Origin of the sequence: Pseudomonas sp. P129 (assembly GCF_020312195.1) — a bacterium.
Classification (GTDB): domain Bacteria; phylum Pseudomonadota; class Gammaproteobacteria; order Pseudomonadales; family Pseudomonadaceae; genus Aquipseudomonas; species Aquipseudomonas fragariae.
In genome coordinates this window covers 1-56,222 of record NZ_JAGPYS010000017.1, presented here as the reverse complement: position 1 = coordinate 56,222, position 56,222 = coordinate 1, and the positions used below count along the sequence as shown (strand labels likewise).

The window sequence follows — 56,222 nt, the reverse complement described above, 5'->3', positions numbered from 1 at the left end:
CCTTGATTCTCGATGTACCCAGCATGCTCAAGCGTTACGCCGCACGGCGTATCTGAACCCGGGGTTGCGGGCAGCCTGGCTGCCTGCGACACCTATTGGAGTGTTTATGGCAGTCAAGGTCCTGGTGGTGGATGATTCCGGTTTTTTCCGCCGCCGCGTTACGGAAATTCTTTCTTCGGACCCCAACATTGTAGTGGTCGGCACCGCCACCAACGGCAAGGAAGCGATTGAGCAGGCGCTGGCGCTCAAGCCGGATGTCATCACCATGGACTACGAAATGCCGATGATGGATGGCATTACGGCAGTTCGCCATATCATGCAGCGTATCCCCACCCCGGTATTGATGTTCTCGTCGCTGACGCACGAAGGTGCGCGCGTGACGCTGGATGCTCTTGATGCCGGTGCGGTGGATTTTCTGCCCAAGAATTTCGAAGATATCTCGCGCAATCCGCAGAAGGTCAAGCAACTGCTGTGCGAGAAAATCAACAGTATTTCACGCAGCAACCGTCGTTCCAGCGGGTTCGGTTCAGCCAGTGCAGCTCCGGCCGCGCCGGCGCCGTCGACGTTGTCCAGCCGCGCCTCTGCGCCAGCCCCGGCACCTGCCAGGGCGGTGCCGTCACGCACTGCGACACCTGCTGCGGCTCCAGCCGCCCCGGCCAGTCATGCGCCGGCGCACCCGACGACTTCCGGCACGGCCAAGCGCAAGGCCTACAAGCTGGTGGCCATCGGCACCTCAACGGGCGGCCCGGTTGCGCTGCAACGGGTGCTGACCCAACTGCCAGCCAATTTCCCGGCACCACTGGTGCTGATTCAGCACATGCCAGCGGCGTTTACCAAGGCATTTGCCGAGCGTCTCGACAAGCTGTGCAAGATCAGCGTCAAGGAAGCCGAAGACGGCGACGTATTGCGTCCTGGTCTGGCGCTGCTGGCGCCGGGTGGCAAGCAGATGATGGTTGACGGACGCGGTACGGTGAAGATTCTGCCGGGCGACGAGCGCCTCAATTACAAGCCCTGTGTCGACATCACCTTTGGCTCTGCCGCCAAGTCCTACGGCGACAAGGTGCTTTCGGTGGTCTTGACCGGCATGGGCGCTGACGGCCGTGAGGGCGCGCGTCTGCTCAAGCAGGCCGGCAGTACCGTGTGGGCTCAGGATGAAGCGAGCTGCGTGATTTATGGCATGCCGATGGCCATCGTCAAGGCTGAGCTTGCGGACGCGATCTACAGTCTCGACGACATCGGTCGGCACCTGGTAGAGGCCTGTCTCTGATGGATGTACTGAGCCTTATCGGTCTGATTCTGGCGTTTGTCGCAATCATTGGTGGCAATTTTCTCGAAGGCGGGCACCTCGGTGCCTTGCTCAATGGCCCGGCGGCGCTGATCGTGCTGGGCGGTACGCTCGGTGCTTCGCTGTTACAGTCACCGATGAGCGCGTTCATGCGTGCCATGAAGATCATCCACTGGATCATTTTCCCGCCACGTATCGACCTGCCCGGTGGTGTCGACCGGGTCATCGGCTGGAGCATGACTGCCCGCAAAGAGGGCTTGCTGGGTCTGGAGACCGTAGCCGATTCCGAGCCCGACGGTTATGCCCGCAAAGGTTTGCAACTGTTGGTCGATGGTGCCGAGCCGGCAGCGATTCGCAGCATTCTCGAAGTGGATTTCATCACTCAGGAAACCCGCGATATTCAGGCTGCGAAAGTATTCGAAAGCATGGGCGGCTACGCGCCGACCGTGGGTATCATCGGCGCAGTCATGGGCCTGATTCATGTCATGGGCAACCTGGCTGACCCCAGTCAACTGGGCAGCGGTATTGCGGTGGCCTTTGTCGCCACGATCTATGGCGTGGCCATGGCCAACCTGATCCTTCTGCCAGTGGCGAACAAGCTCAAGGCCATTGCCCACCGTCAGGCGCGCTATCGCGAAATGTTGCTTGAAGGTCTTTTGTCCATCGCCGAGGGTGAAAACCCGCGCTCCATCGAACTCAAGCTGCAAGGCTTCATGGAGTAACAGCGCATGGCTCGCCGTCGTCAGGTCGAAGAACACGAAAATCACGAACGCTGGCTGGTGTCGTATGCCGACTTCATTACCTTACTGTTCGCGTTTTTCGTGGTGATGTACTCGATTTCCTCGGTCAACGAAGGCAAGTACAAGATTCTGTCCCAGGCATTGGTCGGCGTATTCAACGACACCGAGCGCACCATGAAGCCGATCCCCATCGGTGAGCAGCGCCCGGTCTCGATCAAGCCCGCCGAGCCGTTGGTCAAGGACAGCGAGCAGACTGACGCCGGCATAGGTCAGGCGTCCGATGACCCTTTGCAGACCATCGCCCAGGACGTGCGCGATGCCTTTGGTGACCTGATCAAGTCCGACCAGATGACTGTGCGCGGCAACGAACTGTGGATCGAGATCGAGCTTAACTCCAGCATGCTTTTCGGCAGCGGCGATGCGATGCCCAGCGACAAGGCCTTCACCATCATTGAAAAGGTCGCCGGGATCGTCAAACGCTTTGACAACCCGATCCATGTCGAGGGTTTTACCGACGACCAGCCGATCAGTACTGCACAGTTTCCGACCAACTGGGAACTGTCTTCGGCGCGTTCTGCCAGCATTGTGCGCATGCTGGCCATGGACGGCGTCAATCCGGCGCGACTCGCCTCGGTGGGCTACGGTGAGTTTCAGCCGATCGTTCCCAACACCAGCACCGCCGGACGCGCCAAGAACCGCCGTGTAGTGCTGGTTATCTCCCGGAATCTGGATATTCGCCGCAGCCTGACCAGCGCCGGATCGGCCAATGTGCAGCCGGATGCTGCATTGCGGCGTGCTGGCACACAAACTGCACCGGTGCCAGCAAAGCCGCCGGTACGCGCGAACGCCGTCAATTCTCCGTCACCCGCCCCCTAAACATCGTATCGGTATGGTCGTCGCTGTACGGAAGGAAAACAATTAATGAGAGTCTGGGCAGTAGCCAACCAGAAAGGTGGAGTCGGAAAGACCACTACGACCATTGCCCTGGCCGGTTTGCTGGCCGATTCAGGCAAGCGCGTGGTGGTGGTCGATCTGGACCCTCACGGCTCCATGACCAGTTATTTCGGGCATAACCCGGACGAGCTGGAACACAGTGCTTTCGATCTGTTCCTGCATAAAGGCGCGGTGCCGGACGGTCTTCCCGGCCAGTTGCTGCTGCCTACCAGCGACAAACGTATCTCGCTGATACCGTCCAGCACTGCACTCGCCACGCTGGAACGCCAGTCACCCGGCCAGAGCGGCCTGGGCCTGGTTGTCGCGAAAAGCCTGGCTCAGTTGTGGCAGGATTTTGACTATGCGTTGATCGACAGTCCGCCGCTGCTGGGCGTTCTCATGGTCAATGCACTGGCGGCCAGCCAGCAACTGGCGATTCCGGTGCAAACCGAGTTTCTGGCCGTGAAAGGTCTGGAGCGCATGGTCAATACGCTGACCATGATCAACCGTTCGCGCAAGGTGCCGCTGCCTTACACCATCGTGCCGACCTTGTTCGACCGCCGTACCCAGGCCTCGATGGGCACCTTGAAACTGTTGCGTGACAGCTTCCCCGAGCATGTCTGGCAAGCCTATGTGCCGGTCGATACCCGACTGCGCGATGCCAGCCGTCTGGGTCTTACGCCGTCGCAGAACGACAGCAAGAGTCGTGGTGTGATCGCTTACCGGGCATTGCTCAAGCATATGCTCGCCGAGCAGCTCAATGCGCAGGTGGCCTGACGTGAACGCCTACTCTTTCTACATTGTTTGCTCAAGTGATGCCTCAATGCGGCCGATAACTCTATCAGGCTGCACATGCTCCATTTTTTGTTGGGCCCCGGTATGAACCGCCCTGTAGAAGTAGCAACACGACCCAAACTGGCATTGCAGTCCTATCTGGACGCATTGCTGTACGACGCGACTGAGGTGCTCGAAGAGCCCGTCAGCAGCATCGATGAATTTCAGGCGGCTGTGCTCGAAGAGCAGGCCTTTGATGCGCGGATGCAGGCGCAGATCAAACCGCTGGCGGTCGCGGTTGCCGCACCGGCTGCGGTGGCTGTCGAGGTACAGGTCGCAGCGCCTGCGGCAGTGGTTGAAGTCGCTCCGGTGATCGTTGCCGAAGCGGTGCAGGTTGACGTGGCTCAGGTTGAAGAGGCAGTGCCCACCGTTGCGCTGGTGGAACCGGTCGCCGAGTTGAGCACGCTGGCAGCCCAGCGCACTCCGACGCCACCGCCGACCAGCGATGGTCGTCCGGCATGGGCTGCCGAGCCGTTCGAATGCCTGTTGTTCGATGTGGCCGGTCTGACACTGGCGGTGCCGCTGGTGTGCCTGGGGTCGATTTATCCGCTGGCGGGGCAGGAGCTGACGCCGCTGTTCGGTCAGCCGGACTGGTTTCTCGGGATCCTGCCGTGCCAGGCAGGCAACCTGAAAGTGTTGGATACCGCGCGCTGGATCATGCCTGATCGCTACCGCGACGATTTTCGCCAGGGATTGCAGTACGTGATTTCGGTGCAGGGGTACGAGTGGGGGCTGGCGGTGCATCAGGTCAGCCGTTCGTTGCGTCTTGATCCGAACGAGATCAAATGGCGCGCGCAGCGAGGTCATCGTCCATGGCTGGCGGGTACGGTCATCGAGCACATGTGCGCGTTGCTGGATGTTGCAGAGTTGGCCGAGCTGATAGCCAGTGGCGCGGTCAAGCAGTTGAACAAGTCGAAATAATCATGGGTCGATGCCAGTGGCATCACCTGCAAAGAACACACGTGAGGGGTTGGGGTTATGAATAAGTCGTCTGCACAAGGTTCCGAAGATCCTATTCTGCAATGGGTCACGTTCCGCCTGGATAACGAGTCCTACGGCATCAACGTAATGCAGGTGCAGGAAGTGCTGCGCTACACTGAAATCGCCCCGGTGCCGGGTGCGCCAAGCTACGTATTGGGCATCATCAACCTGCGCGGCAATGTCGTGACCGTGATCGATACCCGTCAGCGTTTTGGCCTGGCCCCGGTTGAAGTCAGCGACAATACGCGTATCGTGATCATCGAAGCCGACAAGCAAGTGGTCGGTATCCTGGTCGATAGCGTGGCTGAAGTGGTTTACTTGCGTCAGTCAGAAGTTGAAACTGCGCCTAACGTCGGTAACGACGAATCGGCCAAGTTCATTCAGGGCGTTTGCAACAAGAACGGCGAGCTGTTGATTCTGGTTGAACTGGACAAAATGATGTCCGAAGAAGAGTGGTCCGAGCTGGAGAACATCTGATTGATCTTTGAGGTAGCTGTCGTCTTTCTGGGCATTCTCTGGGTTGTCACCCTGTTTATGTTCCTGGCCCATACCAGGCGTCAGCGCAAGCTCGACGCCGAGCGTGATGAGGCGGCTGCCTTGCGGGATCAGCGGATCAAGGAGTTGGCCAGACGCCTGGACAACTACCAGAACGGTACGGTGCGCATGGGCGAAGCGTTGCATGAGCTGCGTGCCGTCGTTGCGCCGTTACCGGACAAGCTCACTGCGCTGGAGCAGCGCGATCCCTCCACGCTGTCCTTCGCCCAGGCCGCCCGTCTGGTCGGCATGGGTGCCAGCATCGATGAGCTGACCCAGTCCTGCGGCCTGACCCAGGCCGAAGCGCAACTGATGACCAAACTGCACGGCAATACAGCGAGCTAGTTTCTCGTTCGGATGGCTATCGTTCCCATGCTCCGCGTGGGAATGCAGTTCGTGACGCTCCGCGTCACACAGTGGTTCTGTGATGTCAGGTAGATTGGGGTTCGACTCAAGTCACCTTTTCGCCCCTCGGCGACTCACTTTGAGGGACCAAAGTGAGCAAAGTCCTTCGCTCCTGTTTCCGGCCCGACTTCGTCGGGTTCCTTCGCCCTGTCACTGATCCGGGGGTCGCCGCAACGCGCCATCCATGGCGCGGTGCGGCTAGCCTGGCGTCCTGCCAGGCTACCCCCGGATCAGCGCCAGGACTCAGCCGTCACTTACGTCGCACTCTGCGTCGTCAGTGCCATCGCGATAAAAAAGCGCATTTACGATAGCCGTGAGCGCTGGACCGTTTGGAACCTGTAACTCTCGTGCCTGTGCCGTTACTGCTCGTCCAGCGCAAACTCGGTCAGGCAGAACGTCGGGATCTTCAGGTCGTTAAGACGCTTGGAGCCGCCCAGTTCCGGCAGGTCGATAATCGCAGCGGCCTCGTACACTTCGGCACCCATACGGCGGATCAGGTTGGCGGCGGCGACCAGCGTGCCTCCGGTCGCGATGAGGTCATCGAACATGACGACCGAGTCGCCTTCGCACAGACTGTCGGCATGCACTTCCAGATACGCTTCGCCGTATTCGGTCTGATACGCCTCGGACAGTACATCGGCGGGCAGCTTGCCTTGTTTGCGAAACAGCACCAGCGGCTTGTTCAGCTGATACGCGACCACCGAACCGATCAGAAAACCCCGCGCGTCCATCACGCCGATATGGCTGAATTCGGCATCGATGTAGCGCTGCACGAAGCTGTCAATCACCTGGCGGGTGGCCTTGGGTGATTGGAAGAGGGGCGTGATATCACGGAAGACCACGCCCGGCTTGGGGAAGTCCACGACCGGGCGGATGAGGGATTTGAAGTTCGATTGATCGAAAGTCATCAGGGGGTTCCATGGCGGTTTTGGCCGACAGTTTAAGCCGACCCGCCAAAGATCGCACGTTTCAGCTTTGCATCGACCCGCCAGCCAGCGCACACAGCTCGATGGGGTCGAGGATGTGTATCTCTTTGCCCTCGGCAGAAATCAGCTGATTTTGCTGGAATCGGGTAAATACACGGGACACCGTCTCGACTGCCAGACCCAGGTGATTACCGATTTCATTGCGCGACATGCTCAGGCGGAACTGATTGGCCGAAAAGCCTCTGGCGCGAAAGCGTGCAGACAGATTGATCAGAAACGTGGCGATACGCTCATCGGCGGTCTTTTTCGACAGCAGCAGCATCATTTGCTGATCGTCACGGATCTCACGGCTCATGACGCGCATCAACTGCCGACGCAGTTGCGGCAGTCTTACGGACAGCTCGTCCAGGCGCTCGAAAGGGATTTCGCAGACCGATGTGGTTTCCAGTGCCTGCGCCGAGACCGGGTAAGCCTCGGCGTCCATACCGGACATGCCTACCAGTTCGCTGGGCAGGTGAAAGCCGGTGAGTTGTTCTTCACCGCTGTCACTGATATTGAAGGTTTTCAACGCCCCGGAACGCACCGCGTAGACCGACTCGAAGGTGTCACCCTGGCGAAACAGAAACTCGCCTTTCTTCAGTGGCCGGCCGCGTTTGACGATCTGGTCAAGGCAGTCCATGTCTTCGGTATTTAACGAAAGGGGCAGGCACAACGGCGCGAGACTGCAATCCTTGCAGTGAGCCTGGGTTTGAGCGCGCAACTTGACTGGCTCGGACATCACTTAATTCCTTGTGGGAAATCACACATAAGCCGTAAGGGTAACTCACCCAGGCTTGTCGGGGCCAGCCTGCAAACCTGTCGGCGTCGTCAAGGTTGCGGATTGTCTGCCGATAAACCTGTATTCCTTCAGCCAAGCCAGGATGCCCCGTCATGTCAACGACACTCCCGTTGATCAACAGCATTACGATCCGCACTGCGACCTCTCAGACCACCTACAGTAGCGCCGGGCAAAGCACTGCCGAGGCGTCGGCAAGCGAGACAAAGGGCGTGCAGGTCAATTTGTCGGCAGAAGGCAAGGCGGCTGCGTCATCGTCTTCCAGAAACGCTGATATCGAGCAGAGCGGCCTGCCGGCTTCCGTGCAGAAGATCCTCAAGGCGATTCGCGAACTTCAGCGCAGGATCGAGGAGACCATGGAGCAGATCCAGAAGGCCCTGAATGACCCCAGCCTGAGCCCCGAGGAGCGCAGGACCAAGGCGGCGGCGCTACAGACCGTGCTCAGCACGTTGCAGGCGCAGGTGAGCAATTCCACGGCCGATCTGTCGTCGCTCATGAACAGCCTGGGCTCCAGTGACGGCGACAAGACCAAGGCGGGCATGCTGGTTCTGGCCAAAATGTAGCACTTGGCAACGGGTCATATCACCCGAGAGAACTGCTGTCTGTTCTGCCGGGTCAGGTAGGCATCGAAGACCATGCACACAGCGCGCACCAGCAGTCGGCCCGCCGGTCTGACTTCAATGCCCGTCTCGCTCAGCGTAATCAGCCCGTCGCTGGCCATGCCAAGCAGTTGCGGCCACGCATCGCGGAAATAGTCCCTGAAATCGATGCGGAAAGTCTTTTCGATCTCGCCGAACTCCAGTGTGAAGTGGCAGATCAACTGCTGAATGATCGCGCGCCTGATGCGGTCGTCATCGTTGCAGAGCAGGCCGCGTTTGGTTGCGGGCTGATCGCTGTCCAGCAGCCTTGAATATTCGCTCAGGTCGCTGCTGTTCTGGCTGTACAGCTCGCCGACCTGGCTGATGGCCGAAACCCCCAGCCCGATCAGATCGCAGTGGCCATGCGTGGTATAGCCCTGAAAGTTGCGCTGCAGGGTCAGGTCTTCCTGGGCGGTGGCCAGCTCGTCGTCGGGCAGGGCGAAATGGTCCATGCCGATGTAGCGATAGCCGGCGTTGCCCAATTGTTCGACGGTGCGCTGCAGCATCAGCAGTTTGCTCGCTGCATCCGGCAGATCCGCCGCGTCGATGCGCCGCTGCGGCATGAAGCGCTCGGGCAGATGCGCATAGTTGAACACCGACAGCCGATCAGGCTGCAGATCGATGACCTTGTCCACGGTGTGGCTGAAGGTCTGCGGGTTTTGCGCGGGCAGACCGTAGATCAGATCAATATTCACCGAACGAAATTGCAGCGTGCGCGCTGCTTCAACAATCGCGCGGGTCTCTTCCAGGCTCTGCATGCGGTTGATCGCCCGCTGCACCGTCGGGTCGAGGTCCTGAACGCCCAGGCTGACCCGGTTGAAACCCAGCTCGCGCAGCAGCCCCATCGTCGACCAGTCCGCTTCGCGAGGATCGATCTCGATGCCATAGTCGCCGGAGTCGTCTTCCAGCAGATTGAAATGCAAGCGCAACTGCGCCATCAAGCGGCGCAGTTCAGCATGGCTGAGAAAGGTCGGCGTACCGCCGCCCAGGTGCAGTTGCTCCACCACCTGACCGGGCGCCAGGTGACAGGCGAGCATTTGTATCTCGTGCTCGAGCCGTTGCAGGTAGGCCTGAGCGCGTCCGCGATCCTTGGTGATGACTTTGTTGCAGGCGCAGTAGTAGCAAATGTTCGCGCAGAAGGGCAGATGCACGTAGAGCGACAACGGACGTGACGCCTTGCGGCTTTCGCGTAGCGCGTGCAGCAGCTCGAAGGCACCCACTTGGGTATGGAACTGCACCGCTGTCGGATAGGACGTATAGCGCGGTCCTGCCACATCGTAGCGATGGATCAGGTCTGAATCCCAACGAATGGCGTCAAGCATGCGCGCGTTTCCCGGTCCGGCTGGCGATGTTGCGAGCATACGCAGGAGGCCGAGGGGCGGCGTTGATGTGGATCAAATGGCAAGAGTTACCGGCCTCAATGCCCCATCAGCCAATGCTGATGCGGGCCTGGCAAGGTCCAGATACCGAAGACTATCACCAGCAGCCCTCCCGCCATGCGCACACCACGTTTGCGCAGCAAGGCCGTGGTGCGTTCGGCAGCCAGGCCGGTGGCCAGCAGCACGGGCCAGGTGCCCAGCCCGAAGGCCAGCATCAGCAGCGCGCTGTCGAGAGGATTGCCCTGGCTGGCGGCCCACAGCAGGGCGCTGTAGACCAGCCCGCAGGGCAGCCAGCCCCACAGGGCGCCGAGCAACAAGGCGCGCGGCACACTGGACACCGGCAACAGGCGACTGGCCAGGGGTTGCAAATAACGCCACAGGCCTCGGCCAAGGCGCTCTATATAGGTCAGTCCGCTCCACCAGCCGGCCAGGTACAACCCCATCATGATCAGTAACACGGCGGCGACGATGCGCAGGCCTGCCGCCAGCGGACTTTGCGCGACCGCCCAGCCGACCAGTCCGGAACACACGCCGGCAACGCCGTAGCTGAGAATGCGCCCCAGGTTGTAGGCCAGCAGCAGACGAAACCGGCGGCTGCGCTGTTCTTTGGGGATGGCCAGCGTCAGGGCACCCATCAGGCCGCCACACATACCCAGGCAGTGACCACCGCCCAGCAGCCCGAGAATGAATGCCGAGAACAGCATCGAAGCAAGTTCAAACATCGCGTTTCTCGTCCGCGCCCGACTGGGGAGGCTCAGGCGGGACATGTTCCACAGGCGGCGTGTCATCGAACAATATGCTGTGTGCCGGACCTTCCATGTCGTCGTACTGGCCGCTGTCCACTGCCCAGAAGAACACGTAGATCGCCACGCCCACCAGCAGCAGAGCGGCAGGGATCATGATGTAAAGCGCGGGCATGAAACCTCCGGGGCAGATGGGGAGACAGGCGCACGACGCGACAGGCGGGTCAGGCGCAAGGCGTTGAGCACCACAGTCAGCGAACTGAGCGACATGCCGATCGCCGCCCACACCGGAGTGATCCAGCCCAGCGCCGCGAAGGGCAGCATGAGGCCATTGTACAGACCGGCCCAGAGCAGGTTTTCGATAATGACGCTACGCGTGCGGCGGGCCAGATTCAGGGCGTCGATCAGCACCGGCAAGCGGTTGCACAGCAGCACGGCGTCAGCGCTGGTTTTGGCGAGGTCGGTGGCCGAGCCCATCGCCACGCTGATGTCGGCTGCTGCCATGACCGGTACGTCGTTCACCCCGTCACCGATCATCAGCACTTTGCGCCCCTGAGCCTGAAGCTGGCGCAGCACCTCCAGCTTATCGTCCGGGCGCATGCCGCCACGCGCATCGTCGATGCCCAGCGCCTGCCCGATACTGCCAACCATCGGCGAGCTGTCACCGGACAACAGCAGCGTTTTCCAGCCTCGCGCCCGGCATGCGTGTAACAGGATGGCTGCATCCTCGCGCAGCCGGTCGTCCAGCACCAGCCATGCGAGTGGGCCCTGCGCATCGCCCAGCAACAGCCATTGGCCGGATCTTTCAGCTGGCAAGGGCGTTTCAGCGCCGCTCAGCGCACAGACGAAAGCCGCCTCGCCGATGCGCAGCAGATGCCCGTCAACACGACCTTGCAGACCCAGCCCCGGTGTGCTGAGCACCTCCTCGGCAGCTCTCGGCGCTCGACCGAAAGCGCGGGCGATGGGGTGCTCGGAGCGGTTTTCCAGGGCGGCCGCCAGCTCCAGGCAGCGATTGGCGTCCAGCTCGCGCAATGGGTGAATGCTGCGCAGCGTCAGGCGTCCTTCGGTCAGGGTGCCGGTCTTGTCGAAGATGACCGTGTCGATCTGGTTGAGGCCTTCGAGCACGTGACCTCGGGTCAGCAGCAGGCCGAGTCTGTGCAGAGTGCCGGTCGCCGCAGTCAAGGCGGTCGGCGTCGCCAGCGACAGTGCGCAAGGGCAGGTGGCGACGAGCATGGCCAGTACGATCCAGACCGCGCGCGATGCGTCCAACTGCCACCAGATCACCCCGATCAGCGCAGCTGCGATCAGCGATAACAGCAGAAAGGTCTGTGCCGCCCGGTCGGCGATCTGCGCGAGTCGGGGTTTTTCTGCCTGAGCACGTTCGAGCAGTCGGACAATGGCCGAAAGGCGGGTTTCGTGACCCAGCGCCGTCACGCCGATGGTCAGCGGGCTTTCGACATTCAACGTTCCTGCGGTGACCGCATCGCCTACACTGCGCATTTGTGGCAGGTATTCGCCGGTCAACAGCGACTCGTCGACACTGGAGCGGCCTTCGAGGATTTTGCCATCAGCCGGTATCACTGCACCGGGCTGCACCAGCACCCGGTCAGCCAGGTGCAGCTCGCTGAGCATGATGCGCTGGCTCTGGCCGTCATCGCTGAGGCGCAGGCATGAGGCGGGCAGCACGTTGACCAGTTGGGCGGTGGCCGCCGCCGTGCGCTCGCGGGCCCGGCGCTCCAGGTAGCGGCCGGCCAGCAGGAACAGTGCAAACATGCCGACGGCATCGACATACAGTTCGCCAGCGCCGGTGACAGCGGTCCAGATCCCTGCGGCGTAGGCCGCGCCTATTGCCAGCGACACCGACACATCCATTGTCAGGTGGCGGCTGCGCAGGTCGCGCAAGGCACCGCGAAAGAACGGTGCGCAACTGTAGAAGACGATCGGCGTGGTCAGAAACAGCGCCACCCAGCGCAGGATGGTGTGCATCTGCGGGCTGAGGTCGATATTGAACTCCGGCCAGGTGGCCATGGTTGCCATCATGGCCTGAAACCACAGCAGGCCGGCGACCCCCAGTTGTCGCAACGCCAGGCGATTATCACTCGCCAGGCGTTCGGCAGCGCGATCGGCCTGCCATGGATGGGCGACATAGCCAATCGCGTGCAGTTCGTTGAGCAATTGGCTGAGGGCAAGCTGGTCGGCGTTCCAGCGCACCAGCAGGCGATGAGTGGACAGGTTCATACGCGCTTCGGCCACCGCAGGCAGCCGCCCCAGGCGTTGCTCGATCAGCCAGCCGCAGGCCGCGCAACTGATGCCTTCGACAAGCAGCGTGGCCTCTGAGAGGTCGCCGTCGTGGCGCACGAATGGCGCCTGTACGTCGGGGCGGTCGTAGAGCGCCAGTTCATCAAGCAATTGGCTGGGCAGGCTTTCCGGGTTGGCCGAGGTTTCACTGCGATGGCGGTAATAGTTGTCCAGACCGCTCGCAACGATGGCTTCGGTCACTGCCTGACAACCGGGGCAGCACAGCCGTCGGGATGCACCGAGCACTACAGCGTTGAAATGGCTGCCCGCCGGGACCGGCAAACCGCAGTGGTAGCAGTGCAGCGGCGCGGGAGAGGAGGGCCTGGCCACGTTCAGTCTTTCCGGCGTTGCGCGGCTTGCAGTGGTTCGTCACCGAGGGTCACGTCGTCAGTGCCAATCTGTTCTTCCTCGAACAGGCGCCAGGTCTGCTCGCCTTCGACACCCAGCAGTTCCACAAAACGCCGACCATTGACCTTGTCCTGCAACTGACCGATGTAACGGCCCGGTTCGGAGGGGCTGCGGCTCAGGAACACCCGGCTATCACTGTCAGGGCGGGTGGGCGAAATGAGGTTGAGTTCCAGACGCTCCGGGTTGCTGTTGCCGCTCAGGCGCAGCCCGACTTCACCGGTCAGCTCATCCATGTGCAGACGCGCATGCAGTTTGAGGGTCTGGGCGAGCACTTCGCGATTCAACGAGCGATTGATGCCTTTGCCGGCCTCGTAATAGTTGTCGGTAACCAGCGGGTCCGGGTGGGTCACGGCGATGAACACCATCGACAGGCTCAAGGTCACCGAGCCGGTGAGGATGGCGATGATGATCCATGGCCAGAGGTGCCGGTACCAGGGGCTTGCAGCAGTCGCAGCGGGCATGACGGGGCTCTTAACGAATAGGTGGGCCAAGGAAGCGGCTTTGGGTCTCGACCTGTGCATCGCTGTCGATATCCTTGAGGGTAAAGGTGACCTCGTTGCTGTGCGACGGCAGTTTTTCCGGCGCACTGGACAGCTCCACCGGCAGGCTGACGATTTCACCCGCCGGTACGCTGATTTTCCGACGGCCCTGCAGTTTCAGGTCGGGCAGGCCGCTGGCCTGCAACACATAGGCGTGGTCAACCTGATCCTTGTTCATCACTTTCAGGCTGTAGACGTTCTCGATCCGGCCTTCGGCGTTTTCCCGGAACAGCATGCGGTCCTTGCTGACCTCCAGACCCACCAGCGTGCGCATGCAGAACGCCGCGGTCAACAGCGCAATCATCAGCAGCAGGACCAGCGCATAACCGATCAGACGCGGGCGCAGGGTGCGGGTGCGTTGCCCGGACAGGTTGTGTTCGGTGGTGTAGCGAATCAGGCCGCGAGGGTAATCCATCTTGTCCATGACCGTATCGCAGGCATCGACGCACGCCGCGCAGCTGATGCACTCCACCTGCAGGCCGTCACGAATGTCGATGCCGGTCGGGCAGACCTGCACGCACATCGTGCAGTCGATGCAGTCACCCAGCCCCAGTGCCTGAGGATCGGCCTCCTTCTTGCGCGGACCTCGGGCTTCGCCACGATTCTGGTCGTAGGAGATGATCAGCGTGTCCTTGTCGAACATCACGCTCTGGAACCGCGCATAGGGGCACATGTAGATGCATACCTGCTCGCGCAGCCAGCCCGCATTCAGGTAAGTGGCCAAGGTAAAGAAACCGACCCAGAAATAGGCCCAGCCATCCGCCTGGCCCGTGAACAGATCCACGCACAGCGCGCGGATGGGCGAAAAATAACCCACGAAGGTCATGCCGGTGGCAAACCCGATCAGCAGCCACAGGCTGTGCTTGGCACACTTGCGCAGCAGTTTGTCGGTACTCATCGGGGCATGGTCGAGCCTGATGCGCTGGTTGCGGTCGCCCTCGGTGACTTTCTCGCACCACATGAAGATCCAGGTCCAGACACTCTGCGGGCAGGTATAGCCACACCAGACCCGTCCGGCGTAGACGGTGATGAAGAACAGCCCGAACGCTGCAACGATCAGAATGCCGGACAAGAGGATGAAATCCTGCGGCCAGAACGTTGCACCGAAGATGTAGAACTTGCGTTCCGGCAGGTTCCACCAGACCGCCTGATGCCCGCTGCGATTCAGCCAGACCGTGCCGAAAAAGATGAGCAGCAACAGGGCGCCGCCGAGCATCCGCACGTTTCGAAACAGGCCTTTGAACGCGCGGGTCTGGATCTTCTCGCGCGAAGCATAGAGGTCGGTGAATTCGCCGCCTGTTTCGGATGCCGGGGTGATGTCGTGTACTGGAATCTGCTTGGTCATCGATGAGTCCAGTGGCGGTAGCCTGACCCCGGCCGATACAGGTCAGGCAGGTTCACATCCGCGTTCAACGTGCTGCACGTGAATAAACGGCCGCTTCTTCATTCAACTGGCTGACCCAGGGATTGAGCAGCGCGACCCCGCACGACTGAAAGTCCATTGTGTTGCGTGTGACCACGGTCATGCCATGTACCAGCGCAGTGGCGGCGATCAGCGCATCGCATTCGCTGCGCGGGTCGGGAACGTGCAATTGCGCGCAGCGCCTTGCGACCTGGGTGTCGACTGTCAGGATACGCCCGGCGAATGCCTTCAATACATGCTGGTCGAGCCACATTCGCAATACTGCGCCTTGTGTCGGGTCGCGGCGTTCGATGCGCAGGATACCTGTTTCGAGTTCAAGAATCGTGATGGACGAGATGAACAGGCTGGAGGCCATTTGTGTTCGCGACCAGCGCAGCACATTGGCGTCTGCAGTGCGCTTTCTGAGCTCTGAAACCACGTTGGTGTCGAGCAGGAACATCAGGACAGATCAACCTGTCGGGGCGTGATCACGGCGCGCTGAGGCTCGAACTCGATATCGATGTCAGTGGGCATTATCAGCATGTCGGCGATGCTTGCCGCACTGCCGGTCAGCTTCAGGTAATCCTCGATGCAAAGCAGCACATGGGCCGGACGTCCTCGGTCGGTAATGAACACCGGGCCTTCATTAGCCGCCTTCTTGGCCCCGCTGGTGTCCTGATTGAATTCACGGCTGGAGAGGGTAGTGGGCATGTGCGCGACTTCCGGAATGAGTAGACAGCGTATTGTGGTCGTGAACGAGTCTAGTCATGTAGAGATGTAACTACAACGAATTTGTTGTTTCAGACTGCAACAACCATGGACTGAGCGGAGCCCTGTCATCTGGATTCAGCAGGCTGCTCCTGGCGGGACAGGCTGTAAACATAGGCAGCCAGAATGTGAACCCGGTCATTGCCTTGCAGTGCTTGCTGAGCAGGCATCTGGCCCTGGCGGCCATCACGTATGGTCTGCTGCAACTGAGCGTAGCTGGAACCGTAGATAAACGCGTTGGGGTGGGTCAGATCCGGTGCGCCGAGAATCGGCATTCCCTTGCCCTCTGGACCATGACAGGCCACGCACAGGCTGGTGAAGGTCTTCTGTCCGGCCACCGGGTCAGCCTTGGCATCCTCCGGTAGTGCGCGCGCGTCCAGCTGCGTCAGCACGTAGGCCGCCACATCGCGAACACCCTGTTCGCCGAGCACGCCGCCCAGGGCTGGCATCACGCCCATACGGCCTGCAAGAATGGAGGTCTTGATCGACTGGGCATCGCCGCCCCAGCGCCAGTCGGCATCGGTCAGGTTGGGAAAGCCATAGGCGCCTTTCGCGTCAGAGCCGTGGCAGACCGAGCAGTTGGACGCGAACAGACGTGCACCGATTTTCAACGCCTGCGGGTCTTTGGCCACTTCCTCGACGGGCATGGCCGCGTACCTGGCAAACAGCGGCCCATAACGGGCCTCGGCGTTTGCGACTTCCCGCTCCCATTCATGGACACTGGTCCAGCCTTGCTGGCCGTCGGAGAATTGCGTCTTGCTGTCCTGGTCCCGGTATTCATAACCGGGCAGCAACCCCTGCCAGTTGCCCAGCCCCGGGTACAGGAGCAGATAGCCCAGTGCAAAGACGATGGTCGCCAGGAACAGATAGAACCACCATCTGGGCAGCGGGTTGTCGTATTCCTCGATACCGTCGAACGTATGGCCGACGGTTTCATCCGTCGGTTCGTCGGGCTGACCTTTGCGTGTGGACAGCAGCAGCCAGAGCATGGCGATGATGGTGCCCAGGGTCAGGACCGCGATGTACAGGCTCCAGAACGTACTCATGACCGGCCTTCCCGTTCAGCCCTGGCAGTTTCGACCTTGCCGATGGCCTCGGGGTCATCCGCGAAAGGCAGCAGGGTCGCGTCGTCGAAGTCTGCCTTGCGGGCAGGGCTGAACACCCACAGCATCAGGCCGATGAACGCCACCATCACGACCAGTGTGCCAAGGCCTCGAATCATTCCGATGTCCATCATGATCACCGTTTGCTCTTGATGAGCGTGCCAAGGCCTTGCAGATAGGCCACCAGCGCGTCCATTTCGGTCTTGCCCTGCACCGCAGCCGCTGCACCGGCGATATCCGCGTCGGTGTACGGGGTGCCGAGGGTGCGCAGCACCTGCAGCTTTTTCGCAGTCTGCGTGCTGTCGATGGTCTTCTCGGCCAGAAACGGGTAGGCCGGCATGATCGAGGTCGGGACCAGGTCGCGCGGGTTGTTCAGGTGTACCCGGTGCCACTCGTCCGAGTAGCGACCGCCGATCCTCGCCAGGTCCGGCCCGGTGCGTTTGGAGCCCCACAGGAAGGGGTGGTCCCAGACGCTTTCGCCCGCCACCGAGTAATGCCCGTAGCGCTCGGTTTCGGCGCGCAACGGGCGGATCATCTGCGAGTGGCAACCGACGCAGCCGTTGGCGATGAACACATCACGGCCTTCCACCTCAAGCGCGCTGCGCGGCTTCATGCCCTCGACAGGCTGGTTGGTGACGTCCTGAAAGAACAGCGGGACGATCTGCGTCAGCCCGCCGATGCTCACGGCAATCACCATGAAGAAGGCCAGCAGGCCGATGTTTTTTTCCAGCGCATCATGCTTCATCAATGCGCTCCCGCGACGGCGATACGGGTGGCTGATTCGGCTGCCTGCGGGTCCGAGGCACGTATCGTACGCACCACGTTGTAGGCCATCAGCAACATGCCGCTGGTGAAAATCGCGCCGCCGATGGCCCGCACGATATAGCCCAGGTGGCTGGCCTGCATGGTTTCTATGAAGGAGTAGGTCAGCGTGCCGTCGTCGTTCACTGCGCGCCACATCAGGCCCTGGGTGATGCCATTGACCCACATCGAGGTGATGTACAGCACGGTGCCGACGGTCGCGAGCCAGAAGTGCGTGTTGATCAGGCTGACGCTATACATATGCGGGCGGGCATAGAGTTTCGGAATCATGTGGTAGACCGACCCGATGGTGATCATCGCGACCCAGCCCAGTGCCCCGGCGTGGACATGGCCGATGGTCCAGTCCGTGTAGTGCGAAAGCGAGTTGACGGTCTTGATTGCCATCATCGGACCTTCGAAGGTCGACATGCCATAGAACGCCAGCGAGACCACCAGAAAGCGCAGTACCGAATCGGTCCGCAACTTATGCCACGCGCCTGACAGCGTCATCATGCCGTTGATCATCCCGCCCCAGCTGGGGACCAGCAGAATGATCGACATCACCATGCCCAGCGACTGCGCCCAGTCTGGCAGGGCGGTGTAGTGCAGATGGTGAGGACCGGCCCAGATATACAGGGTGATCAATGCCCAGAAGTGCACGATGGACAAACGATAGGAGTAGACCGGGCGCTCGGCCTGCTTGGGCACGAAGTAATACATCATGCCGAGAAAACCGGTAGTCAGGAAAAAACCGACGGCATTGTGTCCGTACCACCACTGGATCATGGCGTCGGTGGCGCCGGCATACGCCGAATAGGATTTGAACAGGCTGACCGGCAACGAGATATGGTTGACGATGTGCAGCATGCCGGTCACCACGATGAACGCGCCGTAGAACCAGTTGGCGACATAGATATGCCGGGTCCGGCGTTTGACGATGGTGCCGAAAAACACCGCAGCGTAGGCGGCCCAGACAATGGCCAGCAGAATCGCCACCGGCCATTCGAGCTCGGCATATTCCTTGGTGGTGGTGTAGCCCATCGGCAGCGTGACGATGGCGCCGACGATCACGGCCTGCCAGCCCCAGAAGGTGAAGGCCGCCAGACCATCGGAAATCAGCCGCGTCTGGCAAGTGCGTTGCACTACGTAATAGGAGGTGGCGAACAGCGCGCAGCCGCCGAAAGCGAAGATCACCAGATTGGTGTGCAGCGGGCGCAGGCGCCCGAAGGTGGTCCATTCAAGTTCCAGGTTCAGCCCTGGCCAGACCAGCTGCGAAGCAATGAACACGCCCAGGCTCATGCCGACCACACCCCAGACCACGGTCATGATGGCAAACTGGCGCACCACGATGTAGTTGTAGGTTGTCGGACTGATTGTTGTGCTCATTGCAGACTTCCACGATTCAGAGGGTTACCGCAGACGTAATCGGGCCAGGGCGATGCAGCGCTGGAAATGGCATCGAAGCACACCGAAAAGGCAGGGGCAGGAACAGACAGGCACATCAAAGAGTGTCAAAGGGTTGCGGCAGACGCGTTTCGCGAGTTTAGCTTTGAAACAGGGGTGTGGGAAGTCGTAGCAAGGCGCAGAGGGCAGCGCTATGTGTGAGTGGGTATTCCGCACCCCGTTGCAGGGTGCGGAGTTCACGCATCGCCGCTGGACTGGAACACAGCGGTGGCGACCTTCGCGTACAGAAGAGTTGATCAGGACTCGCGCAAAGACCGTCACGTCTATTCAGTCGGCAGTGACACCTGTCATTGCCCCGCAAATTGGCCTGAGCAGGCATATGACTCTGGTGACCGACTCAGCGGTGTTGTTGCAGTTGTGCGAGGCCAGTGCCGTCAATGAAACCGCCCGGGGTGTCAGGTTTGGGGCGCTCATCGCCTCGGTACTTTACCTTTTGCACCTTGACAGAGTACTCGGGCAGACCTGAATGGTGGCTGTCCGACGGGACGAGGCATGCCGATGCGCCTCGCGCTCGCGATTCGTGCAGGATTCGCAACCCTGTTCGCCGCTATAGTAGCGGGCCACTCGGCGACTCACCTGAATGAGGCAACCATGAGCAACGGCTTGAAGCCTGTTATCGCTACGAATCAATGGCTGCACCTGATCAGTGACAGAGGCTGGCTATGGACGCCCGCTCGGCCTGCGGATGCGCTGGAAGCGCCGACCTTGCTGCTGGCGCACGGTGCAGGCGCACCGATGGACAGCGACTTCATGAACCGCATGGCGGCTGATCTGGCGGCGCAAGGTATCAGCGTCCTGCGCTTCGAGTTTCCCTATATGGCGCAGCGGCGTCAGGGCGGCAGCAAGCGTCCACCCAATCCACAGGCGCAACTGCTGGAATGCTGGAGAGAAGTGTTCGCCTGCGCGCGTGCTCACATCTCTGGACGTCTGGCGGTCGGCGGCAAATCGATGGGCGGGCGGATGGCCAGCCTGATCGCCGATGAGCTTGAGGTCGATGCGCTGGTGTGTCTGGGGTATCCGTTCTACGCCGTGGGCAAGCCTGAAAAACCACGCGTGGCTCATCTGGCCGAACTGAAGACACCCACGCTGATCGTGCAGGGCGAACGCGACGCGCTGGGTAATCGCGAAGCGGTGGAGGGCTATGCATTGTCGAGTGCCATCCGGCTGCACTGGTTGCCGACTGCCAATCATGACCTCAAACCATTGAAGGTCGCGGGCATCAGCCATGAGCAATGCCTGGCTGAATCCGCGAGAGAGATTGCCGGGTTCCTGCGCACCTGAGTCACCGGCAATACAGGTCGAAAGCGCCGTCGGTCACATCCAGGTTGATTGATGACATATTGAAACTGAATAAGCCTCTTATCCGCAGTGTGCAGGGACTGCCTTCAAGCAGAACCAGCCGGCCGCCCTGGAAATGCGCCGAGTGGTAGACGGTGTTCTTCCGGTGCAGCGTTTCGTTGTAGATCACCTTGATCTGCTCATGATCGATCAGGTCGTGGTCGCCGGGCTCAAGATCGCGATCCAGAAACAAGCCGAGGGTGGCTCGCCTGTTGCCCACCTTGCCGTCGGCGATAACCTGCCATATCCATTGAGCAGGGGCCCGTTCCAGTTCCGATCGCAGGGTCAGTCTGCCTGTCAGAGAGGAGGTCTTGAAGGGCTGCGTGTTGATGCTGGCGGCAAAACGGCCTTCATGGACAGCAGTGTGAACGCAACGCTGGGGTGAGGGAGGCGGACGATGCATGGACTGAACCTGAGAAGATCCTGAAAACGGCGACAGGGCGTTACACCTTTAGCGCAACGCCCTGCCGGATGATCAACGGGTTTCAGCAATCGATCATCTGATGCCTACGCCAAGGCTGGAGTTGTGGCTCTTCAGTTTGAAGTTGCCGCCAGTGACCATGTTTTTCACGTAATACCAGTTCCATCCGCCGATGCCGGCGCTTGAGACAGTCGACGACCAATAGTTGCCGTTGCCCATCGGCCAGCGATTGCCATACAGGGCGTGGATATCCACCAGCTCGTGAATGGTTGGAATCCTCGCGCCGTTGTTGCCCGCGTTTTTGCTGATCTGAGAAAAGCTGCCGCTGCCCAGGCCGATGCAATGGATGACGCCGGTGACGGTGACCGTGTACTGCTTGCTCGCGCCCAGCGCATCGGTCGCAGTAATGATGGCCGTGCCTTTGCCTCGAACCGAGGTCAGGCCGTTGCTGTCCACTTTCGCGACCAGCGGGTCGCTCGAGGTGTACTGATAGGGGGCCTGTCCGCCACTGGCCTGACGCTGAACGGTGGTGTCGGCCGGGAAGTTCGGCAGCAGGTCCGGCGAGCCCGGAAGCAGATACACCTTGCCAGCCAGCGTGACCGGCGAAGTGTCCAGCACCAGCGCGGGCTGCGCCGCCAGAATCTGCAGGGCCAGCGTGCCGGATACCTGCACCAGACCGTTGACGCGATTGACGACATAGGAAATCGCCACCGTCTGCCCGGCGTTTGCCGTCACCAGCGCCGCAGCAAACACTACCTCCAGCGTCTTGCCCGCGTCTGCGCCGGTCAGGGTCTTTTCCCGGGTGTCATTGCCGTTGGGCCCTTGCCACTGTGTGATCACCTGGTCGCCGGCTTGCAGGTTGGCGGTGGCGTCGATCACCACGGTTGCGCCGGATGAAGCGTTGGCCGGGTCGAGCGTGGTGCCGGTGGCTTCTTTTAGGGTGGGGGTGGGGAGGGGCAGTGCCGCGCTCTCACGGATAGTAATTGCCAATCTCTGCGATTCAGCAATTCTGTCTTCGTGTTGTACCGTATACCAGACCTGCACCAGCCTGTTTAAATTGGCATCTACGTACCGTTTGGGAATGCGGAATACGGTTTCCCTGTTGACGGTTCCGGAATTAACAACGGTGTAGGTGCCATAGGTACCCTCTGCGTCAACGCCTTCCCAGTGAATGGTGACTTTATCTCCCTCAGCCATTGCGCGATAAGGCGACACGCGAACAATGGCTTCGAGTGGTACATCGGCCGGGTCGAGAATGCCGTCCGCACTCAGCTTATCTACAACAGGAGCTTCCAGCGGAGTGCTGTTATCTACGTCCACGAGCAACCGTAGTATGGGCGATTTGAAGAACGCTCTCGCGTAGGTGGTTACGGTGTAGTAAACCTCAAGTGAACCGCCTGCCAATGCACTCACCTTTTCATCCGGGATCAAATACTCGATGCCCTTGCCGATATCATCAGCATTCAGGTTTTTAACCTCCTGATGCATGACCGTCTCACCGTTGGCAGCCTTGCCAATCCATACCAGGTTGATGTCGTGGCCGTCCGCCATAAAGTAATAAGGCGGCACCTGAGTGATCACATTGTGGCTATCAGGGTTCAAAATTCCATTGGTGACGCCTTGGACATGTGGCAATGACAGTTGCTGCGGTTGACCGAGTACTGCGAGAGTCAGACTCTTTGAACGCAATGCCTCGCCAGTGCCTTTGATCACTGTGTATTTCAAACGTGCCCGGCCCTGTGCGATGGGATGGAACTGTTCATTGGGGATGAGAAACTCCACGAAGCTGCCAGGTATCTGAACCACTTTTGATGCGGTGAAGGACTCCAGCTGAATGCCTTCTGCAGTGTTACGCTCCATCACGAAGTTTATGATGTCACCGGTGGCGATACTGGCATGTGACAGCACGAGCGCTTGAACATCTGCGCCGGCCAGCTTATCGAGATCAAGCTCCATGTTGGGCGCCTGTGGGGCGATAGGGGCCTGCAGGCTGGAGTTGCCAGCCTCGACTGCAACATAGGCTGGGAAAGAGAAGCGTGACCAGTTATTGACGATATCCCTGACATCGTACCGGACAACAATATTTTCCGAGTCCCCTGCTTCGATAATAATCTGCTTGTCGATACTCACAGTGACCGGTTTACCAAGCTGGTCTGCTGTCAGAGGAGGGTGTTCGACTCTGATGCCGTGCCAATAGATGAAAATCGAATCCCCTGCAGCCATATTTTCGTAAGCGTCGAGGGTAACGCTTACCCCCTCAGGTGAGGTGATCACGCCAGACGGGTTGACGGTCGGGATGTCGAGCTTTTCATTTTCGTAGGGTGTGGCTGGGTCGGGATCCCGACCACCGGGGATTTCCAGTTTGACGACTATTTTGTTAACAGGCGAATGTTCCTGGATATTGGAGGGGAACGGTGTATAGAGATAGTTGACATCAGTAAGGCCTGACTGGACCCAGCGGGTATCCACATACAATGAAAAAAAGCCATTGGTGTTCGGTGAGTCTGAAGAGTGTGTGTAGGTATCAATAACCTCATTGTGTGTGCCCCAGAACAGGTCGATCCGATCTTTTGGCTTGAGGTTGATAGGGCCGATCAGTATTTCTATCGGCTTGGCCGGATCTGCTACGTCAACATCGCCAATGCCTTGAGGGTTATAGCTCAAGGGCAGTGGGACAGGCAGTGCAGGTAAGGTCTGTATTGTATTCATCGATGTTCTCTTTTTCTTGTTTAAAGATAAATGGCGAAGTTTAGGCGAGGTCAAATTCTGCAGAGTCCACCGACACGCATATCGACGTAGGCGCTGGCGCGTTTCGAGTTACCTTGGCCCATACTGCTTCTTACCTGGAAGCTGATCTCGGCATGCCCGTAACAGTGCTGGTTCAATACAGTGCGGGGCACCAGAATATTAACGCCGTTCTGGACTTCTTCCTGAGTGAGGGCCGGTGACGTGACTGACCATTCGAATTTTTTATCATCGCCCACCAGCTCGTTGTAGGCTTCATAGGTGAAGACAATGACGTGTCCTGGGGCCATATTTAAATAGGGTTGGATAAAAATGGGGGCGCCTTGCGCACTGTTTTCAAAAGTGAGCGTGCCGTTGGCAGACAGCGACATAAATTGCGGCGCTTCTGGTCCGTCCGGGCCACCCGGTAATTCATTTTTTGAACGCACGATCAAGCCCTGCTCTGATGACGTGGAGAGATTGGGATTACCCTCGGTTTTGACGGTGTAATAAACTCTGATGTCGTTACCTGTGCCCACGGCGGTGAACTTACTGTTCAGTGCAGTGAGCAACAGCGTACGGCCGGCGACGACGTCGCTGTTGGTGAGCGTGTAGGGTTGTTCCAATACTTCTTGGCCGCCCCAAAAGACCGTCAAGATCTGATTGGCCTTAAAGAGAGGGTTCCAGTTAATCAAGACGGTGGCGTCAAGTTCAAAGTCGTTCTCATCAATAAAGTTGTCTTCGTTGCTGGGCGTGCTGCTGCTACCTTTGATCGTCGGTTTGTCGAGAACGCCGGGTACGGGCAGCTCGATGTTGACAAGCACCTCAAGAGGGTCTGAAGTACCGGTAATCTGTCCATTTCTAATGACGTAATACTTGATATCGCGCAGACCACTCTGAGCCTGTTCAATGATCAGATACGGGACATCAAAAAACAGAATGAAAGGTTCGTCGAGGTCCTCCACGGCAATAGAAGCAGGCCCTAACTCTTCAGAACCCCAGTGCAGGAGAATCTGATCGCCTTCCATCAAAAAAGACGAGAAAGGAATTTTCACCTCGACGCTGGCCATGGCCTCTGCGTAATCAATCACGCCGTCGTTATTATCGATAACCGGAGCAGGCAGTCCTGGTGTCACGTCGGTCAGAAACAGAGGGATGGTAATCTTCTGAGACTCGGCAGACGTGTTTCCGGCCCGGTCTGTCACCGTGTAATAGGTTGCGCCTGCAGGGCTGCCGAGAGCAGTAAGAAACTCTTGGGTAAACAGGATTTCGATCGCTTGACTTTCATCTTCCAGGCCGTTCAGTTCAAGCTCTGGACCGGGCACGTTTCCCCAATAGGTTTTGATAACGTCGCCGCGATTCAGTCCCGAATACCCGAAAATGCTACCGGTCAATACACCGCCCATGGACTGAAGCTCTTCAAGTGTCAGACCATCTTTGGCCCCGGCTGGAAAATCCATATAACCCAGTTGATGGGCGCCCGGAGCGGTGCGGTCGACAATAATCGTTTTGATTTGGGACGATTGCTCGGTACCACTGGGATAACCGATCGTCAAGTAGTCAAGTTTGTACGCGCCATCGTCTTTCAGTTCGGTGTCGACGGGGATGGTCAAGCGTAGTAACGTTCCGACCGGTGGAAGAGGTACCAGTTGACCTGCTAAACCAACTTTATCGCCATTCAATTGCAACTGGTAAGAGTCTTGAAGCCTGGCACCTTCCCAGACCGGAAATTCGACGATGATGTCATTGACAAGGTCGGCAGTTTTTATAAGTCCGTCCGCTTCATCGGCGACAGGAACAAACGGTGGTATGAGCGTCAGTTCTTGATTGGGGCTGCGTGTGTAAAAATTGTTTTTTTGACGCATGTCGAAATTCCTCTATTTGATTTTTATTGACGAGCAGGAGTGTCCTGACGCCGTCAGTCGATAACGATAATTCCAAGGGCGCTTGGCCGTCAGAGAGAAGTTCTTGGCTTCATCTGGATTTTTAAGTAATAGACTTTTTGAGCAGCTGTCAATGCTCTTTAGGTAAATATTTTTATTGGGATAGGCTAGCTGTCCAATCCGGTGAGCTTAATGTTTTGTGGGAAAGGTACTACTAAAATTTCGGAATTGGATTACTTGTTTGTTAGTGGAAATTAATTGTATCCGCTAGCGTTGCAGCCACAATAAAACTCCTATGAATGTTGAGGGTTTCTTATTGTGGCTGAGTGTTTTATTGGGAAGTGTGGGCTTTACAGGGCAGGGCTGGGCGCTATTGCGTGCCTCGCATCGACTCACGTGATGGCTGACTCTCCGCTTAGGGAGATTGTCAGCGACCGGACAGAGTATGTGGATGCGGCCAGCGCATTTCATAATTACTCTGTATACGGTACTGGATACCTTCATTCCGATGGGGCTGCGATCAAACGTATCTCTTCTTATGGCGGAAGGACCGAATTAACGGGCAATACCCTGGTCAAGGATGGAATGTTGTCTGACGGCGACGCTCGAGTTTCAGTTAAAGACTCCACCATCCTCAGCGATAGCACGATAGCGCTCGTGGTGCAGGGCAACTCGAACATGACACTTGAACACAGTGTCGTTGAGGGAAAAGGGGGCGGCATCACCGTTGCCGAGGACGCCTTCGCCCTGATCAGCAATACACAGGTCAGCTCGCTGCAGGGTGAAGTTGGTAGACACACTGGCTGGGGCGTTGGCATTTTTGGCGCTCGCGCTGACATCACTTCCCGAAGCTACATAAAAGGCTTGTCTCACGGGGTATGGTTCACTCATCCACGCCTCACAGTGGGTGATGGAACGCAGTTCAATTACGGTCAACTGAGCATCGACAACTCTACCGTCGAAGGGCTGACAGGAGCCGCCATAAGGGTGGAAGGGCGTGAGGGTATAAGCCACCTTGCGGATATTGAGATCAAGAACAACACCCTCCTGCTGTCCGGCAATGGCATGCTTCTTGAGGTTCTGAACCAGAGCACCGCCAACTTCAACGTCGACAACAGCACCCTCAATGGCAACCTTGTCGCCGATGACACCAGCACCCTGAACATCACGCTGCAAAACGGCGCGCAATTGAACGGCGACATCGTCAATGGCAACCGTCTGGCGATTACCTCGGGCAGTCACTGGCAGATGCAGGGCGACAATGCCGTCAGGTCGCTTTCCCTGCAGGGTGGCAGGGTTTCGTTTGCTGGCGAAGGGTTTCATACCCTTTCGCTGAATGAGTTGTCAGGCGCTGGCACGTTCGGCTTGCGCGTGGATCTGGACAACGGCGTCGGAGACCTCATCGACGTCAACGGCCAGGCCAGTGGGCAGTTCGGCTTGCGCGTGCGCAATACGGGGGTGGAGGTTGTGTCTGCCGACATGGCACCGCTCAAGGTGGTGCATACCGAAGGTGGCGACGCGCAATTCAGCCTGCTGGGCGGGCGGGTTGACCTGGGGGCCTATTCGTATTTGCTGGAGCAGCAGGGCAATGACTGGTTCATCGTCGGTAAAGACAAGGTCATAAGCCCTTCGACCCAGAGCGCGCTTGCCCTTTACAGCGCGGCACCTGCGATCTGGATGAGTGAGCTCTCTACCTTGCGTTCGCGCATGGGTGAGGTTCGTGCAAGCGGCAGGGCGGGCGGCTGGATGCGTGCCTATGGCAACAGGCTGAATGCCACGACCAGTGACGGTGTCGACTACCGGCAGAAACAAAGTGGCCTGTCGCTGGGTGCCGATGCGCCCGTCGAGGTCAGCAATGGCCAACTGGTGGTCGGTGTGCTGGGAGGGTACAGCACCTCCGGTATCGATTTGAGCCGTGGCACTACGGGTAAAGTCGACAGCTACTATGCAGGCGCCTATGCCACCTGGCTGTCGGACGATGGCTACTACGTTGACGGCGTGCTCAAACTCAACCGCTTTCGCAACAAGGCAGATGTTGCCATGAGCGATGCAAGCAAGGCCAAGGGTGACTACACCAACAACGGGATAGGGGGCTGGGTAGAGTTCGGCCGCCACATCAAACTGGCGGACGATTACTTTCTCGAACCGTTCGCTCAGTTGTCCAGTGTCGTCGTTCAGGGGCAGGAGCTGCGCCTGGACAACGGCATGAAAGCGAAGAACGACCAGACCCAATCGGTATTGGGCAAGGTGGGCACCTCGCTGGGCCGCAGTGTTGCGCTCAAGGATGGCGGAGTATTGCAGCCTTATGTACGTGTCGCCATTGCACAGGAGTTTTCGCGCCGCAACGAGGTGAAAGCCAACGATGTGAAATTCGATAACAGCCTGTTCGGTTCGCGCGGCGAACTGGGAGCCGGGGTATCGGTGTCGCTGTCCGAGCGTCTGAAACTGCACGCGGACTTCGATTACATGAAAGGTCGGCATATCGAGCAACCCTGGGGAGCGAATGTGGGGCTGCGCCTGGCATTCTGATTCTTGAGGCCAGTGCCTGAGCAACACCAGAGCCCCCGGTAGTGATCACCGGGGGCTTTTCAGTTATTGATCGGTAAACCTGCGTTTGCGTTGTCTCTGTCGGGAGGTGACAGGCACCGCGTAGTTGACGTTTACCCGCAGCACTGGCGATGTGCCGATCCGTCGATGATCACGATAAAGTTCGTAATACAGGTCAACCAGACCGTACTGAACATAGGGCGTGAAAGTGTAGGAAATACACAGCACACGTATCACGCTGTTTTCGCCCACCCGATGGAAAAGCGTGGTCGATGACAGGTTTTTTCCCCAATAAAAACGGATTTCGTCACCCCAGCACATTTTGACTGACCCTGGGATATGAATGGTAATGCCCGCATGTGCCTGTTCGTGACTGATGGAATCAGGATCGATGTCAGGCAGCACAGGTGCTTTCAGCGTGTCGGAAATATCGGATGGAAGATGGAGGGGGCTCGCGTGTCGGTAGAGGCTCTGGTGGGGTGGGGCTTCTTGAACAGTGCTCGCGCTGTCGGGATTGTTTTGTTCTTTTTGGGTGCGCGCCGCTACATCCGTGGATTGTTCTTTATCCATCGTAAACTCTTTTATTGACATTAAGTTGAGTTGTTATGTGCGTGCCGGCAGTTGTCGGCAACGGAAATATTACAAGGCACATAAGTGTTCAGGTCAAGCGTCTGCGGATGTCAAAGCCAAGCCAGGGTTGTGTGAGGTTGTGCAGTTACATTTGGTATCATGTTCGTAGTGAATTATCGCTCGTTAGTGTCGGAGATGCTGTAAATAAAGGGTGTGGCTTGATGTGGGTGTTTTTCCAGGGGTTTTTATGCGTGAAATACCTGTAGGACATTAACTACAGATAAGTCTTACAAAAGGTAAAAAAGTAAGTTTTGACTAAATTCCCACTCCTGCGTAGGAATATTCACTCAACTTTATCATTAGGGTCTCGCACGCGTTAGCGTACGAGGCCGTCAAGGTTATGGGCAGAAATGTAGGCTGCTGTGCTTAAAACTGCATTGACAGGGTCACAGAGTGCGAGAGCAGTGAAACGTTGCCCGCACGGTCGATGACCTGATAGTTGATGGTAGCGTGTTGGCTGTCCAGACCAAGCAGGAATGCTTTGCTGAAAACGATCTGCATGGGAACGGTGGCAAGGTTTTCAGGCTCCACCACATGAACTGGGCCTTCTCTGTTATTGCAGAAGGTCTGGATGCAATCGCCGGCCTGCATGTCGGCGTAGCCGGGGAGCATGCCTTTCAGCGCTTCGCCGAAATTGACCTGATGGAAGATGATAGGCGCAAGCAGTGCTGCGCCTGGGGCGGTGCGGTCGATAATCAAGGAGGTAGACGGTGAATCCATTACAGTTTGGTTGATATTGTTCGTGGCCATACAGCGCAAGGTGTATGAACGCTCTTCTCTCAAGTACTTTTTGTCCAGCTCCAAGTGAACTACTTCGCCAGGCTTGTTATCGTGAGTCAGGATTTTTCGTTCCCCTACCAAATGACCGTCCAGGTTCAGTTGGATGTCATAGCCCGGACGCATCTCGCTCCAAAGAACAACCTCAACGCCTACCGGCCGGTTCAGGCTGTCAACTGGCATCATTCCATCAATAGGGCTGGCTGCTGGAACACGTGGTGCGGAAAATTTATAGTACTGGGTGGAATCTTTCATTTTTTCTCTCCAATTAAAAAGCCAAACGCCACATGGCGTAGCTCTAAAGTTCTTACTCGGGTGATAGTCGGTGGTTGCAGGGGTAATAGATAACTACCGCATCACCTGAATTTCAACTAATCGGAGTATGCGTTCGCTGTCAATGGTCAGAACTACTGCATTGCTGTCATTGAAGATGCTAAGGAAATATCCTACACATTCTTCAGATGGCTTCTTAAGTTTTGTCAGATTTGAAGAGAGCGCTAACAGGGCACACTGTTAACACTCATAAAAAAGCCCCGACCAACCGAAGTTCGTCGAGGCTTGGTAAACAGCTTCAGGCCTTAGCGATTAAACCGCTCTACCAGCGAATACTGTGAGTTGGCCGTGTCGGTCAGTTCGCCACTCAATACGGCAGAGCGACGCGCTTCGTCAGAGGTCTGGTCTGCCAGGCTGGCGATGGTGGCGATGTTGCGATTGATTTCCTCGGCCACGGCGCTTTGCTCTTCCGTGGCGGTGGCGATTTGCGTGGTCATGTCGGTGATATTGGCGACAGCCTCGCTGATGCCCACCAGCGCCTGATCTGCCTCCAGTACCCGGGCAACGCCTTCTTCGGCCTGACGGCGACCGGTGTCCATGGTGTGTACCGCGTCGGTTGCGGTCTGCTGCAGTTTGGCGATCAGGCCATGAATCTGCCCGGTGGACTCGGCGGTGCGTTGTGCCAGCTGGCGTACTTCATCTGCCACGACGGCAAAGCCGCGACCCATCTCACCGGCGCGCGCCGCTTCGATCGCGGCGTTGAGGGCCAGCAGGTTGGTCTGGTCGGCGATGCCTTTGATCACATCGACCACGCCGCCGATTTCATCGCTGTCCTTGGCCAGGCGGGTCACGGTCAGGCCGGTTTCACCCACCGAGGTGGACAGGCGCTGAATGGCTTCGCGGGTTTCACCGGCGATATCGCGCCCGCGACGCGTCAGTTCGTTGGCCTGCTGGGTGGCATCAGCGGCACGGTTAACGTGGCTGGCGACTTCCTGCGTGGTGGCGGCCATCTGGTTGATGGCGGCGGCAACCTGCTCGGTTTCCACACGCTGACGTTCCAGCCCGATCGAACTGGCATTGGCCAGCGAGTTGGACTGGCGGGCCTGACTGTTCAGGTGTTCGGCCGTGTCCTGCAAACGCGTCAGGCAGGTTTTCATGCGCGCTTCCTGGCTGAGGATCGACATTTCCAGGCGCGCTTGCGGGCCACGGCTGTCGGTGTACATCTGCGCGATCAACGGGTCGGAAGTGGTTTGTTCGGCCAGGCGCAACAAGCGTTTGGTGCCACGCTGCTGCCAGGAGAGCCCCAGCAGGCCCAGCGGTACCGACAATGCCGCAGCCAGTGCAAACCCCCAGTGTGAATTGAGCCACACGCCGATCAGAAAGCTCAGCTGGCTGACCAGAATGAACGGCAACCAGTCCTGAAGTACCGGCAGCCACTTGTCGCGGCCTGGTACCGCGCTCTTGCCCTTGTTGAGCCGGGTATAAAGCGCCTCGGCACGGCGGACCTGTTCGGCGGTCGGCTTGATGCGCACCGACTCGAAACCCACTACCTGGCGGTTTTCCAGCACCGGCGTCACGTAGGCATTGACCCAATAATGATCGCCGTTCTTGCAGCGGTTCTTGACGATGCCCATCCACGGCTGCCCGGACTTGAGCGTGGTCCACATGTGCTCGAATACCGCAGGCGGTACATCCGGATGACGCACGGTGTTGTGCGCCGCACCCAGCAATTCAGCCTCGCTGTAACCACTGATGTCGACGAAGGCATCATTGCAATAGGTGATGGTGCCTCGGGTGTCGGTGGTGGAAATCAGTCGTTGTTCGGCAGGAAATGTCCGCTCATGTTGAGTGATGGGTTGGTTGTTGCGCATGGGATTTCGATCCTTCGATCCGGAAGACTATGGCGTGGTTATCGGCGGGCACGTCGATAAATTGAGCGGCGTGCGACAAGTGACTGGAGAGTCAGCCCTGTCGGGCCAGCATGGGGTAGGTGAACAGCCCGAAATGCACGAGGTTCAGGCCCAGGTGACTGATGACGGCGGCCTGCAGCCCGCCGAAACGAAATGCGAGGCCGTACCCCACGCCAGCCATGCCCGCCAATGCCACCCACTGCGGGCCGGCACCTGCGTGCGCAAGTCCGAACAGGCCGGCAGCGAGGGTGATTGATAATGCCGTCGCATACCTTGAGCCCTTGAACAGGCGCAGCAGGCCGCCTTGCAGATAAGCGCGGAAAAACAGCTCTTCGGTCAGGGTCACCAGCAACAGGTTGTTGAGCAGCCATATCAGGCCCTGGGCAGGCCATTTAGGTGTCCAGCCGACGACGTTTAACATGACCGCGGCAGTCATGCAGAACGCCGACGTCACAATCAGCGCCAGAACCCCGGTTTGCAGTGAATGGGCAACGTCGACTTTCGGCAGAATCCAGGGGCAGGCCACTATCAGCCAGAAGCCGATCAGCGGCTTGTCCAGACTCAGGTCCATGGAGAACAGCGCGGCATCGGCACTGAATCGCGTTGCTTCGATGACGTTGGCGTTATTGAAGCCGGGCGCCAGGTGAAAGGCCAGCGCCAGACCGGTCACGATGAACAATCCGTGGCCACACAGGCGGATGGAGGAATAAGAGGATCGCGCCACGCACAACCAGGCAATGAACAATGCGCCAAAGCTTAGCGCCGCCGAAGGGTCAAGGTTGCCGTGAAACAACGCCAGCGCGTAGCCGCTGCTCAGCAGGCAGAAAGTCAGCCAGTGCCTTGTGGTCATGAGTAAGTCCTGCCTTGAGAACGGGGAATTCTATCCGGCGTTCAGCAGGGCAGGGGCGAGATTATAGAAATTTTCATGCTGGGGCCTGACCCTGAAGCAGGGTGCAGGCCCCATTCAGAGGTGATCAGGACGCGATCAGCTGGCGCAGCACGTAATGCAGAATGCCGCCCGACTTGAAGTACTCCACTTCGTTAAGCGTATCGATGCGGCACAGCACGTCGACGGTTTCCCTGCTGCCGTCTTCGCGTTCGATATGCAGGGTCAGGCTCATGCCCGGCTGCACGTCTGCGTTGGTCAGCCCGGTGATCTTCAGCGTCTCCTTGCCGGTCAGGCCGAGGGTCTTGCGCGTCTGGCCGTTCTTGAACTGCAAGGGCAGCACACCCATGCCCACCAGGTTCGAGCGGTGAATGCGCTCGAAGCTTTCGGCGATGACCGCCTTGACGCCCAGCAGGTTGGTACCTTTTGCAGCCCAGTCACGGCTGGAACCCGTGCCGTATTCCAGACCGGCAATGATCACCAGTGGCGTGCGTTCTGTCTGATAACGCATGGCCGCGTCGTAGATCGCCAGCTTCTCGCCGGAGGGCACATGCACCGTGTTGCCACCTTCTTCGCCGCCGAGCATTTCGTTACGGATGCGGATATTGGCAAAGGTCCCGCGCATCATCACTTCATGGTTGCCACGGCGCGAGCCGTACGAGTTGAAGTCCTGATACTTGACGCCTTTCTCCTGAAGGTAGCGCCCGGCAGGGCTGTCGGCCTTGATATTACCGGCAGGGGAGATGTGGTCGGTAGTCACCGAGTCGCCCAGCAGGGCCAGGATGCGCGCGTTTTCCACGTCTTCGATAACCGGCAGCGGACCGTCGATGCCGTCGAAGAATGGCGGGTGCTGAATGTAGGTGGAATCGTCCTGCCAGACGTAGGTGGCAGCTTGCGGCACCTCGATGGCTTGCCATTGTTCGTCGCCGGCAAACACTTCGGCGTATTCCTTGTGGAACATGCCGGTGTTGACGCTGGCCACGGCGTCGGCGATTTCCTGCTGACTCGGCCAGATATCACGCAGGTAAACCGGCTTGCCGTCAGCACCTTCGCCCAGCGGTTCGCTGCTGATGTCGATGCGCACCGAGCCTGCGAGTGCATAGGCAACTACCAGGGGGGGCGATGCCAGCCAGTTGGTCTTGACCAGCGGATGGACGCGGCCCTCGAAGTTACGGTTGCCCGACAGCACGGACGCAACGGTCAGGTCGGACTGCTGAATGGCTTTCTCGATAGGCTCCAGCAGCGGACCGGAGTTACCGATGCAGGTGGTGCAGCCGTAACCGACCAGATCGAAGCCCAGGGCGTCGAGGTATTGGGTCAGACCTGCTGCGTTGTAATAATCGGTCACCACCTTGGAACCGGGAGCCAGCGAGCTTTTCACCCACGGCTTGCGCTTCAGGCCTTTCTCGACGGCTTTTTTCGCGACCAGCCCGGCTGCCATCATGACGCTGGGGTTGGAGGTGTTGGTGCAGGACGTGATCGCCGCGATCACCACGGCGCCGTCTTTCAGATGATAGGTCTGGCCGTTGTATTCATATTGGCTTTCGCCACTGACCTGGGCCTCGTTGCCAACCGCGACACCGCCGCCGCCTTCACTCTCCAGGCGACCTTCATCGACCTTGGCAGGCTTGACCTGCAGACCGAGAAAATCGCTGAAGGCCTTGGACACATTTGGCAGTGCTACACGATCCTGAGGGCGCTTGGGGCCAGCAAGGCTGGCTTCGACCGTACTCATGTCCAGTTCCAGGCTGTCGGTGAACACCGGTTCCTGGCCTGCCAGGCGCCACAGCCCCTGAGCCTTGCAATACGCTTCGACCAGCTTGACGGTTTCGTCGGGGCGACCTGACAGACGCAGGTAGTCCAGCGTTACATCATCGACCGGGAAGAAACCACAGGTCGCGCCATACTCGGGCGCCATGTTGGCAATGGTCGCGCGGTCGGCCAACGGCAAGTCAGCCAGGCCGTCGCCGTAGAACTCGACAAACTTGCCGACCACCCCTTTCTTGCGCAGCATCTGGGTGACGGTGAGCACCAGGTCGGTGGCGGTGATGCCTTCCTTCAGTTTGCCGGTCAGCCGGAAACCGATGACTTCCGGGATCAGCATCGACACCGGCTGGCCGAGCATCGCCGCTTCGGCTTCGATACCGCCCACGCCCCAGCCCAGCACGCCCAGGCCATTGATCATCGTGGTATGCGAGTCGGTACCGACCAGCGTGTCGGGGAACGCGTAGGTGCGGCCATCCTCTTCCTTGGTCCATACCGTGCGCCCCAGGTATTCGAGGTTCACCTGATGGCAAATGCCGGTGCCGGGCGGCACCACGCTGAAATTATCGAAAGCACTCTGGCCCCAGCGCAGGAACGCGTAGCGCTCACCGTTACGCTGCATCTCGATATCGACGTTCTCGCCGAAGGCTTCGGCGTTGCCAAACTTGTCGACCATCACCGAGTGGTCAATCACCAGGTCCACCGGGGAAAGGGGATTGATCCGCTGCGGATCGCCGCCGGCCTTGGCTACGGCTGCGCGCATTGCGGCCAGATCGACCACCGCCGGTACACCGGTGAAGTCCTGCATCAGGACGCGCGCAGGGCGGTATTGAATTTCCCGGTCTGAACGACGCTCGGTCAGCCAGTCGGCGAGGGCCTTGAGGTCGTTGCCGGTTACCGTCTTGTTGTCTTCCCAGCGCAGCAGGTTTTCCAGCAGCACCTTGAGTGACATGGGCAGCTTGTCCAGATCGCCCAGCGATCGGGCGGCTTCCGGCAGGCTGAAGTAGTGGTAGGTCTTGTTATCGATTTCGAGGGTTTTCAGGCTTTTCAGGCTATCGAGGGAGGGCATGAATGTCTCCTTTGAGGAATGTTCTCCGAACATCGGTTCACGGGCTCCATGTGCATCAGGTCGGGAGCGCCGCATCAGGCTTCAAGTTGTGTGGACTGTTCGGCCGCACCAGTGGTTCCTGGATTGGGCTATCATGCGCGGCTTTCAAGTCTGCGGGGTTACGCCCGAGTGCCCACTGCCCAGGAGTAACCCATGAATACACTGTTTATGCACTGCCGACCCGGTTTTGAGGGCGAAGTCTGCTCGGAAATAGCCGATCACGCCGCGCGCCTGGACGTGGCCGGGTATGCCAAGGCCCGTCCCGACACGGCTTGCGCCGAATTCATCTGCACCGAGGCGGATGGCGCCGAACGGTTGATGAACGGTCAGCGCTTCGACAAGCTGATATTTCCCCGGCAGTGGGCGCGGGGGCTGTTTCTCGAGTTGCCGGAAACCGATCGCATCAGCGTGATTCTCGCGCAGCTGGCGGCGTTCCCGATTTGCGGCAGTCTGTGGCTGGAGGTCGTGGATACCAACGACGGCAAGGAGCTGTCGAATTTCTGCAAGAAGTTCGAGGCGCCGCTGCGCAAGGCCCTGACTCAGGCAGGCAAACTGGTGGATGATCCGCGCAAGCCGCGTCTGCTGCTGACCTTCAAGAGTGGTCGCGAGGTGTTTCTCGGTCTGGCCGATGCGGACAACTCCGCCATGTGGCCGATGGGCATCCCGCGCCTCAAGTTTCCCCGCGAAGCGCCAAGCCGCTCGACCCTGAAGCTTGAAGAGGCCTGGCACCACTTCATTCCCAGAGACCAGTGGGACGAGCGCCTTTCCGGCGACATGACCAGCGTGGACCTGGGTGCCGCGCCGGGCGGCTGGACGTATCAACTGGTGCGCCGCGGCATGCTGGTGACCGCCATCGATAACGGGCCGATGGCGGAAAGCCTGATGGACACCGGGCTGGTGCAGCATCTGATGGCGGACGGTTTTACCTACAAGCCTCGACAGCCTGTGGACTGGATGGTCTGCGACATCGTCGAAAAGCCTGCGCGCAACGCGGCGCTGCTGGAAACCTGGCTGGGCGAAGGCCTGTGCCGCGAAGCGGTGGTCAACCTCAAGTTGCCTATGAAACAGCGCTACGCTGAAGTGCGCCGACTGCTCGACCGTATCGAAGAGGGCTTTCAGGCGCGAGGGGTGCGGGTGTCCATCGGCTGCAAACAGCTCTACCACGACCGCGAAGAAGTCACCTGCCACCTGCGCAGGCTGGACGTGGCCAAAGCGGCGAGAAAGTGATTCCTTACTCTCGTTTCGCACGCTCCAGTGACTATCGTGCCAATGCTCCGTGCAGGCATGGAGTTCTTGGTGCTCCGCGTCACAAATCGTCGATGCGAAACAATGTTATGCCTTACACGCAGTCGCGGCTACCGCAGTGCTTTTCAACCGCGATGGCACTGACGACGCAGAGTGCGACGTTAGTGACGGCTGAGTCCTGGCGCTGATCCGGGGGTAGCCTGGCAGGACGCCAGGCTAGCCGCACCGCGCCATGGATGGCGCGTTGCGGCGACCCCCGGATCAGTGACAGGGCGAAGGAACCCGACGAAGTCGGGCCGGAAACAGAAGCGAAGGACTTTGCTCACTTTGGTCCCTCAAAGTGAGTCGCCGAGGGGCGAAAAGGTGACCTGAGTCGAACCTCAATCCACCTGATATCGCAGAACCGCTGTGTGACGCGGAGCGTCACGAAAGGCATTACCACGCGGAGCGTGGGAACGATAGTCACAATCGGCAAGAATCAGTGCGTAGCACAAACGCCACTCAGGCAAACCCTACAATAGCCTTGGTCTCCAGATACTCTTCGAACCCCTGCACACCGTACTCGCGACCGTTGCCCGAGCGCTTGTAGCCGCCAAACGGGGCCATCGGATTCCAGGCTGGGTAGTTCAGGTGCACCTGCCCGGCACGAATGCGCGAAGCCACTGCGCGCGCCTGCTCGAGGTCCTGCCCCTGTACATGCGCGCCCAGGCCATAGACCGTATCGTTGGCAATTGCGATGGCCTCCTCGACCGTGTCGTAGGCAATCAGACACAGCACCGGGCCGAAAATTTCTTCCCGGGCAATACGCATCGACGAGTCCACTTCGGAAAACACCGTAGGCCGGGTATAGAAGCCTCGCTCATGGCCCTGTACTCGTCCCGGCCCGCCGCAGATCAGCTTCGCGCCTTCACTCAGCCCGGCATCGATCATCGCCTGGACACGCTGAAACTGCGCCTCGTTGGCGATCGGACCGAGTACCGTTTCCTCCGACTGCGGATCACCCACAACAATTGCTGCGGCTGTTTCGGCGGCCAGCGCCTCGACTTCCGCCAGTCGGTTCCGGGGCACGATCATTCGCGTCGGCGCGCTGCACGACTGACCCACATTGCGGAACGCGGCCATCACGCCGGGCGGCACGGCTTTGGCGAAGTCGGCGTCGGGCAGCAGGATATTCGGTGATTTGCCGCCCAGTTCCTGAGTCACTCGTTTGACCGTCGGTGCGGCGGCCTGCGCCACCAATGCGCCTGCCCGGTTGGAACCGGTGATCGAGATCATGTCGATATCAGGGTGGGCCGCCATCGCGCCGCCGACCTCGGGGCCGCTGCCATTGACCAGGTTGAACACGCCGGGCGGCAGACCCGCGTCATGCACCAGTTGCGCGAACAGCAGGGCGCTCAGGGGTGACAGTTCGCTGGGCTTGAGCACCACGGTGCAGCCGGCCGCGATGGCCGGGGCGACCTTGGCGGTGATTTGATACAGCGGCCAGTTCCACGGCGTGATCAGCCCGCACACACCGATGGGCTCGCGTTCGATCGCCGTGCTGCCTTCGACGGTGTGGAAGCGGTAAGTCGCCAGCAGGTCACGTGCGACACGCACGTGTTCTGCGGCCAGCGGCACCTGCATGGCCCGCGCCGAACTGATGGATGCGCCCATCTCCAGCGAGATCGCCTGCGCCAGTTGTTCCTTGCGCTCGAGAATCAGCTCGTGGATCCGGCCGATGACCTGGGCGCGGGCGTGTGGCGAGGTGCCGGACCAGCCGGCAAAGGCTGCCCGCGCTGCTGCGACCGCACGGTCGACATCGGCGGCCGAGCCACTGGCGACATGCGCCACCACTTCTTCGGTCGCTGGGTTGATCACCGCGATACTGACCGGGTCGAGCGGGGCGGACCAACGACCATCGATATACAGTTTCAGCGCGGTGTCCGGATCAACGTGATGGCTGTTCAAGGACTGTGAGGTCATCCAGCGGGCTCCCTGGAGCGATAATGGTCAAGGCCGGGCCGTTTGCTGTCGGGCCGTTCGATACCCATAAGCTAACAAAGCAGTCTGGATAAAAAGCGCCGATCTGCCGGGTTGCAAAGAATAATCTGCTGTATGCAACCCGCTAACATGGCGGACCTGTTTCGGCCGTTTATCCGCGCTGTTTTCAGCCGATCGCCTGAGTCACCAGCGCGAATTGCTGCACATCCGGGTTCGCGGCAGGCGGCGTCCCGAGCACCATGCGCGGTGCCCTGTCGACACACGGCAGACTCAGGCTTTCAAGCCACGCCGCCAGCCCGCAGTCGGCCAGAATGTCGAAGCGCACGAACAGGCCGGGTATCTGTTGCAGCAGGTGTTCAATCAATCGCTGTGCCTGATTTACATCACCGGCAACCACCGGGCCGATGATATGACCGCGGCCGAAGCGACGCAGCAGGGCGATGCCTTGCAACTGGCCTGCGTGTTCAATGCCGACCGCCTGTTCTGCATCGTGCAACAGATCAGTCAACACGGCAGTGCGATCCAGGCCGCTGCCCGCGTTGGCCAGGCGGATCAGTTCTGCGTGGTCGGTCGCGCCCAGCGTACGTATCGGCACGTCGTCTTTCGCTGGCGCCAGCCCTGACAGGTCGGCAACGCCCTGATGCTGCTGGATGCGTGCGAAGTCAACGAAACCCAGGCTCTGGTAAAGCGGCGCGCCCAGTTCTGTGGCGTTGAGGATCGGCGTGCGCGGTGCTGTTGCGTCGAGACACAGCCTCATCAAGTGGCGACCGATGCCTTTGCCCTGATGATCATCGCGGACGATCACCAGCCCGATCGAGGACCAGTCGCCCTGATGGCAGGTAAATGCCACACCAACCAGCTGGCCATCATGCTCGGCGACAAAACCCTCGGAAGTACGTTGCACCATTGCCCAGTCCTGTTCGCGGTGTGGCCACTTGAGGCTCACTGAAAGGGCATGGGCTGCCGGGATATCCGCCGCAGTCACCGGGCGATACTGGTAGTGAGCGTCTGGGGTTGCAGGCATGGCGCCTCCGTTGCGATGAGGTGGGTGAGTGGTTGGGCTCATACCAGCTTTCCGGTGCTCATCAGGCTGGACATGAGCGGCATTTCGATGGCGGTCGGATCGGTGAAGCGGCGAATATCGAACGGGCTGATCAACGTGCGCGTGCTGCCGGTGCTGATCAGCTCGGCCATGACGTCACCGACGCCGGGACCAAGCTGAAAACCATGGCCGCAGAAGCCAAACGCATAGAACAGGCCGTCGACTTTGCCGCTGCGGCCCATGATCGGCAGCGAGTCCGGCGTGTAACTCTCGATGCCGCTCCAGACGCGGATGATGTTCAGCTTTTCTGCGCCCGGTAGCAGGCGTTTCATCTGTTTCATCTGGTTGATCAGGCTCTCCGGCTTGAAGTAGGCGCGGCGGTTGAGCATGTCCGGTTTATTGCGATTGCCGCCTCCGATGATGATGTTGCCGCGCGGGATCTGCCGGAAATAGATCACTTCCTCCTTGATCTTGGTAAACACCCCGATCACCGTCGGCAGCGCGTAAGGTATCGGTTCTGTCACCGACATCTGCGGTCCGTTGGGCTCAAGAGGGACAGACTCGCCGAACTGCTCGGCGAGCCTGGCGCCCCAGGCACCGGCAGTGATGAGCAACTGTTCGGCGACGAATAGCTGTCCATCGGCGGTGGTGACCTGAAACTCGCCACCGACCTTCTGCACCTCGATCACGTCAGTGCGCTCTTCGATTCTTGCACCTGCACGAATCGCCGCACGGGCGAACGCGGGGGCTGCCAGCCTTGGGTTGGCGTGCCCGTCATGCGGCGCATAGGAACCGCCTTTGACTTGTGCACCGAGAAACGGAAAACGGTCGTGCAGCGCCTTGCCGGAAAGGATCTGCAAGTCCAGCTCGCGGGCTTCCGGGGCGGCGGCATAGGCCTCCAGTTCGGCGATTTCGTCTTCGCGATAGCAAACACGCATATGCCCGCTGGGAATGAATTCCAGGTCTTCGCCGATCAGTTCCGGCAGGCGCTTCCACAGTGCCCAGGAGCGATTGGACAGTTCCAGTTGGCCGAGAAACCGTCCCTGACGGCGCACGTTGCCGAAATTCACGCCGCTGGCGTATTGGCCGATCTGGTCGCGCTCCAGCAGGGTGACCGAACGGCCGTGCTGGCGCAGAAAAAACGCGGAGGATGCGCCCATGAAGCCGCCGCCGATAATCAGGACATCGCTTTTTTGTGGGGTCATGAGGGGCTCCCGGTCATGTTGATTGGCTGCAACGCGCCAGGGCTTCGATCTCGATCAGGTAACCGTGGTGCAATTCCGGGACCGGCACTACCGCGCGCGCAGGGCGATGCTCGCCCAGATAGCCCGCGTAGAGGCGGTCGAAGGCAGGCCAGTGCTGGACGCCTGCGATGTAAATGGTCACTTTAAGCAGGTCATCCGTGCTGCATCCCGCTGCGCCAAGGATGGCCAGCAGATTGTCCAGCGCCACGGCGGCCTGGACCTCGAACGGCTCGCCGACGCTGTGACTGCCATCGGCGCGCACCGGCAGTTGTCCGGAAACATGCAGCGTGCCTTGATGCAGCATCGCCTGCGAATAATGCCCGCCGGGTGCTGCAGCCCCGGGCGTACTGATCGGTTTCATCTCACCAGCCATGCAGACGACTCCAGGTATGGATTGCGCCTTCGCTGTCGCAGGCGTGGTAGTCGGGGAATTGCGCGCCGGTGGCACAGGCGTGATTGGGCAGAATGCGCAGCCGGCTACCGATGGGAAAACGCTCGCTGATGTCGGTCTCGCTGCCCGCAGCAAGCGTGATGATGCCGTGCTCCTGATTGGCACCGGTGACCCGTGCACCGTCGATCCACTCGCCAGTTTCGTTGCACACCTGGCCATAGCCGAAATCCTCACGCTGGCGCTGAGTGCCACGGTCGCGACTCATGGCCATCCAGCCTGCGTCAACGATGATCCAGCCCTTGTCCTGCTGATGGCCGATGACCGTGGTCAACACGCTCAGGGCCAGCTCATCTGCCCGGCATACGCCAATGTTGTGCATCACCAGATCGAAGAACACATACACCCCGGCGCGAACTTCGGTCACGCCGTGCAGGCTCTGCGCCGACAGTGCCGTCGGGGTCGAACCGATGCTGACGTCCGCACAGGGCAGCCCTGCCTGGCGAATCCGCTCGGCGGCGCTGACGCACAGCCTGCGTTCCTGTTCGGCGAGGGCTTGCAGCGCTTCAGGGGTGTCGAGGTCATAACTGGACCCGGCATGGGTCATTACCCCACGCAGTTGCATGCCGCCGTTGACCAGCGTGCTCGCGACCTCGACCAGCGAGGGGTCTTCGACGGTCAGCCCGGAGCGATGACCGTCGCAATCGATTTCAATCCACACGTCGAAACGTTCGTCATGCGCCTGGCCGAAAACCGCAATCGCCCGGGCCGCCGCTACGCTGTCGGTCAGGATGCTCAGGCGGCAGCCCTTGCGCCGCAGTCTGAGTGCCTGCTCCAGCTTGCCGGGTGCAATGGCGACGGCATAGAACACGTCGTCGATGCCTTCGGCAAAGCAGTGCTCGGCCTCCTTTAATGTCGACACCGTGACGCCGCTGGCGCCCGCTGCAATCTGCGCCTGAATGACCGGCAGGCATTTGCTGGTCTTGACGTGTGGGCGCAAGCGCACGCCCAGTTCATTCATGCGTTGTTGCATGCGCTGGATATTGTGCTGCATGCGCGACACGTCGAGCAGCGCGACAGGCGTATCGAGAGAAGACAGGGAGGCTGACATGGAAAGCGCTCGTGTGACTGGGTACGACAGCCACTCTACGCAGCGATGATGAAGCTGTGGTTCAATGCGTGATCATCAATCCTTAAGCTGAAGTGAATGATCGCCATCGAAGACCTGCGTCTGGCCGTGACCCTGTCGCGCTGCGAATCGCTCAGTGCTGCCGCCAGAATCCTCAATGTTTCGCCGCCCGCATTGTCGATGCGTTTGCGCAAACTGGAGACGCAACTGGGCATCACCCTGGCCAGTCGCGACGCCAGACGCCTGAGTCTGACCGCTGATGGCGAGCGTTTCGCCCGCGAAAGCGCACAGTTGCTGGAGCAACTGGAGGCACTCCCGGAGTCCTTCAGGCAGCGTGATGAACGGCTGGTGGGCACGCTGCGCCTGGCAGCACCGTTCGGTTATGGACGCCAGCGCATTGCGCCGCTGTTGGCGCGCTTCGCCAGGCTGCACCCGCGGTTGTGTCTGCAGCTGGACCTGCGCGAAACACCCTGGCCGGACCGTCATGACAGCGATGCGGTGATACACATCGGCAGCCTTAATGACAGTCAGTGGATCGCCAGGCCGTTGGCACAGAATCATCGCTGGCTGTGCGCCAGCCCGGCGTATATCGAACAGCATGGTGTGCCCTCGACGCCCGAGCAGCTGGCCGGCCATCGCTGCATCTGCATTCGCGAAAACGATGAAGACGTCACCCTCTGGCACCTGAGTAAGGGCCAGACGAAAAAGACCCTGCGCATCGAGCCCGCGCTGCTCAGCAACGACGGCTCGGTCGCCCGGCGCTGGGCCGAGCAGGGGCTGGGCATCGTGTTGCGCTCGCAGTGGGACGTCAGCGACGCCATTGCCAGTGGCAGGCTGGTGCGGGTGCTTGCCGATTGGCAGCTGGCCAGTGCGCCGATCAACCTGCTGGTGCCTGTACGCAAGCATCGCAGCGCACGGGTACAGGCGTTGACCGAGTTTCTCGAGACAGCCCTGAAAGCCTGATTCGGCACAGTACCGGCACGCTGTTGGTCGCTGGGTTGAACACCTTAATTGACGCTCACGGCAACGCGCGGGTATAAACCGCGTCTTGTGTTTTTGTCGGATTTTTCTCCATGAGCTTCAGCCCCCTGATTCGCCAGTTGATCGATGCCTTCCGCGTGCTGCCGGGCGTCGGTCAGAAAACCGCTCAGCGCATGGCGTTGCAGTTGCTGGAGCGCGACCGCAGCGGCGGTTCGCGGCTGGCGCAGGCATTGGGGCAGGCGATGGACGGCGTGGGTCACTGTCGCTCATGCCGCACGCTGACCGAAGAGGAACTCTGCCCGCAATGCGCAGACCCGCGGCGTGATGACACGCTGCTGTGTGTGGTGGAAGGCCCGACGGATGTCTATGCGGTGGAGCAGACTGGCTATCGCGGTCGTTACTTCGTGCTCAAGGGCCACCTGTCGCCACTCGACGGCCTGGGACCGGAGGCCATCGGCATTCCGCAATTGATGGAGCGCATCAGCCAGCAGGGCACCTTCACCGAGGTGATCCTCGCCACCAATCCGACGGTGGAAGGTGAAGCGACGGCGCATTACATCGCCCAACTGCTCCACGACAAGGGCCTGGTCGCGTCGCGCATTGCTCACGGCGTTCCGTTGGGTGGCGAGCTGGACCTGGTCGACGGTGGCACGCTGGCGCATTCGTTTGCAGGGCGCAAGCCGATTGCAATGTGATGCCGACCAGCGCCTCGGCTGTCAGTAGCGCGGCGTGATATCGCGTTCGACAGGCGGCGCGTCCGGGTCCTGACCTGCTGGAAATTTGCCTTTCAGGTGCCAGGCGAACGCGATGATTTCGGCAATCGTGCGGTACAGCGGCTCTGGAATACTGTCGCCCAGCTCCATGCGTGCCAACAGCTTGACCAGTTCGGCGTTCTCATAGATCGGCACTTCGTATTCGCGGGCGATGGCCAGGATGGCCTCGGCCAACTGGTCGTCGCCCTTGGCGCTGAGCGTCGGGGCGTGCTGGCCGTCATAGCTGAGGGCGATAGCCTGGCGCGGAGTGTGATCGGGTAGGCTCATCAGGCGTTCTCATCAATCCAGCGTTGTTCGAGCGCGGTGCGCGGACCGCTCGGCGGTGCGCCGTGGCTGCAGGCCAGTTCGCCCACCTCCAGACCGCAGGCTATCAGCCGTTCGCGCAAGTACCCCAGTTCATGTTCAATCAATGCCGCGCTGTCGGGGCGCTCGGCCCATAGCTGGCTGGACAGTGTGCCGCGCAATAGTTGCGCATGCACCTGCAAGGGGCCCAACGGTTCGAGGTCGAACGCCAGGTCGACTTTCCAGAGCTTTTCCCGGGTGTCCTTGATCTCGATACCATCACGGTCTTCGGCCGCTTCCTGATCCGGCTTGTCTTCACGCTGCACCTTGACCTGCAAGGGCACAATGTCGTGGGCGTTGCGCATCGGCACTTCCAGCTGCCAGGTGGTCACCTGGGTGCCGTCGGCGTTGCTACGCGTCTGTTCCAGCCCGCCCAGTTGATGGCTCTGCAGGCGTGAGACAGCAGCCGCCGCGAGCTTGAGGAGGATTTCCAGATCATCCTCCTTCTCGCCACCGCCGACCGTGCGCGATGGCAACGGAAAAATGCTGGGCTGAGTGCGTGCCGCAACCAGGCCCAGGGTGCCCAGCGCATTGCGGATTGCATTGGGCATCGTGCGCGCCAGGGTATTGGAGGCCGCCGCTGCGCCGTAAGACATATTGTCCGGCAGGCCGGGAAGGATCTGGGCGATCAGGCGCATCAGGTTGGCCTTCATGTCCGGCATTTGCGCCGGGTTCAAGCCGGCCAGCAGCCTGGCTTCCAGAAAAGCGCCGCTGGCGTTGAACGCCTGGGCCACGCCTTTGGGCGTGGTCATCTGCTCGACGTCGGGCAGGTCGGCGAGCAACTGGTTGATACTGGCCTGCAGCGGTGCGCTGATGGGCGAGTTATTACTGGTCGGGCTGCCGGACTGCAGGTTTTGCAGGGCGTTGATCAGGGTGTCCAGCGAGCCTTGGCGATTTTGCTGTGCGGACAGTTGCTGCGCCACGGCCAGTTGGTCGAAACGACCGGGCAGGGCCACGAAGTTGAGTGCCTGATTGCCTTGTACCTGAGCGCTCAAGAGGCTGCCGACCGTCAGCGGCTGCGGGCTCTCGATGGTCAGACTGGAACCCGCCAGCGCCGTGTTGAGCAGCATCACGATGGAGCGGTAGGTGGGCGTCGCAGCGGCCGGGTTCTGGCCGGCCAGTTGATTGACCGCCTGAGCGATCACCTGGCTGGTCATGACTTTGCCCTGCAGCAGCGTGCCGACCGGTAATTGTCGGGTATCGATGCTGGTCATCGAGTTTTTCATCGCGCTGTTGAGTTGCTGCAGCGTCAAGGTCAGCTCGTTAGCCGACGCCTGCGACACTTGCAGCAGGCTGCCGGGCGTGAACGGGACGCTGCTGGTGACCGGTAAATTGGTCAGGCTGCCGTTGGCGAGCACCAGCCGCAACAGCAGTTGGAAGTTCTGGTTGACCTGCTTGAGGGTCAGCACTTCGGCGTTGGCGGTTTCGCCTTCGGGGATCAGATTTTCCGCCGATTGCAGCATGGTCAGCACTTGCGCGGGGGAGATGCCGGCGCGCAACAGTGTCAGAGTGGCGTTTGTTGCCGGAACGCTGGTGATGTCGCCTGTCATTGAACTATCGACCCGAGGAAATTGCCCCTTTGATAACAGGACTCGCATGTATAATACCGGCCAAAACCGGACCAGCCGCCATTAACTTCTCTTCATGTAACGGCCGTATCAACCCCGACTTGAACCGCGTTTTACTCCGTATGTGTCTGTTTTGGCACATTTCGCGACGCAAAACACTGGAAACGCCCGATGATCCCAGCCACCCCATTTTTGCAAGCGACGGCTCTGGCGTGTGAGCGGGACGGGCGGATGCTGTTCGAAAACCTCGATCTTCACCTGCACACAGGCGACATGCTGCAGATCAGCGGTCCCAACGGCTGCGGCAAGACCAGCCTGCTGCGCCTGCTGTGCGGGCTGATGCAGCCAACGGCCGGGCAAATCCTGCTCGACGCGCAGCCACTGGGCCGGCAGCCCGCCGCACCGGGCCGCAAACCGTTGTGGATCGGTCATGCGCCAGCGATCAAGGATGTGCTGACGCCGCTGGAAAACCTGTCCTGGCTCAGCGCACTTCACCAGCCGGACGGTGCCGATGCCGATACCATTGCCACCGCGCTCGATGCGGTCGGCCTGGCAGGTTTCGAGGATGTGCCCTGTCACACCTTGTCGGCCGGGCAGCAGCGTCGCGTCGCGCTGGCACGTCTGTATCTGCCGGGCCCGCCACTCTGGCTGCTCGACGAGCCGTTTACCGCGCTCGACCGCCAAGGCATCGAGCAACTGGAAAACCATCTCGCCCGGCACTGTGAACACGGCGGTATGATTGTCATGACCACCCACCACAGCCTGAACCGCCTGCCTGCGGGCTATCGGGACCTCGACCTGGGGCAATGGTCAGCATGAGCAATGTGTTTGTCCTGCTGATGCTTCGTGAGGTGCGGCTGCTGGCGAGGCGCCCGGCAGAGCTGGCCAACCCGCTGGTGTTCTTTGCGATCGTGGTCGCCCTGTTCCCGCTGGCGCTGGGACCGCAGACGCAATTGTTGCAAACCTTGTCGCCGGGGCTGGTCTGGGTGGCGGCACTGCTGGCCGTGCTGCTGTCGCTGGACGGGCTGTTGCGCAGTGATTTCGAGGATGGCTCGCTGGAGCAGTGGGTCCTTTCGCCGCACCCGCTGGCCCTTCTGGTGCTGATCAAAGTGCTGGCACACTGGGTTTTTTCCGGGCTGGCACTGGTACTGTTGTCACCTTTGCTGGCATTGATGCTCGGGCTGCCGGTGCAGTGCCTGCCGGTGTTGATGGTTTCGCTGCTGCTGGGCACCCCGGTGCTCAGCCTGCTGGGCGCATTGGGTGCAGCGTTGACCGTGGGTTTGAAGCGTGGCGGCCTGCTGCTGGCATTGTTGATTCTGCCGCTGTACATCCCGGTACTGATTCTGGGCAGCGGTGCATTGCAAGCCGCGCTGCAGGGCATGCCGGCGACTGGCTATCTGCTGTGGCTGGCCAGCCTGGCGGCGCTGGCGATCACCCTGACACCCTTTGCGATAGCCGCTGGCCTGAAAATCAGCATCGGCGAATAATTGAGGTTCCGGGATCGAGACTTCGATGCCGGTCAACACCCTGGATGTACCCTGATGAAAAGCAACGCCATGAAAAGCAGCATCGGTTGGGCCTGGCTGCACACGCTCGGCTCGCCGAAAGGTTTTTATCGCGTCAGCGCACGCCTGCTGCCCTGGATGAGTGTTGTCGCTGTGCTGTTGCTGGTCATCGGCATGGTCTGGGGCCTGGCGTTCGCGCCGCCGGATTACCAGCAGGGCAACAGCTTCCGGATCATTTATATCCACGTACCTGCCGCGATGCTCGCCCAGTCCTGTTACGTGATGCTGGCCGTGTGCGGGCTGGTCGGGCTGGTCTGGAGAATCAAGCTGGCCGATGTCGCGCTGCACTGCGCTGCACCCATCGGCGCGTGGATGACCGCGCTGGCGCTGGCGACCGGCGCGATCTGGGGCAAGCCCACCTGGGGGGCATGGTGGGTCTGGGACGCGCGACTGACCTCGATGCTGATTCTGCTGTTCCTGTATTTCGGCCTGATCGCGCTGGGCAATGCCATCAGTAACCGCGACAGCGCCGCCAAGGCCTGCGCGGTGCTGGCGATCGTCGGCGTGGTGAACATTCCGATCATCAAGTATTCGGTCGAGTGGTGGAACACCCTGCATCAGGGGTCGACGTTCAGCCTCACGGAGAAACCCGCCATGCCGGCTGAAATGTGGCTGCCGCTGCTGTTCACCACGCTGGGTTTCTACTGCTTGTTCGGCGTGCTGTTGATGATGCGCATGCGTCTTGAAGTGTTGCGTCGCGAAGCGCGCACCCAGTGGGTCAAGGCCGAGATTCTGCGCAGCCTGGGGCACACAGCAGCGCAGTCGGAGAACACGCTTTGAGTTTTGCATCGTTCAGCGATTTTCTTGCCATGGGTCGCCACGGGGTATTTGTCTGGTCGGCCTACGGCCTGTGCCTTGTGGTGCTGCTGATCAACGTGGCGCTGCCGCTATGGGCGCGGCAGCGCTTTCTGAAACAGCAGGCGCGTCGCCTGAAGCGGGGGAATCGCCCGTGAACCCGCTACGCAAAAAACGCTTGTTGATCATTGTCGCGCTGCTGGCCGGTGTCGGTCTGGCCGTGACCCTGGCTCTCAGCGCCTTGCAGGAAAACATCAACCTGTTCTACACCCCCAGCCAGATCGCCAATGGCGAGGCGCCACTGGATACCCGCATTCGGGCCGGCGGCATGGTCGAAAAGGGCTCATTGCAGCGCTCGGCCGATTCGCTGGACGTGCGTTTTGTGGTCACCGATTTCAACAAGTCGGTAACCATCACCTATCGAGGCATTCTTCCCGATCTGTTTCGCGAAGGGCAGGGCATCGTGGCGCTGGGCAAACTCAATGCACAGGGCGTAGTGGTGGCCGACGAGGTACTGGCCAAGCATGACGAGAAGTACATGCCCCCCGAGGTCACCAAGGCCCTGCGGGACAGCGGTCAGGCAGCACCGGCTGCGTCTCCCACACCCGTCAAACAGGGTTGATCGATGATTCCCGAACTCGGCCATCTGGCCATGATTATGGCACTCGGCTTTGCGCTGGTGCAGGCCATCATTCCGCTGATCGGCGCGTGGCGCGGTGACCGCTTGTGGATGAGCCTGGCCCGTCCGGCAGCCTGGGGCCAGTTCAGCTTTCTGATCTTCGCCTTCGGTTGCCTGACCTACGCGTTCATGGTCGACGACTTCTCTGTCGCCTACGTTGCACAGAACTCCAACACCGCGCTGCCCTGGTACTACAAGTTCAGCGCCGTGTGGGGCGCGCATGAAGGTTCGTTGCTGCTTTGGGCATTGATTCTCGGTGGCTGGACCTTCGCCGTGTCGGTGTTTTCCCGACAGCTGCCGCAGGTGATGCTGGCGCGGGTCCTCGCCGTGATGGGCATGATCAGCCTGGGTTTCCTGTCGTTTCTGATCCTCACCTCAAATCCGTTCGCGCGTCTGTTGCCGCAGATGCCCGCGAATGGACGTGATCTGAACCCGTTGTTGCAAGATATTGGCCTTATCGTGCATCCGCCGATGCTGTACATGGGCTATGTCGGCTTCTCCGTGGCCTTTGCATTCGCCATCGCCGCCTTGCTCGGCGGTCGACTCGACGCTGCCTGGGCGCGCTGGTCCAGGCCGTGGACGCTGGTGGCCTGGGCCTTTCTCGGCATCGGCATCAGCCTGGGCTCGTGGTGGGCGTATTACGAGTTGGGCTGGGGCGGCTGGTGGTTCTGGGACCCGGTGGAAAACGCCTCGTTCATGCCCTGGCTGGTGGGCACTGCGCTGATTCACTCGCTGGCGGTCACGGAAAAACGCGGCGTGTTCAAGAGCTGGACGGTATTGCTGGCCATTGCTGCGTTTTCACTGAGCCTGCTGGGCACGTTCCTGGTCCGTTCCGGGGTGCTGACCTCCGTGCACGCCTTTGCCTCGGACCCGGCGCGCGGCGTGTTCATCCTGATGTTCCTGCTGATCGTGGTGGGTGGCTCGCTGACCCTGTTCGCGATTCGCGCACCGGTGGTCAAAAGCCACGTTGGATTCGGTCTGTGGTCGCGGGAAACCCTGCTGCTGGGCAATAACCTGTTGCTGGTGGTTGCTGCGTCCATGATTCTGCTGGGCACCCTTTATCCGCTGGTGATCGATGCCATGAGCGGCGCCAAGATGTCGGTCGGGCCGCCGTACTTCAATACACTGTTCGTGCCATTGATGGGCTTGCTGCTGGTGGTGATGGCGGTCGGCGTACTGGTGCGCTGGAAGGACACGCCGCTGAAATGGCTGCTCGGCATGCTGGCCCCGGTACTGATTGGCAGCGTTGTTCTGGCGGTGCTTGCCGGTCTGCTGCTGGGCGATTTCCAGTGGGCGGTGCTGGCGACCCTGATGCTCGCCGCCTGGGTGCTGCTGGCCGGGTTTCGCGACCTGCTCGACAAGACTCGCCACAAGGGGCTGATCAGCGGCGCACGCAGTCTGACCCGCAGCTACTGGGGCATGCAGCTGGCGCACCTTGGCATTGTCGTGTGCGCGCTGGGTGTGGTGCTGTCGAGCCAGAACAGCGCCGAGCGCGATTTGCGCATGGCCCCCGGCGAGTCCACCGAACTGGGTGGGTATACCTTTGTCTTCGAGGGCGCCCGGCATTATGAAGGGCCGAACTTCACCTCGGATCGGGGCACCGTTCGCGTGCTGCGCAATGGCGTTCAACTGACCGAACTGCACCCGGAGAAGCGCTTCTACACCGTGCAGCAGTCGATGATGACCGAAGCGGGCATTGATGCCGGTTTCAGCCGTGACCTGTATGTCGCCCTGGGTGAACCGCTGGGCGATGGCGCGTGGGCCGTTCGGGTTCATGTCAAACCGTTTGTGCGCTGGATCTGGCTTGGCGGCCTGCTGACCGGTCTGGGCGGGGTGCTGGCGGCGCTGGACCGGCGTTATCGCACCCGGGTGAAGAACAAGGTGCGCGAGGCGTTGGGTATGTCGGGAGCTGCACAATGAAACGTTGGGTCATGGTACTGCCACTGGTGCTGTTTCTGGGCGTCGCGGCGTTCTTGTATCGCGGTTTGTATCTGGACCCCGCCGAGCTGCCCTCGGCACTGATCGGCAAGCCTTTTCCGGCATTTTCGCTACCGGCGGTGCAGGGCGAGCGGATGTTGAGCCGTGCCGATCTGCTCGGCAAACCTGCGCTGGTCAACGTTTGGGGCACCTGGTGCGTGGCCTGCCGGGTGGAGCATCCGGTGCTCACCCGGCTGGCGCAGCAGGGCGTGCTGATCTATGGCGTGAATTACAAGGACGTCAACGCCGACGCGCTGAAATGGCTCAAGGAATTTCATGATCCGTATCAGTTGAATATTCGTGATCAGGACGGCTCTCTGGGGCTCAATCTGGGGGTGTACGGTGCGCCGGAAACCTTCCTGATCGACGCTCAAGGCATCATTCGTTACAAACACGTCGGGGTCATCGACGACGCAGTCTGGCGCGAAAAGTTTGCCGCGCGTTATCAGCAACTGGTTGATGAGGCACGGCCATGAAGCGCCGTCTGTTGATCGTCCTGCTCAGCGTGCTGTGCTCAGGCATTGCTCAAGCGGCCATCGACGCTTATGCCTTTCGCGACGACGCCGAGCGCGCGCGCTACAGCGAACTGACCAGAGAACTGCGTTGCCCGAAATGCCAGAACCAGGACATCGCCGACTCCAATGCGCCGATTGCCGCTGATTTGCGCAAGGAAATCTACCGCATGCTGGGCGAAGGGCAGAGCAACCAGCAGATCATCGATTTCATGGTCGATCGCTATGGTGATTTCGTTCGCTACAAGCCGAGCCTCAATGCGCGTACCTGGCTGTTGTGGTTCGGGCCCGCCGCTCTGCTGGTCGGCGGGCTGGCGGTGATCGGCTTTATCGTCAGCCGACGCCGCAAGGCGCAATCCGCACAGGCCGATGAGCTTTCCGAAGATGAAAGGCAGCGTCTTGCCACCTTGCTGGATGAGCACCGCCCATGATCGATTTCTGGATGGCAACCGGGCTGTTGCTGGTGGTTGCGCTGAGCTTCTTGCTGATTCCGCTGTTGCGCGGCCATCGCGCGCAACGGGAAGAAGACCGCACGGCTCTGAACGTGGCGTTGTATCAGGAGCGACTGAACGAATTGCAGGTTCAGCAGGAGCAGGGCGTGTTGTCGGTGATGCAACTGCAGGCTGCACGTGCCGAAGCAGCGCGCGAGCTGCTTGCCGACACCGAAGGTGCGGAGCCCGACCGGACTTCGCGCCTGGGCAAGCCCTTGCTGGTGCTTGCTGCGCTGCTGGTCCCGATGTTGGGGCTGGCGGGCTATCTCCAGCTGGGGGCTAGCGACCGGGTTGAACTGAGTCGCGAATTCGCTCGACCACCGACCTCGCTGGCAGACATGACCCAGCGTCTGGAGCGCAGCGTGCAGGCTCAACCGGACTCAGCCGAAAACCTGTATTTTCTGGCGCGCAGCTACATGGCGCAGAACCGCCCGGGTGATGCCGCGCAGATGTTCGAGCGTTCGGTAGCGCTGGCCGGACGGCAGCCCGAGTTGCTCGGACAATGGGCTCAGGCGCTGTATTTCGCCAGCGACAAGCACTTCACACCCCAGGTGCAGGCGCTGACCGACGAAGCGCTGCAGGCTGACCCCAGGGAAGTCACCAGCCTTGGTCTGCTGGGGATTGCCGCTTTCGAAACTCAGCGCTATCAGGCGGCGGTGGATTACTGGACCCGGTTGCTCGCGGCGCTGCCCGCAGATGACGCATCGCGTTCGGCGCTGGAAGGCGGCATTGCCCGCGCCAGAGAAAACCTCGCCAAACGCCCTGCAGACGCGGCGCCTGCTCCTGCGGTTAAGGCGAAGTCGATTAAAATTCATGTCGAGCTGGCTGCGGCGCTTCAAGGCAAGGTAAGGCCGAACGACAGCGTGTTCATCTTCGCCCGCGCCATCAATGGCCCGGCGGCGCCTTTGGCGGTCAAACGCATTACCGTGGCGGACTTGCCTGCCGAGGTGGAACTGAGCAATGCCGACGCAATGATGCCGCAACTGAACCTGTCGAACTTTGCGCAAGTCCAACTGGTTGCGCGAGTGTCTCGCGCAGGGCAGCCAACCACCGGTGAGTGGGTCGGCCGCAGTCAGCCACTGGCCAGTGATTCCGGGGTTCAGCAGGCGTTGACCATTGACAGTCCGGATAACTAGAGAATTCGCTTATGTACCGTACCGCACGCATCACCTTGTTGGGTCTGGTCGTTGGCCTGAGTGCCTGTGCTGTCCAGCATCCGGCACCGCCACATAGCCAGGAGCCGATCCTCAACCTGCCGGGTGGCCAGCAGCCCGGCGCGCCGCGTCCGAGTAGCGCGCCTTCGGAGCCTGCCAAGGCGCCTGCCGCAGCGCCGAAATCCTCGGCCAGCTTCGCGCCGCCACCGGGCGGCGGTAGCCACTGGGACCCGCGCCTGGGCGTGTACGTGATGGACGATCAGCCCAATACCTTCTATCGCCAGCGCACCTACTATCAGTGGAATGACGGCTGGAGCTGGGCAACCAGCCCCAACGGTCCGTGGCAGGCGACTGATGTCAGTGGCGTGCCGGCAGGGCTGGGCAAACAGTTCAGTAAATGATTCAGGCTTGAATAAAAACGGCGACCTTGCAGGTCGCCGTTTTGCATTGCCTGAGCGGCTTATTTGCCCGGATAGATCTGGTCGAACACACCGCCGTCGATGAAGTGGGTCTTCTGCACTGTGCGCCAGTCACCGAAGGTTTTCTCCACCGAGAGGAAGTCCACTTTCGGGAAGCGATCCGTATACTTGGCCAGCACCTGCGGGTCACGCGGGCGCAGGTAGTTTTTGGCCGCGATTTCCTGGCCTTCCGGTGACCACAGGTATTTCAGGTATTCCTCAGCCAGGGGGCGGGATCCTTTCCTGTCCACGACCTTGTCGACCTCACTGACCGGTGGCTCGGCTTCTGCCGACACGGACGGGTAGACCACTTCGAACTGGTCGCGACCGAATTCACGGGCGATCATTTCCGCTTCGTTCTCGAAGGTGACCAGCACGTCGCCGATCTGGTTGGTCATGAACGTAGTGGTCGCACCACGGCCGCCGGTATCAAGCACTGGCACATGGCTGAACAGATCACCGACGAATTTCTTCGCCGCCGCTTCATCGCCGCCTTTTTTCAGGGTGTAGCCCCAGGCCGACAGGTAGGTGTAGCGGCCGTTGCCCGAGGTTTTCGGGTTGGGCACGATGACTTCGACGCCATCCTTGATCAGGTCCGGCCAGTCTTTGATCGCCTTCGGGTTGCCTTTGCGCACGATGAACACCGTGGCCGAGGTGAAGGGCGCGCTGTTGTTTGGCAGGCGGCTGACCCAGTCTTCCGGCACCAGCTTGCCATTGTCGGCCAGGGCGTTGATGTCAGTGGCCATGTTCATGGTGATCACGTCAGCCGGCAGCCCGTCGATGACCGAACGCGCTTGCTTGCTCGACCCGCCGAAGGACATCTGCACGGTCACCTCTTCATTCTTCTCGGCTTTCCAGTGCTTCTGGAAGGCGCTGTTGTAGTCCTTGTAGAAATCACGCATCACGTCATAGGAGACGTTGAGCAGCGGCGGAGCTGCCTGGGCAGCGTTGGCAAAAGCCAGGCCGGCGGCCAGTAGCGAGGCGGCGAAGAGTTTAATCACTGCAAGGTCCTTGAGATGAAGCGTCATGTGACAAGCCTGATGGCGTAATGCCGCGACACTATCAGCATCGTGCCTGCGGTTTAAAGACCGAAAAGATCTTTGCTTATGCCTTGTGCTCTGTTTTTGTAAACAATTGATTGCCGCAGCGTGAGCAGAACGCCGCGCCATGCTCGTGAAGGTTTTTCGAGCACACCGGACAATCGTGTTTCAGCTGCTCGCCGCGCATGGCGTTGGCCAGCTCGGCGGTGAATATCCCGGTGGGCACGGCGATGATCGAGTAACCGGTGATCATCACCAGCGAGGAGAGCATCTGGCCGAGCGGGGTCTTGGGCACTATATCGCCAAAGCCCACCGTCGTCAGGGTCACGATGGCCCAGTAAATGCCCTTGGGAATGCTGGTGAAACCATGCTCCGGACCTTCGATCACATACATCAGTGTGCCGAACACCGTGACCAGCGTAGACACCGTGACCAGAAACACGATGATCTTCTGCTTGCTGCCACGCAGCGCCGCCAGCAGGTAATTGGCCTGGCGCAGGTAGGTGCCGAGCTTGAGCACCCTGAAGATCCGCAGCATACGGATGATCCGCACGATCAGCAGGTATTGCGCATCGCTGTAATAGATCGACAGCACGCCCGGCACGATCGCCAGCAGGTCCACCAACCCGTAGAAACTGAAGGCGTACTTCAGCGGCCGTGGCGAGCAATAGAGGCGCAGCATGTATTCGATGGCAAACATCAGCGTGAAGCCCCATTCGATCCACGCGAAAAGCATCGCGTAATCACGATGAATACTCTCGATGCTGTCGATGATAGTGACCAGCAGACTGAGCAGAATCGCGACCAGCACCGCCTTGTCAAACATCCGCCCGGCAGGTGTATTGGCCTCGAAAATAACAATATGCAGCCGCTCGCGGCGGCTGAGAGAGCTGTCCATGGTGCTTCCCGAATCAAAGATCGGGAGAGCCTAGGAGCATTGGGTGGTTGAGTGCAAGCACACAAGCACCCTGGGAGCGAGCCGGGCGACGCTTCGCTGGCTCGGGAAGAGGTCGTTATAGCCGCCGTAAAGGTGACCTTAGTTGAATCTCAATCCAATCTACCTGACATCAAAAAAACGCTGTGTGACGCAGAGCGTCACGAACGGCATTCCCACGCGGAGCGTGAGGAACGATAGTCAAAATCGCATTAACTACCACCGAAATGCTTTTCGAACACGATGGCACTGACAACGCAGAATGCGACGTTAGTGACGGCTGAGTCCTGGCGCTGATCCGGGGGTAGCCTGGCAGGACGCCAGGCTAGCCGCACCGGGCCATGGAGGGCCCGTTGCGGCGACCCCCGGATCAGTGACAGGGCGAAGGAACCCGACGAAGTCGGGCCGGAAACCGGAGCGAGGGGGGTTGCCTACTTTGGCCCCATCAAAGTAGGTCGCCGAGGGGCGAAAAGGTGACCTGAGCCGAACCCTATCCACCTGACAACGAAAAACCGCTGTGTGACGCAGAGCGTCACGAACTGCATTCCCACGCGGTGGACTGCCCCCCGAAAGTTGGACAGTTTTAGCTCGCCGCCTGAGCCCTGTATTTTACGGGGCTCAAGCCGTTTAGCTTCAGCTTGATGCGGT

The 56,222-nt window shown here is 60.1% G+C and carries 55 protein-coding genes (1 of these 55 running past the window's edge); 24 read left to right on the top strand and 31 right to left on the bottom strand.

What is annotated here, in order from left to right; translation table 11 throughout:
• From KBY02_RS24725 to KBY02_RS24690, 8 genes are all read left to right on the top strand, one after another.
• Positions 1–56, top strand: partial view of a chemotaxis protein CheA gene (locus KBY02_RS24725; protein ID WP_058399422.1) — the 3' end only. 2,218 nt of this gene lie to the left of the window's left edge; 56 of the gene's 2,274 nt are visible here — the last part of the coding sequence; the start codon falls outside the window, past its left edge; it ends in the stop codon at positions 54–56.
• A 50-nt stretch (positions 57–106) separates the two neighbouring features.
• Complete coding sequence (locus KBY02_RS24720) at positions 107–1,267, top strand: protein-glutamate methylesterase/protein-glutamine glutaminase (RefSeq protein ID WP_004408097.1); 1,161 nt, start codon at positions 107–109, stop codon at positions 1,265–1,267.
• Complete coding sequence (locus KBY02_RS24715; RefSeq protein ID WP_003436124.1) at positions 1,267–2,007, top strand: flagellar motor protein; 741 nt, start codon at positions 1,267–1,269, stop codon at positions 2,005–2,007. The genes KBY02_RS24720 and KBY02_RS24715 overlap by 1 nt, the downstream gene beginning before the upstream one ends.
• Positions 2,008–2,013: 6 nt before the next feature.
• Positions 2,014–2,901 (top strand): flagellar motor protein MotD, encoded by an 888-nt coding sequence (gene motD / locus KBY02_RS24710; protein WP_004408098.1) that lies wholly within the window; start codon positions 2,014–2,016, stop codon positions 2,899–2,901.
• A 45-nt stretch (positions 2,902–2,946) separates the two neighbouring features.
• Positions 2,947–3,735: a ParA family protein gene (locus KBY02_RS24705; protein ID WP_003316833.1), complete on the top strand. Its 789-nt coding sequence runs from the start codon at positions 2,947–2,949 to the stop codon at positions 3,733–3,735.
• Positions 3,736–3,810: 75 nt separating this feature from the next.
• Positions 3,811–4,713 carry a CheW domain-containing protein gene (locus tag KBY02_RS24700; RefSeq protein WP_116894129.1) on the top strand — a complete coding sequence of 301 codons (903 nt, stop codon included), beginning with the start codon at positions 3,811–3,813 and terminating at the stop codon, positions 4,711–4,713.
• 57 nt (positions 4,714–4,770) lie between these two features.
• The gene (locus tag KBY02_RS24695) at positions 4,771–5,250 is read left to right on the top strand and encodes a chemotaxis protein CheW (protein WP_003370201.1); all 480 of its coding nucleotides are present in this window, start codon (positions 4,771–4,773) and stop codon (positions 5,248–5,250) included.
• On the top strand, positions 5,251–5,652 hold the full coding sequence (locus KBY02_RS24690; protein WP_003316837.1) for a DUF2802 domain-containing protein: 402 nt from the start codon (positions 5,251–5,253) through the stop codon (positions 5,650–5,652).
• Between the two features lie 419 nt (positions 5,653–6,071).
• Here the strand turns inward: KBY02_RS24690 and KBY02_RS24685 are convergent, their stop codons facing one another.
• On the bottom strand, positions 6,072–6,620 hold the full coding sequence (locus KBY02_RS24685; RefSeq protein ID WP_024652073.1) for an adenine phosphoribosyltransferase: 549 nt from the start codon (positions 6,618–6,620) through the stop codon (positions 6,072–6,074).
• 61 nt (positions 6,621–6,681) lie between these two features.
• Complete coding sequence (fnr, locus tag KBY02_RS24680) at positions 6,682–7,416, bottom strand: fumarate/nitrate reduction transcriptional regulator Fnr (RefSeq protein WP_004408100.1); 735 nt, start codon at positions 7,414–7,416, stop codon at positions 6,682–6,684.
• Between the two features lie 152 nt (positions 7,417–7,568).
• On the opposite strand from fnr, the gene KBY02_RS24675 reads away from it, so the two are divergent.
• Entirely contained in the window at positions 7,569–8,036 is a 468-nt protein-coding gene (locus tag KBY02_RS24675) for a chemotaxis protein (protein ID WP_004408101.1), read from the top strand.
• Positions 8,037–8,050: 14 nt separating this feature from the next.
• On the opposite strand, the gene hemN is transcribed toward KBY02_RS24675, so the two are convergent.
• From hemN to ccoN, 12 genes are all read right to left on the bottom strand, one after another.
• On the bottom strand, positions 8,051–9,433 hold the full coding sequence (hemN, locus tag KBY02_RS24670) for an oxygen-independent coproporphyrinogen III oxidase (RefSeq protein ID WP_096135777.1): 1,383 nt from the start codon (positions 9,431–9,433) through the stop codon (positions 8,051–8,053).
• A gap of 95 nt (positions 9,434–9,528) precedes the next feature.
• The gene (locus tag KBY02_RS24665; RefSeq protein ID WP_096135776.1) at positions 9,529–10,212 is read right to left on the bottom strand and encodes a sulfite exporter TauE/SafE family protein; all 684 of its coding nucleotides are present in this window, start codon (positions 10,210–10,212) and stop codon (positions 9,529–9,531) included.
• Positions 10,205–10,408, bottom strand: a complete 204-nt coding sequence (gene ccoS, locus KBY02_RS24660; protein ID WP_004408106.1) for a cbb3-type cytochrome oxidase assembly protein CcoS — start codon at positions 10,406–10,408, stop codon at positions 10,205–10,207. The genes KBY02_RS24665 and ccoS overlap by 8 nt, the downstream gene beginning before the upstream one ends.
• Complete coding sequence (locus KBY02_RS24655; protein ID WP_054092382.1) at positions 10,387–12,861, bottom strand: heavy metal translocating P-type ATPase; 2,475 nt, start codon at positions 12,859–12,861, stop codon at positions 10,387–10,389. Before KBY02_RS24655 ends, ccoS begins: the two co-directional genes overlap by 22 nt.
• 2 nt (positions 12,862–12,863) lie before the next feature.
• Positions 12,864–13,400 carry a FixH family protein gene (locus KBY02_RS24650; protein WP_225650833.1) on the bottom strand — a complete coding sequence of 179 codons (537 nt, stop codon included), beginning with the start codon at positions 13,398–13,400 and terminating at the stop codon, positions 12,864–12,866.
• A 10-nt stretch (positions 13,401–13,410) separates the two neighbouring features.
• A complete protein-coding gene (ccoG, locus tag KBY02_RS24645; RefSeq protein WP_024660952.1) occupies positions 13,411–14,823 on the bottom strand; it encodes a cytochrome c oxidase accessory protein CcoG in 1,413 nt (470 codons plus the stop codon).
• A gap of 64 nt (positions 14,824–14,887) precedes the next feature.
• Positions 14,888–15,340 (bottom strand): type II toxin-antitoxin system VapC family toxin, encoded by a 453-nt coding sequence (locus tag KBY02_RS24640; protein WP_024640091.1) that lies wholly within the window; start codon positions 15,338–15,340, stop codon positions 14,888–14,890.
• The gene (locus KBY02_RS24635; protein WP_003370228.1) at positions 15,340–15,591 is read right to left on the bottom strand and encodes a type II toxin-antitoxin system prevent-host-death family antitoxin; all 252 of its coding nucleotides are present in this window, start codon (positions 15,589–15,591) and stop codon (positions 15,340–15,342) included. The genes KBY02_RS24640 and KBY02_RS24635 overlap by 1 nt, the downstream gene beginning before the upstream one ends.
• Positions 15,592–15,716: 125 nt before the next feature.
• Positions 15,717–16,694, bottom strand: a complete 978-nt coding sequence (gene ccoP / locus KBY02_RS24630; RefSeq protein ID WP_024642994.1) for a cytochrome-c oxidase, cbb3-type subunit III — start codon at positions 16,692–16,694, stop codon at positions 15,717–15,719.
• Positions 16,691–16,882 carry a CcoQ/FixQ family Cbb3-type cytochrome c oxidase assembly chaperone gene (locus tag KBY02_RS24625; protein ID WP_004408120.1) on the bottom strand — a complete coding sequence of 64 codons (192 nt, stop codon included), beginning with the start codon at positions 16,880–16,882 and terminating at the stop codon, positions 16,691–16,693. The genes ccoP and KBY02_RS24625 overlap by 4 nt, the downstream gene beginning before the upstream one ends.
• Positions 16,883–16,887: 5 nt before the next feature.
• Positions 16,888–17,496, bottom strand: coding sequence for a cytochrome-c oxidase, cbb3-type subunit II (gene ccoO / locus KBY02_RS24620; RefSeq protein ID WP_004408121.1), 609 nt, complete (start codon positions 17,494–17,496; stop codon positions 16,888–16,890).
• Positions 17,496–18,938 (bottom strand): cytochrome-c oxidase, cbb3-type subunit I, encoded by a 1,443-nt coding sequence (gene ccoN, locus KBY02_RS24615; RefSeq protein WP_032656964.1) that lies wholly within the window; start codon positions 18,936–18,938, stop codon positions 17,496–17,498. The genes ccoO and ccoN overlap by 1 nt, the downstream gene beginning before the upstream one ends.
• Positions 18,939–19,607: 669 nt before the next feature.
• Between ccoN and KBY02_RS24610 the strand changes: the two genes are divergently transcribed.
• Complete coding sequence (locus KBY02_RS24610) at positions 19,608–20,297, top strand: alpha/beta family hydrolase (RefSeq protein ID WP_032656962.1); 690 nt, start codon at positions 19,608–19,610, stop codon at positions 20,295–20,297.
• Position 20,298: 1 nt separating this feature from the next.
• Here the strand turns inward: KBY02_RS24610 and KBY02_RS24605 are convergent, their stop codons facing one another.
• The 3 genes from KBY02_RS24605 to KBY02_RS24595 form a co-directional block, all read right to left on the bottom strand.
• Positions 20,299–20,757 carry a hypothetical protein gene (locus KBY02_RS24605; RefSeq protein ID WP_024640086.1) on the bottom strand — a complete coding sequence of 153 codons (459 nt, stop codon included), beginning with the start codon at positions 20,755–20,757 and terminating at the stop codon, positions 20,299–20,301.
• 93 nt (positions 20,758–20,850) lie between these two features.
• Positions 20,851–23,484: a hypothetical protein gene (locus KBY02_RS24600; protein ID WP_225650832.1), complete on the bottom strand. Its 2,634-nt coding sequence runs from the start codon at positions 23,482–23,484 to the stop codon at positions 20,851–20,853.
• Positions 23,485–23,534: 50 nt separating this feature from the next.
• On the bottom strand, positions 23,535–25,364 hold the full coding sequence (locus KBY02_RS24595) for a hypothetical protein (protein WP_024660956.1): 1,830 nt from the start codon (positions 25,362–25,364) through the stop codon (positions 23,535–23,537).
• A gap of 603 nt (positions 25,365–25,967) precedes the next feature.
• On the opposite strand from KBY02_RS24595, the gene KBY02_RS24590 reads away from it, so the two are divergent.
• Complete coding sequence (locus KBY02_RS24590; RefSeq protein WP_046722277.1) at positions 25,968–27,911, top strand: autotransporter outer membrane beta-barrel domain-containing protein; 1,944 nt, start codon at positions 25,968–25,970, stop codon at positions 27,909–27,911.
• Positions 27,912–27,974: 63 nt separating this feature from the next.
• On the opposite strand, the gene KBY02_RS24585 is transcribed toward KBY02_RS24590, so the two are convergent.
• The 5 genes from KBY02_RS24585 to acnA form a co-directional block, all read right to left on the bottom strand.
• On the bottom strand, positions 27,975–28,499 hold the full coding sequence (locus KBY02_RS24585) for a hypothetical protein (RefSeq protein ID WP_024640083.1): 525 nt from the start codon (positions 28,497–28,499) through the stop codon (positions 27,975–27,977).
• A 426-nt stretch (positions 28,500–28,925) separates the two neighbouring features.
• Positions 28,926–29,591, bottom strand: a complete 666-nt coding sequence (locus KBY02_RS24580) for a hypothetical protein (RefSeq protein ID WP_024652080.1) — start codon at positions 29,589–29,591, stop codon at positions 28,926–28,928.
• A gap of 323 nt (positions 29,592–29,914) precedes the next feature.
• The gene (locus tag KBY02_RS24575; RefSeq protein WP_011268416.1) at positions 29,915–31,480 is read right to left on the bottom strand and encodes a PAS domain-containing methyl-accepting chemotaxis protein; all 1,566 of its coding nucleotides are present in this window, start codon (positions 31,478–31,480) and stop codon (positions 29,915–29,917) included.
• Between the two features lie 91 nt (positions 31,481–31,571).
• Entirely contained in the window at positions 31,572–32,369 is a 798-nt protein-coding gene (locus KBY02_RS24570; protein ID WP_004408145.1) for a CPBP family intramembrane glutamic endopeptidase, read from the bottom strand.
• A 124-nt stretch (positions 32,370–32,493) separates the two neighbouring features.
• The gene (gene acnA, locus KBY02_RS24565; protein WP_024652082.1) at positions 32,494–35,238 is read right to left on the bottom strand and encodes an aconitate hydratase AcnA; all 2,745 of its coding nucleotides are present in this window, start codon (positions 35,236–35,238) and stop codon (positions 32,494–32,496) included.
• Between the two features lie 192 nt (positions 35,239–35,430).
• Between acnA and rlmM the strand changes: the two genes are divergently transcribed.
• The gene (gene rlmM / locus KBY02_RS24560) at positions 35,431–36,504 is read left to right on the top strand and encodes a 23S rRNA (cytidine(2498)-2'-O)-methyltransferase RlmM (RefSeq protein WP_011268413.1); all 1,074 of its coding nucleotides are present in this window, start codon (positions 35,431–35,433) and stop codon (positions 36,502–36,504) included.
• A 519-nt stretch (positions 36,505–37,023) separates the two neighbouring features.
• Here the strand turns inward: rlmM and KBY02_RS24555 are convergent.
• The 5 genes from KBY02_RS24555 to KBY02_RS24535 all read right to left on the bottom strand — a co-directional run bounded on the left by KBY02_RS24555 (position 37,024) and on the right by KBY02_RS24535 (position 42,287).
• On the bottom strand, positions 37,024–38,484 hold the full coding sequence (locus tag KBY02_RS24555) for an aldehyde dehydrogenase family protein (RefSeq protein ID WP_104652597.1): 1,461 nt from the start codon (positions 38,482–38,484) through the stop codon (positions 37,024–37,026).
• A 184-nt stretch (positions 38,485–38,668) separates the two neighbouring features.
• Positions 38,669–39,526, bottom strand: coding sequence for a GNAT family N-acetyltransferase (locus KBY02_RS24550; protein WP_011268411.1), 858 nt, complete (start codon positions 39,524–39,526; stop codon positions 38,669–38,671).
• 38 nt (positions 39,527–39,564) lie between these two features.
• Complete coding sequence (locus KBY02_RS24545; protein ID WP_122319929.1) at positions 39,565–40,749, bottom strand: NAD(P)/FAD-dependent oxidoreductase; 1,185 nt, start codon at positions 40,747–40,749, stop codon at positions 39,565–39,567.
• A 13-nt stretch (positions 40,750–40,762) separates the two neighbouring features.
• Positions 40,763–41,161, bottom strand: coding sequence for a RidA family protein (locus KBY02_RS24540; RefSeq protein WP_011268409.1), 399 nt, complete (start codon positions 41,159–41,161; stop codon positions 40,763–40,765).
• Entirely contained in the window at positions 41,151–42,287 is a 1,137-nt protein-coding gene (locus KBY02_RS24535) for a DSD1 family PLP-dependent enzyme (RefSeq protein WP_032655010.1), read from the bottom strand. Before KBY02_RS24535 ends, KBY02_RS24540 begins: the two co-directional genes overlap by 11 nt.
• Before the next feature lie 96 nt (positions 42,288–42,383).
• Between KBY02_RS24535 and KBY02_RS24530 the strand changes: the two genes are divergently transcribed.
• Both KBY02_RS24530 and recR read left to right on the top strand, forming a co-directional pair.
• Entirely contained in the window at positions 42,384–43,268 is an 885-nt protein-coding gene (locus KBY02_RS24530; protein ID WP_032655008.1) for a LysR family transcriptional regulator, read from the top strand.
• 110 nt (positions 43,269–43,378) lie between these two features.
• A complete protein-coding gene (gene recR / locus KBY02_RS24525; protein WP_004408165.1) occupies positions 43,379–43,981 on the top strand; it encodes a recombination mediator RecR in 603 nt (200 codons plus the stop codon).
• 21 nt (positions 43,982–44,002) lie between these two features.
• On the opposite strand, the gene KBY02_RS24520 is transcribed toward recR, so the two are convergent.
• Both KBY02_RS24520 and KBY02_RS24515 read right to left on the bottom strand, forming a co-directional pair.
• Positions 44,003–44,326: an EscU/YscU/HrcU family type III secretion system export apparatus switch protein gene (locus KBY02_RS24520; RefSeq protein ID WP_003370273.1), complete on the bottom strand. Its 324-nt coding sequence runs from the start codon at positions 44,324–44,326 to the stop codon at positions 44,003–44,005.
• On the bottom strand, positions 44,326–45,951 hold the full coding sequence (locus tag KBY02_RS24515) for a flagellar hook-length control protein FliK (protein WP_032655005.1): 1,626 nt from the start codon (positions 45,949–45,951) through the stop codon (positions 44,326–44,328). The genes KBY02_RS24520 and KBY02_RS24515 overlap by 1 nt, the downstream gene beginning before the upstream one ends.
• A 189-nt stretch (positions 45,952–46,140) precedes the next feature.
• Here KBY02_RS24515 and ccmA point away from each other — a divergent pair, with 189 nt between their 5' ends.
• The 10 genes from ccmA to KBY02_RS24465 are packed head-to-tail and all read left to right on the top strand — an operon-like array spanning position 46,141 to position 53,543.
• Positions 46,141–46,788, top strand: coding sequence for a cytochrome c biogenesis heme-transporting ATPase CcmA (ccmA, locus tag KBY02_RS24510; protein ID WP_024640414.1), 648 nt, complete (start codon positions 46,141–46,143; stop codon positions 46,786–46,788).
• A complete protein-coding gene (gene ccmB, locus KBY02_RS24505; RefSeq protein WP_004408170.1) occupies positions 46,785–47,456 on the top strand; it encodes a heme exporter protein CcmB in 672 nt (223 codons plus the stop codon). The genes ccmA and ccmB overlap by 4 nt, the downstream gene beginning before the upstream one ends.
• Before the next feature lie 54 nt (positions 47,457–47,510).
• A complete protein-coding gene (locus KBY02_RS24500; protein WP_004408171.1) occupies positions 47,511–48,314 on the top strand; it encodes a heme ABC transporter permease in 804 nt (267 codons plus the stop codon).
• Positions 48,311–48,487: a heme exporter protein CcmD gene (gene ccmD / locus KBY02_RS24495; protein WP_011268404.1), complete on the top strand. Its 177-nt coding sequence runs from the start codon at positions 48,311–48,313 to the stop codon at positions 48,485–48,487. The genes KBY02_RS24500 and ccmD overlap by 4 nt, the downstream gene beginning before the upstream one ends.
• Positions 48,484–48,951, top strand: a complete 468-nt coding sequence (ccmE, locus tag KBY02_RS24490; RefSeq protein ID WP_004417065.1) for a cytochrome c maturation protein CcmE — start codon at positions 48,484–48,486, stop codon at positions 48,949–48,951. Before ccmD ends, ccmE begins: the two co-directional genes overlap by 4 nt.
• A 3-nt stretch (positions 48,952–48,954) precedes the next feature.
• On the top strand, positions 48,955–50,928 hold the full coding sequence (locus tag KBY02_RS24485) for a heme lyase CcmF/NrfE family subunit (protein ID WP_032655001.1): 1,974 nt from the start codon (positions 48,955–48,957) through the stop codon (positions 50,926–50,928).
• On the top strand, positions 50,925–51,461 hold the full coding sequence (locus KBY02_RS24480; RefSeq protein ID WP_024659628.1) for a DsbE family thiol:disulfide interchange protein: 537 nt from the start codon (positions 50,925–50,927) through the stop codon (positions 51,459–51,461). The genes KBY02_RS24485 and KBY02_RS24480 overlap by 4 nt, the downstream gene beginning before the upstream one ends.
• Positions 51,458–51,928, top strand: a complete 471-nt coding sequence (locus tag KBY02_RS24475) for a cytochrome c-type biogenesis protein (protein ID WP_024659629.1) — start codon at positions 51,458–51,460, stop codon at positions 51,926–51,928. The genes KBY02_RS24480 and KBY02_RS24475 overlap by 4 nt, the downstream gene beginning before the upstream one ends.
• Entirely contained in the window at positions 51,925–53,124 is a 1,200-nt protein-coding gene (gene ccmI, locus KBY02_RS24470; RefSeq protein ID WP_129449742.1) for a c-type cytochrome biogenesis protein CcmI, read from the top strand. Before KBY02_RS24475 ends, ccmI begins: the two co-directional genes overlap by 4 nt.
• A gap of 11 nt (positions 53,125–53,135) precedes the next feature.
• Complete coding sequence (locus KBY02_RS24465; protein ID WP_004408187.1) at positions 53,136–53,543, top strand: hypothetical protein; 408 nt, start codon at positions 53,136–53,138, stop codon at positions 53,541–53,543.
• Positions 53,544–53,602: 59 nt separating this feature from the next.
• On the opposite strand, the gene KBY02_RS24460 is transcribed toward KBY02_RS24465, so the two are convergent.
• Entirely contained in the window at positions 53,603–54,628 is a 1,026-nt protein-coding gene (locus KBY02_RS24460; RefSeq protein ID WP_004408188.1) for a sulfate ABC transporter substrate-binding protein, read from the bottom strand.
• 76 nt (positions 54,629–54,704) lie between these two features.
• Entirely contained in the window at positions 54,705–55,538 is an 834-nt protein-coding gene (locus tag KBY02_RS24455; protein WP_004408189.1) for an ion transporter, read from the bottom strand.
• Positions 55,539–56,222: the final 684 nt, after the last annotated feature.

Bases quoted from the DNA above. Each gene is read 5' to 3' on its own strand.
- KBY02_RS24625 (WP_004408120.1), bottom strand. From the start codon at position 16,882: ATGGACATCGGAATGATTCGAGGCCTTGGCACACTGGTCGTGATGGTG.
- ccmI (WP_129449742.1), top strand. From the start codon at position 51,925: ATGATCGATTTCTGGATGGCAACCGGGCTGTTGCTGGTGGTTGCGCTG.
- KBY02_RS24550 (WP_011268411.1), bottom strand. From the start codon at position 39,526: ATGCCTGCAACCCCAGACGCTCACTACCAGTATCGCCCGGTGACTGCG.
- ccoP (WP_024642994.1), bottom strand. From the start codon at position 16,694: ATGAGTACGTTCTGGAGCCTGTACATCGCGGTCCTGACCCTGGGCACC.
- ccoN (WP_032656964.1), bottom strand. From the start codon at position 18,938: ATGAGCACAACAATCAGTCCGACAACCTACAACTACATCGTGGTGCGC.
- ccoO (WP_004408121.1), bottom strand. From the start codon at position 17,496: ATGAAGCATGATGCGCTGGAAAAAAACATCGGCCTGCTGGCCTTCTTC.
- KBY02_RS24600 (WP_225650832.1), bottom strand. From the start codon at position 23,484: ATGAATACAATACAGACCTTACCTGCACTGCCTGTCCCACTGCCCTTG.
- ccoS (WP_004408106.1), bottom strand. From the start codon at position 10,408: ATGCCCGCGCTTTACATCATGATCCCTGCCGCTCTGCTGCTGGTGGGC.
- KBY02_RS24700 (WP_116894129.1), top strand. From the start codon at position 3,811: ATGCTCCATTTTTTGTTGGGCCCCGGTATGAACCGCCCTGTAGAAGTA.
- KBY02_RS24460 (WP_004408188.1), bottom strand. From the start codon at position 54,628: ATGACGCTTCATCTCAAGGACCTTGCAGTGATTAAACTCTTCGCCGCC.
- KBY02_RS24485 (WP_032655001.1), top strand. From the start codon at position 48,955: ATGATTCCCGAACTCGGCCATCTGGCCATGATTATGGCACTCGGCTTT.
- KBY02_RS24685 (WP_024652073.1), bottom strand. From the start codon at position 6,620: ATGACTTTCGATCAATCGAACTTCAAATCCCTCATCCGCCCGGTCGTG.
- KBY02_RS24595 (WP_024660956.1), bottom strand. From the start codon at position 25,364: ATGCGTCAAAAAAACAATTTTTACACACGCAGCCCCAATCAAGAACTG.
- KBY02_RS24520 (WP_003370273.1), bottom strand. From the start codon at position 44,326: ATGAGCCTACCCGATCACACTCCGCGCCAGGCTATCGCCCTCAGCTAT.
- recR (WP_004408165.1), top strand. From the start codon at position 43,379: ATGAGCTTCAGCCCCCTGATTCGCCAGTTGATCGATGCCTTCCGCGTG.
- KBY02_RS24720 (WP_004408097.1), top strand. From the start codon at position 107: ATGGCAGTCAAGGTCCTGGTGGTGGATGATTCCGGTTTTTTCCGCCGC.
- ccoG (WP_024660952.1), bottom strand. From the start codon at position 14,823: ATGACCAAGCAGATTCCAGTACACGACATCACCCCGGCATCCGAAACA.
- ccmA (WP_024640414.1), top strand. From the start codon at position 46,141: ATGATCCCAGCCACCCCATTTTTGCAAGCGACGGCTCTGGCGTGTGAG.
- KBY02_RS24635 (WP_003370228.1), bottom strand. From the start codon at position 15,591: ATGCCCACTACCCTCTCCAGCCGTGAATTCAATCAGGACACCAGCGGG.
- KBY02_RS24575 (WP_011268416.1), bottom strand. From the start codon at position 31,480: ATGCGCAACAACCAACCCATCACTCAACATGAGCGGACATTTCCTGCC.
- KBY02_RS24715 (WP_003436124.1), top strand. From the start codon at position 1,267: ATGGATGTACTGAGCCTTATCGGTCTGATTCTGGCGTTTGTCGCAATC.
- KBY02_RS24455 (WP_004408189.1), bottom strand. From the start codon at position 55,538: ATGGACAGCTCTCTCAGCCGCCGCGAGCGGCTGCATATTGTTATTTTC.
- acnA (WP_024652082.1), bottom strand. From the start codon at position 35,238: ATGCCCTCCCTCGATAGCCTGAAAAGCCTGAAAACCCTCGAAATCGAT.
- KBY02_RS24590 (WP_046722277.1), top strand. From the start codon at position 25,968: ATGTTGTCTGACGGCGACGCTCGAGTTTCAGTTAAAGACTCCACCATC.
- KBY02_RS24585 (WP_024640083.1), bottom strand. From the start codon at position 28,499: ATGGATAAAGAACAATCCACGGATGTAGCGGCGCGCACCCAAAAAGAA.
- KBY02_RS24475 (WP_024659629.1), top strand. From the start codon at position 51,458: ATGAAGCGCCGTCTGTTGATCGTCCTGCTCAGCGTGCTGTGCTCAGGC.
- KBY02_RS24480 (WP_024659628.1), top strand. From the start codon at position 50,925: ATGAAACGTTGGGTCATGGTACTGCCACTGGTGCTGTTTCTGGGCGTC.
- KBY02_RS24515 (WP_032655005.1), bottom strand. From the start codon at position 45,951: ATGACAGGCGACATCACCAGCGTTCCGGCAACAAACGCCACTCTGACA.
- KBY02_RS24605 (WP_024640086.1), bottom strand. From the start codon at position 20,757: ATGCATCGTCCGCCTCCCTCACCCCAGCGTTGCGTTCACACTGCTGTC.
- KBY02_RS24610 (WP_032656962.1), top strand. From the start codon at position 19,608: ATGAGCAACGGCTTGAAGCCTGTTATCGCTACGAATCAATGGCTGCAC.
- KBY02_RS24555 (WP_104652597.1), bottom strand. From the start codon at position 38,484: ATGACCTCACAGTCCTTGAACAGCCATCACGTTGATCCGGACACCGCG.
- rlmM (WP_011268413.1), top strand. From the start codon at position 35,431: ATGAATACACTGTTTATGCACTGCCGACCCGGTTTTGAGGGCGAAGTC.
- KBY02_RS24535 (WP_032655010.1), bottom strand. From the start codon at position 42,287: ATGTCAGCCTCCCTGTCTTCTCTCGATACGCCTGTCGCGCTGCTCGAC.
- KBY02_RS24580 (WP_024652080.1), bottom strand. From the start codon at position 29,591: ATGAAAGATTCCACCCAGTACTATAAATTTTCCGCACCACGTGTTCCA.
- KBY02_RS24650 (WP_225650833.1), bottom strand. From the start codon at position 13,400: ATGCCCGCTGCGACTGCTGCAAGCCCCTGGTACCGGCACCTCTGGCCA.
- KBY02_RS24665 (WP_096135776.1), bottom strand. From the start codon at position 10,212: ATGTTTGAACTTGCTTCGATGCTGTTCTCGGCATTCATTCTCGGGCTG.
- motD (WP_004408098.1), top strand. From the start codon at position 2,014: ATGGCTCGCCGTCGTCAGGTCGAAGAACACGAAAATCACGAACGCTGG.
- KBY02_RS24545 (WP_122319929.1), bottom strand. From the start codon at position 40,749: ATGACCCCACAAAAAAGCGATGTCCTGATTATCGGCGGCGGCTTCATG.
- KBY02_RS24530 (WP_032655008.1), top strand. From the start codon at position 42,384: ATGATCGCCATCGAAGACCTGCGTCTGGCCGTGACCCTGTCGCGCTGC.
- KBY02_RS24540 (WP_011268409.1), bottom strand. From the start codon at position 41,161: ATGGCTGGTGAGATGAAACCGATCAGTACGCCCGGGGCTGCAGCACCC.
- KBY02_RS24640 (WP_024640091.1), bottom strand. From the start codon at position 15,340: ATGTTCCTGCTCGACACCAACGTGGTTTCAGAGCTCAGAAAGCGCACT.
- KBY02_RS24695 (WP_003370201.1), top strand. From the start codon at position 4,771: ATGAATAAGTCGTCTGCACAAGGTTCCGAAGATCCTATTCTGCAATGG.
- KBY02_RS24675 (WP_004408101.1), top strand. From the start codon at position 7,569: ATGTCAACGACACTCCCGTTGATCAACAGCATTACGATCCGCACTGCG.
- KBY02_RS24570 (WP_004408145.1), bottom strand. From the start codon at position 32,369: ATGACCACAAGGCACTGGCTGACTTTCTGCCTGCTGAGCAGCGGCTAC.
- KBY02_RS24465 (WP_004408187.1), top strand. From the start codon at position 53,136: ATGTACCGTACCGCACGCATCACCTTGTTGGGTCTGGTCGTTGGCCTG.
- KBY02_RS24705 (WP_003316833.1), top strand. From the start codon at position 2,947: ATGAGAGTCTGGGCAGTAGCCAACCAGAAAGGTGGAGTCGGAAAGACC.
- ccmB (WP_004408170.1), top strand. From the start codon at position 46,785: ATGAGCAATGTGTTTGTCCTGCTGATGCTTCGTGAGGTGCGGCTGCTG.
- KBY02_RS24500 (WP_004408171.1), top strand. From the start codon at position 47,511: ATGAAAAGCAACGCCATGAAAAGCAGCATCGGTTGGGCCTGGCTGCAC.
- fnr (WP_004408100.1), bottom strand. From the start codon at position 7,416: ATGTCCGAGCCAGTCAAGTTGCGCGCTCAAACCCAGGCTCACTGCAAG.
- hemN (WP_096135777.1), bottom strand. From the start codon at position 9,433: ATGCTTGACGCCATTCGTTGGGATTCAGACCTGATCCATCGCTACGAT.